Here is a 55,123-nt window from a genome sequence, read left to right as displayed (position 1 = left end):
GACGAAGCGGGGATGCTTGTCGGCAACCCACCCGCCGGCCGGCTGCCCGTGGCCGAACGCCTTGATGACCGGCTCGCCACCCGCGGGTGCGAAGCTCCCGTTTTCATCTTGCAGGAACACTCGGACACCGTCGGCGGCGAGTGTGACGGCGTCGGGCTTGCCGTTGCCCGTTGTGTCCGCGAGAGTCCACAGATCTTTGGAACTCGGAGAGGGCACGGGTGGGTGCAGGACGCGCTCGTCGTCCTTGAAGGTGCCGTCGCCCTGGCTGGCGGCCGTCACAGGCCCCTTCCCGGGTTTGAGCCCGACAATGTCTACTCGGCCTCCTCCGGTGGTGTCGGCGAGGAACCGGTCACCGAGCCCGGCCCACCGGCCCGGTTGCCCGCCGGTTGAGCTGCTGGCTCCGACGCTCTGCCACGCGTCGGCGTCCTGGTCGCTTCCGAACCGCTTGACGACCAGCAGCATGTCGCTGAAGGAGGGTGTGGCGTCGGGTGCCGGCCGCAGTGCGGCCGAGCGGGCCAGTCGCCAGGACTGGCGGCTGTTCCAGTGGCTCAGTGGTGCCCAGTGCAGGACGGGGTCGCTCGTGCGCTCGGGGGCGGCCGGGACGAGCCGCCAGTGCTGGCTTGCCGCGCTGTCGTCGTACTCGCGCAGGACGACCCGGATCTCGTCCGCTGCGGGGTCGGCGAGATCGAGAACGGCGCCGTCGGTGGCGTCTTCGATGAAGTAGAGGCCGGCTTCGCCCTCCACGGGGACGACGCGCCACTGCTGGGCCTTCTTGCCGGCGGCGGCATCCCATTGGCGGATGCCGCGGTCTGCGGCGGCGGGGTTGTCGAGGACCTTGCTGCAGAGCGCGTTGCGGATCACATAGGCCTGTTCGTCTTGTGTTTGTCCGCCTTGCGCTTGCACGGGGGTGAGCTGCCATTGCTCCGGGTCCGGGCCACCGTCAGGGAAGTCGCGCACGACCAGTGCCCCGTCCGTTCCCGGCGTGGACTTGGCGCCGAGGATCTTCCGCGTGGCCGCGTTGACGATCTGAAGTTTCAGTTCTTGCGTGGGCACGGGCATCGTGGTGCCTCTTCCAGGCGGTGCGGGCGTGGGCTGGGGACAGGTGTGGTGGGGAGGCGGCCGCGGGTCACGTGAAGACGTGGTGGTAGGGGACGCTCCACTCGTTGGGCAGCCGCGGGTAGAACGTGTTGATGACCGTCCCGGTGAAGTCCCCGCCCCAGTTGTAGGTCACGCGCACCTCGCTGTCGGCTGCCACCGCGTGGTCCTTGAACCCGAGGATGGTGTCCGGGTGGGTGATCGGCACAAAGGTGATCCCGCCCCACGGCGTCAGCGTGACGACCCAGAGCTGAGTGTCCTCCGGCGCGCCGTTCTTCCCGCGCCACAGGTCACCGACCTTGTCGGGCAGGCCCACCTGGACGGTGTCGGCCGTGGTGCCCGTGGTGCCCGTGGGGGCGTCCTGGTGGACAGTGATCCGCCGGCGCTGCGGCCTGGGCACGCCGTCGTCGCCGCGCCCGGCATCGGCCTGGCCGGCGCCGGCGGGCTTGGGTGTCACCTGGCCCGCAGCGCTCTCGATGAAGTACAGCGGCCGCTGCCCGAAGAAGCCTGCCGGGGTGATGTACCAGAGGTGGCCCTGCGCCTCCTGGGTGAGCGTGTCGAGCTTGATGGACAGCTGGACCCCCTTGTCGTGGACGCTGTCCTTCAGGTCGGCAGGCCGCAGGAAGCCGCCGTTGAAGGCGTGGACGAGCATCACTGGCCGGTTCTCGACGAGCGCGGCCACGATCGCGTTGTCGTAGCTGTTCACCGCCACCGGGCCGCCGACCACCAGGTTCGACATCGTCGTGCGTTCTTGGGTGTACATCGCGGAACCTCACCTGTTTCGACGTGGAGAACAATAGGCCAGCCACAAGGGCAGCGTTTTTCCGCACGGCATTACCGCCGCATTCATCCGACCCGCATCGACGTAGTCCCGACATTCAAGGGACGACCGAAACCGACGCCTCCCCCGCCAAGCGGGCACCAGCACACCATGCGTACACGGAAATTCGCGAAGGAATCGATCGAGCGACTGACAGCGCCTCAACTTACCGTAATCGGCGGCGAGTTGGGAGCGGTCGGCGATTCATTTTCACTCGATTGAGCGCGATGCCCGAAGATACCTTCCCAGAAAATCAGGCCTCTGATAGTTTCGAATTTCGGAAAGCGCGCGGATATCTGCTCCATTCCATCGAGCGCGTTTCGGACAGATCAGTCGAGGACGGGGAATGCCTTCCACTGCATACAACCTGGAACGGTTCAAGCGTCATCCGCTGACGAAAACGAACCTGCAGGAACTCAACATCGACCTGCAGGCCCTCCTGAACCACCCCAACCTGGTCTACACCGACAACAACGGCGTGCAGCACAAGCCTGTCGGCGTCTCCATCAACAAGGCAAGGTCCTCCAACGCTTTCCCGGGCTCTGCGTTCGATCTGGGCTGGCTCGCCTACATGAACCTCGGGGAGCCGCTGATCGAGGAGCGGGGTGACATCACTCCGCCCCGGCCCGACACGTTCTCTTCGCGCGTCTACGTGAACCGCAGCCAGAAAAACTCAATGACCTTCACCGACTCGGTCGAATTCACTGTGTCGAACGGGGTCACGTGGTCGCTTCACGGGGACGCCAAGCTCACCTTCGGCGGCAGCATCGGCGCGCAGCTGCAGTTGCAGTTGCAGAACCAGCTCAAGATGGATCTCCAGGCGCAGTTCGGGACGCAGATGCGGAACGACATGGCGAACAAGAACGCCAACACGGTGACCAACAAGAACAGCAAGGACAGTGTCGGGGTCGACAACGCCAATGGCACGGAAACGGCCACGACGAACTCGACGGGGAACTCGACTTCGAATTCGGTGACGGACTCGGTGGCGTTCACGACCCAGGGCAGTGCCTCCGGCAGCGCGTCGCTCAACGCGCAGCTGGCGCTGGGCCTCGCGGCCACCGTCGGCGGTTCCCTGACGACCAGCTGGACCTCGAAATCGCAGATCGGCGGCACGGTTCCGGCAGACTCCCGCGTGGAGACCATGGCCACGCAGCGGCGCGTCCACAGGCATTACGAGTACGAGATCCCGGTGACCTTCGCCGGGTACCTCGCGGTGCAGTACGCCGTATCGGTTCCGGTCCTCTCTCCCCCGCAGCCCGGGAGTCCCGGGCTCGCCCAGGTGGTCGCCCACGACATCGCCAACATCAACCTGGCCGGCGGCGGATTCCGGATGAAGGGGCGGATGGAGGTCGTCTCCGCCCTGGACGTCCATCACACGATGTTCGAAGAAGAGGGCCTGGTCTACAGCCAGCGAGCCCTGTACAAGGGCCCTTGACCGGGCGGCGACACCACCACCGCCACGACGACGAGAGGCCATGACCATGGTGTTCGACAACATTTTCGGTTTCGCGAAAGGCAGCGCGGCGCTCTTCTCGGTGAAGCCCGGCACCGCGCAGTCGCAGCCGGCTGCGGACGTCGACTTCGAGGACGTCACGCAGGACGCGTACGACGACAGGAGCACGGACCTGTTCGTCAATGGGATCCACGGGGCTTCCTGCCGGGCGAAAGTCGTCCGGGAGCAGTCCCCCGAAGCGCGGGTCATCATGGGCATCCTCGGCTCCTTCATCCAGACCACCCGGGATTCGGCCCACACGCAGAGCCAATCGGCGCATGCCGGCACGGTCTCCGGCACAGCGTCCGCCGGCATGGCCAAGGCGAGCGAAACGATGAAGAAGGAGGAGGGGCTGCAAAAGAACGGGGGCCTCCGCAGCAACCCGGACAGGGCGGCATACGCCAAGGCCCCCGAGGCGCCGAAGACACCCAAGGCCGCAGAGCCCCCCAAGCCGCCTCCAGCGGCCGCCGAGACCCCGCAGAGGCTGGGGGAGACCAAGACGACCGGGACGACCGGGACGACCACCGAGGAAACATCCGGTTCCCAGTAGCGTCCAGGTGGTGAGGGGGCAGGGGCATGACCGCCCCTGCCCCCTCGGGCGTCATACCGGGATCAGCTGCCACTGGCGGTCCCGGGGGTCGCCCTGCGCCTCCTGCTGCGTGAGCACCGTGCGGGCGTTGGTGTCGACCCGCAGCAGCAGACCGCTGTTGCGGTTCGCGATCTCATACACGCGCGGGGAATCGGTCACCGGACCCACCGGGATCAGCCGCCACTGCTGGTGGTGCGCGTCAGCACCCTCGTAGGCGCGCTGTGCCACCACCGCCCCCTTGGTCTCCTGCGCTCCCACGACCTCAAGGACCTTGCCGCTGCGCACATTCTCGATCCGGTACAGGACGTTGCCGTTGTCCTGGCCCGCCGCCACCAGCCGCCAGCGCTGATGCTCCCTGGGGACGGCGAGGGTCTGGTGCACCTCGGCCCCGTCCATGGTCGACTCACGCACCACCGCCATCCGCAACCTGCTGCGGACGTTGGCCCAGGAGACCACCGTGCCCGAATCGGGCAGCCCCGCCAACTTCGCCGAGCTGACTTTTCGGACCCGGTTGTTGCTGTAGTCGGTGATGTAGAGGGTGTCGACGCAGTCCACGGCGAGCCCGTGCGGGGAGCTCAGCTTGGCCGAAGCGGCCGACTCGCCGTCACCACCGAAGGCCCCGGTACCCGTGCCGGCGAGCGTGCTGATCGTTCCGTCAGCCGCGACCTTCCTGATCCGGTGGTTGTTGGTGTCGGCGATGTGGAGGGTGTCGGTGCTGTCCACCGCCACTGCCATGGGCGAGTACAGCGGTGCGGAGGCAGCCTGGACGCCGTCACGGACATAGGTCGCGGCGCCCGTGCCAGCGACCGTGCGGATTTTCCCATCGGCCTTAGCGACCTTCCGGACCCGCTGGTTGTTGACGTCGGCGATATAGAAGTTGCCCGCACTGTCCACCGCCACGGCGCTTGGGTTCTTCAGCTGGGCGGCGGTGGCGAGGGCACCGTCAGGGGCCAAGCCAGGAGCGCCCGTCCCGGCAACCGTGCTGATCTTGCCATCAGCCGTGACCTTCCTGATCCGGTGGTTGCCGTGGTCGGCGATGTAGACATCGCCCGCGCTGTCCACCGCGACATCGTGCGGCGTTGACAGATGGGTAGCGGTGGCCAGGACACCGTCACCGCCATTGGCCCCGGTGCCCGTCCCGGCGAACGTATGGATCTTCCCATCGGCCATCGTGATCTTCCGGATCCGATGGTTGCCGCTATCGGCGATGTAAAGATCGCCCGCGTTGTCCAAAGCAATCCCGCGCGGGTAGCTCAGCGGGGCCGAGACGGCCGAGACACCCTCTGCCCCACGTCCCGCGCTTCCCGTCCCCGCGACCGTACTGATCTTCCCGTCAGTCGTGACCTTCCGGACCCGATGGCCGCCGTACTCAGAGATGTACAGGGTCCCGTCGCGGTCCACCGCGCCCCCGTACGGACCGCTCAACTGAGTCGAAAGGGCCAGCTCCTTGCCCTCCTTGGGCACCCCTGGGGTAGCTGTTCCCGCAACCGTGCTGATCAGGCGAGCAGCATGCTCACCATCTGCAGTTCCCGTGTCAGTGCTCATCTTCGTCCCTTCACCCATTCACGCGACCGCCGACCTGATGGTGACGTCGAGAGCGGACAAACAGAACGAAAAGCAGGACGCCGGATCACACCCTTGTCTTGAAACGGAGCGTTTACCCATCTGCGGCCTGTGAGGCGCCTCCTGCACAAGGCGAACCACGCCACCACACACGACCGAAAAGTCAGCCACCCCCCACAGGGGAACGATCAGGTGCGGCGTTGACGAAGCCCGGATCCGCTGTCGCTGTTGCGTCGCGGTATGCGGCGGCGGAATCGGCTGGAGGGCCGCCACGGCGTGGCGGTCCTCCAGCCGGTCCCCCTGCCCTCCCGACGCTCACGCCCGGCGAACCCAGCGCATCCGATACTGCCGCCGCGTTACCACTTCATCGCGAGGGCGGCCTGGTCCGGGCAGAGGGGACCGCCGAAGTGACCACGGCCGGCAGGCCCGGGCCAGCGGGCGGCCTGCTGCTTGCCGGGGCCCAGGGCCTCGGCAGCCAGTGTGGTGGCGTCGGTCGTCGATAGTTCCGCCAGCGACCGGGTCGGCACGGTCCTCGGGTCCACGCCCAGGCCGCGCAGAGCATCGCGGACCGCGGGCAGTCCGTAGGGGCGGGCCGCCATGAGGATTTTCGCCTCGGGCCGTTGACGTCGCACGTGCGAGATGAAGGAGCGCAGCCCCGCGGCCTACTCCTGGGCATCGTCGATCACCACGAGAAGATCGCCCATGGCAGGCAGCAGCTCGAATGCCTCCGGCGGGGCGTCTCCCGAGGGCCACCCGGACGGTGACCGGCGTGTCCTGCTCCAGACGACGACACACAGCCTTCAGCAGGCGGCTCTTGCCGGCGCCGGCCGCGCCGGTCAGCAGGCCTAGCACCAACGCGCGTTCAGGCGCCGTTCGCGGACTGTGGAAGGTGGGCATGTGTAACGGCGTTCACCTCCACGTGGCGAGCGGCCACTCGGCCTGCTACGGCCCCTCCCACCCACGCGACCTGGTGTGACGCCCCGCCGAACGTGACATCGGCACGCGGGCGCTTACCGACCGGGACACCGTGACCGGCGCCGTCCCGTTCGCGAAGGCAGCCACCACTGCCGGGATCCAGCCCGTCTTCGGCGTCGCCGCCGCACCCCGCCGAGCGCCGCGCTCCACCGTCCGCCCCCCTCGTACGCCGGCGCGCGGTGGCGCGCACGTGGTGGAGCCGCCGCTGCGGGTCACACTGCTCGCGCGGACCGCCGCGGGGTGGGCGCGGCTGTGCCGTCTGGTGTCCCGCGCACGCGGGCGCCGCGGGACGGGCCGCCGGTGGTGTCCTGGGAGACGCTCGGGCAGTACGCCGACGAGGAGCTGCTGGTCATGTTGGGGCCGGTGTTGTGCGATCCGTTCAGCCTAGGTTTTGACCCGACCAAGCACACCGATCAACGTAGGGATTCATCGAGCCGCAGGGCCTGGTCTCCGATCGGCTGAACATCGCTCCCGCAGGACGCGACCGCTCGTACGCGCTACTCCTGGACCGAGCCAGCTCGGAGGCTTTCGCGAGACGACGTGACGTGCGGGATCATGCTGCGCCACGGAATGACCGCCAAGGTGGCCGCCAGGGTCACAGCCCCTGCGGTCAGCGCCGTCTCCGTGAGGCCGTCGACAAATGCGGCCGGGGACGGTGGTAGTACGGCGGTGGGCAGGGACGGCCTGGAGAAGACGGAACTCATCCCCGTTCCCGCCCTGGCCGCGCCTTCCGCCGTCAGCGCTGTGCTGCCTGCCCGATGGACGGCAGGCACGGTCTGCTTCCCAGGTCGCAGGAGCAGTGGGAGCACGCCGAGGGGCTGCTGTCGTGGGTGGAGTCCGCGGCCGTGTACGGGGATGACAAGTACGACGCGGCCTCGCGGAAAGTCGGCACCGGCCAGTTCCTCCGCGTCCATCTCGATGCCGACGCTTCGCAATCTGGGAGCAGATCACCGGCGTCGCCGGGCTCGCCACCGCGGTCTGACCACAGCCCGGAACCGGGCTCCACCACGCCACGACGTGCCATCAGCACCTACCCACCCAACAACGTGACAGCGCCGTCTGCGGGGATGCCGCCTGCCTGCGACTTTCAACGCTTCACGGCGTGTTATACCCGGCGCCCCGGAGAGACCCCGTACGAGGGAGCCGCGGGCACGGCGGAACAACTGGGCGGCAAGACCACGGTGAAGCCGACGTCATGGGCCAGGATCACGGCCCGTACAACCACCCCAGCTGCGTTGCGCCCGCCGCAGACGACTACCTGCTGAACGGCAAGATCCCCATGTTCGGGGCGGCCTGCTCCTGAGTGATGACGGTGGATACACTCCTGCGCCGGAGGGGATCACGGGGTGAGTGAGATAGAAGAGGCGCCCGCGGAGCCTGGTTGGCTGCGCCGGGCGTTGTCGCACAGCAGGCGCGGCCCGTTGCTGCTGATATCCGCGCTGGTGCTCGTGCTTGCGGGTACCGGGCTCGGTACGTGGGCGGCGGACACGTGGCCGTGGCCGAAGGACCGCTACTGCTGGGGCGCCTGGGAAGAGGACAGCGGTCCGGGCTTCCTCGGCGACGAGGCCTTCGGCGAAGATGACGACGGGTCACGCACCGGCAGGGAGACGGCACCTACCCGCGAGCGTCCGACCGGCAGCTGCGAGGTCGCCATCGCCAGCGACTACAAGAGCAGTTACGACGGCGACAAGGTCACCACCGACCAGAAGGTGTCCGTCGAGTACGGCCCGGTCCCCAAGGCCGCGGAGGCCCGGCTCGCGATGGTCCAGGACGGTTTCCTGGGCGGTGACATGGTCCCGCTCCCGGACGGCCTGCCGGGCACGGTGAACGGGCGCGGTGGTCTGCTGGTGCTCCCGAAGTCCTGCGATACGCAGGACGGCCGGCCGACCGTCGTCACCATGCACGCGTCCGGCACGTACGCCAGCGGCCCCTCGTACACCAAGAACGATCCGGCCGACCTGGGCGGCGCCCGGCAGGCGGCGGTGCTGCTCGTCGCGGCGGCCAACCGAGGTATGGCGGCGGCCGGTTGCGCGCCGCACGAGCCACTGCGGGTCAGCTCGCCACTCTACGACCTGCCGGGCAAGCAGGAGCGCGTCTTCAGCACCTCTGACGACGTTTGCGGCATCCGCGGCCTGCGCCTGGACACGGAGGACATCGAGTACCAGATCGGCGCGGTCACCCGCGACCTGCAGACGTGCAGTGTCCGTGGCGATCGCGACGGCGTGCCATACCTGGACCTGGCGATGGTCGCGCAGCCCCGGCTGGCCGCGGTGTTCGACGGCATCGCGGGCGAGCGGCCCGCGGCCCGTGGCTGGCGCGGCTCGGGCACCCTGGGCAAGGAGCACGCGATCGTACAGGCCGACTGCGCCGGCCGGCCCGTCATCTTCTTGATGGGCGTCTCCACCGACCCCGGTCACCTCGCCGTCTTCGCCAACGCGGTCGCGGCCCGCCTGGGCTGCGCCCCCATCGCCCCCAAGGGAGCCGGCCGGTGAGCAGCACTGCGGACGAGCCGAACCGATACGAGCAGCCCCTGGCCGCCGAGCGGGAACTGCTCAGCGAACGGCGCCTGCGCCGGTGGCACTGGCGCAGGCTGCTGCGCGGCCGGGTCCGGCCGCTGCTGGCCGCGGGTCTCGCCGGGATGTTGCTCGGCGCCGGGGGCATGGCCTGGCAGACGCAGGCCGGGCCGTTCGCGCCGGACGAGGTGTGCTGGGGCGCCCTGTCCCGCGACGACCTCGCCGCAACCTTCCGCAAGCCGGAGGACGTGAAGGCGGTCGAGGCTCCCGTGCTGCACGGTGGGCGATCCATGGACGGCCCCACCGGCAGTTGCCAGTTGACGAACAGCGACGGCGACGCATGGGCGCTCACCGCCCGGGTGCACCGGCTGGACGACCGCAATGGCGACGACGGCAAGTGGGCCGACGAGTTCCTCTCCGCCCGTCTCACCCCGCTCGGCGGCGGCCTGCTGGGCATGGCCTCGGACAACCGCGCCTGGCTCGCCATCCCGGACGGCTGCCTGGGGCGCCCCGGCGACTTCGACGGGCCGACCGTCGTGGACATCGCCCAGGGCAGCTGGATCACCGACATGGAGCCGCGTACCAAGGAGCGGGACGGGATGGCCCGCATGGTCGTGAAGCTCGCCAACAAGGTCAGCGCGGACCTGGGCTGCACCGGCACGATCGCCGATCCGGTCGACCGCCTGCCGAAGGCCGCCCGCTACACCCGCACAGAGAAGCCGAACGCGCTCTGCGGCATCAAAGGGCTGACCCTAGGCAAGAAGCGCCAGCTGCACCAGTACCCCATGATCACCGACGGGCACGGCCCGGTGCGCACCTGCGACCGGGACATCACCGGCTCACAGCCGAAGCAGCGCCTGATGACCGTCGAGGACCCGAGGCTGGCCGGGATCTTCACAAGAGTGGCGCTCTACGAGGGCGATCGGGTGCGCTCCGCCGCCGGCTACGGCGGCCTCAGCCCAAACATCGGCATCTTCCAGGCCCGTTGCCAGGCGGGCAAGACGGTATTCGTCGTACAGGCCAATGGGGACGGGGCGAGCGCGGACCTGCGCACCCTCTTCCCCCGCTATGTCGAGGCCGAGGCCGCCCGCCTCGGCTGCGGCCCGCTGAAGCTGAAACTGCCACGGCCGGGCGAGGGTCGCTGACTCCCGCCCGGCCGCCGTGCCGTAAGTCGCCGCAGATCCCGCCGATTAACACACCGTTAAGCGTTGGAAGTTCCACGCCTGCCCGATTCGCGACCTTGTTTCGGCCGAAACAAGGTAGCCCAACTTCGGCCCCCGAACGGACCTTGGGGGTCGGCACCTACGTCACGAACATGCCGTACGTGCCTGAACAACCCGCTGATATGTGTCAGGCACTGGCCCCTTGGGCCACATGACAAACATGCCTGACGATCAATCTGCACCCGCGATAACGGCGGCCCGCACGGCACGTACGGGGCCGCGGAGGTCGAGAACGCTCACCCCGTCGATCGGCGCTGTCACGGGTCCAGGTACGCGCCGGTCTCGCGGCGCAGGTACGCCTCGATCGGGTGGACGTCGTAGCCGAGCTCCTGGGCGTAGGCGACGGTGTGCGTCTGGTACCAGGCAGGTCCCGTCGGCCGGGAGCCGTCCGGCGTGAACGGCGAGGGCAGGCGCGGGTCCAGCTCGATGTGGGACAGGTCGACCAGCCAGGAGCCGGGGATCTTCGGGTTGAACTTCGGGGCGTGCAAGTGGTCGGGAGCGCTGAGGCCGACGACCAGGCGGGCTGCGGCGGCGAGGAACGCGGTGTTGAGGTCCAGGCCGACCGCGAAGGGCATCATGCACTTCTCATCGCTGAGCGAGTCCACCGACTGCACCCCCTGGTGCGCCTCCTCGTTGAGGAACCCGCCGGTCCAGCCGGAGTTCACCACGACGGGGTGCTCCGGGGTGGCCTCCGGCGGCGCCGGGTCCATCGGCTCCGTTCCCAGCGAGCCCGGGTTGTGGCCCGAGATCCAGTTGCCGGTCTCCTCATCGCGCTCCGGCTTCGTGGCGGGCGCAGCGCCGTCATCAGCTCCAGGCCGAGACGGCGGTGGATCCGCGCGGGGTGATGACCCGCTGGGCGTACACCCCGAGGACGCGGGCGATGTCGGCCGGCTCCATCTCGGCAACACCGGGCCAGGACCGCTCATCGAGGGCGTCCCACGACAGGATCGCCAGCTGCACACACTGCCGCTCGCGGCCCTGCGCCTTGCGGTAGATCCGCACCCACGGGCCGAAACGGCGCTGCGTGAGCTGCCACTTGGCCTTAGACGCCGTTTCTTATGGCGTGACCGTTCGTTGAACCTTGCATGGCGGATCTGGCTGAGCGGTTGGTGCCGGATGAGTTGTGGGTGCTGTTCCGGCGGGTGGTGCCTCCGATAGAGGTGAACCGTCCGCAGGGCGGGGGTCGACGGCGGGCGGGTGACCGTGAATGCCTGGCAGCGATCATCTTCGTGGCGACCTCGGGCTGCACCTGGCGGCAGTTGCCGCCGGTGTTCGGGCCGGCCTGGCCCACCGTCTACCGGCGCTTTGCGCGGTGGAGCCAGGAGCGGGTCTGGGCCAGGCTCCACCGCGTCATCCTCGATGAACTCGGTGGCAGAGGTGAGCTGGACTGGTCGCGGTGCGCGATCGACTCGGTCAGTGTCCGGGCGGCAAAGGGGGGCCACTGACGGGACCGAATCCGACCGACCGCGGCAAGCCGGGATCGAAAATCCACCTGGTCACGGATCGGAACGGACTGCCTCTGTCACTGGGCATCTCCGGCGCCAACATGCACGACAGCCTCGGCTTGAAGCCCCTTGTGCGCGGGATCCCGCCATCCGCTCCCGCCGTGGGCCCCGCCGCAGGCGCCCTGCCAAGCTCCACGCCGACAAGGGCTACGACTACGACCACCTGCGGCAATGGCTCCGTCAGAGGGGCATCCGCCAGCGCATCGCCCGCAAGGGCATCGAGTCGTCCCACCGGCTGGGCCGTCACCGCTGGGTGGTGGAGCGGACCGTGTCCTGGCTGGCCGGCTGTCGCCGCCTGCACCGCCGCTACGAGCGGAAATCCGAACACTTCCTTGCCTTCGTCGGCACAGCCGCGGCCCTCATTTGCCACCGTCGACTCACCAACTGAAACAACGCCTAAGGCTCATCGAGTTTGCAGTGCGCGCCTAGGGACTGCCCACCACAGCGCCGTTGGTGCTCGCCGTGGAGCTGGCGTTCTTCCGGGCCTGCCGGGCAGCGGCCTGAGCAGCCGTCTTCGCCGGCGCGATGAAGACCCCTTCGAGCACCATGTCCATCAGCTCAACGATCGACTCCGCTTCTCCGGCACTGATCGGATCGTCGACCAGGTCACCATGGGCGGCGTCGTTGCCGGCGAACCGGACTTCATGTGCGGCATCCCGGACGTGCTCATAGATCAGGCGCTGAGCGTAAAGAGCGTCGATCTTCGCCACGAGGTTGCCCGTCGTGATGCCCTTCGCCTTGGCCGTCGCCTCCACGGTCGTCCGCGCCATCAGGACGGCAGCCTGCACGTTGCCCACCCGCAGCGAGCTGTGAGCCTCTGCCGCTGCCGCAGCAATGGCCTTGGGCACGCTGTCGGGATACTCCTTCACCGGAGGCCTGTCGGGAACCCACCGCAGAAAGACGCCGTCGTCCTCGTCGCCTTCGTGGGCAACCAGTGCGATGCTCGCCGCCTTACAGGACGGGCAGGTGTACATCTCCCAGAACGTCGGCGCAGCGCGCGGACGTCCGTCGGGGGTCTTGGACACAACTGCGTTCCGGCCTGTCACCGTCACACTGAACGGAACGAATTGCATCGCTGCGAATGCACCACACCATCCGCAGTTCGCTGTCGGCACTCTCATGGGGGAAGCCTAGAGAGGCAACCGTACCGACGGTCCTGATTTTCCGACTGCCTGCGTTTGTATGCGCGTTCGCCCAACCCGGCCCGGGAACGAGCGCGGAGGCCCCGCCGACAGGCAGCACCGGTATGCGCGCCCCGATCCCCGGCTGGGTCCGCGCCGCCCATCCCGCCGGCCCTCCCTCTCCCGCGACTCCAGCCAAGGGACATAGGCGAAAGCGGGCCGCAATGGGGATGTCAGCACCTCGACCACGCCCGTACGCCGCGGTCCCGCAACCTGCCCCGGCTTTCCAGGCGACGGTGGGTCAGAGGTCGAACTCCAGGTGCTCGATGTCGGTGAAGCGGACTTCCTCCAGCTGTCCGGCGCGGCGGCCGTTGTCCTGGAAGTACACCTCTTTGAGTGCTTCGGCGGCGATCTGCTGGAGCTGCTGGTCGGTGGCGCCGGCCTGCTGGGCGTCGAAGAGGCGGGCGGCGTGCTGCGGCGGCAGGGCGACCGTCAGGTGCCGCAGGCGGTCTTCGTCCGTCGTCCCGATAGGTGCGGTGTAACCGATCCGGGCGCGGGTGTCGATGACGATGCCGCCGGTGGTCGCCGCCTTCTGCCGCGCCTTGGCACGGATCTGCGGCTGCCACCGCTTCTTCACCTCGGCCTCCAGGCGGGCGGCGAGGTCCGGGCGGGGCTTTTTGATCTGGTCCTTCACGTACCGCTCTACAGTGCGCTGGGAGATCCGCAGCATCCGGGCAACCGCCTTGGTGCCCTTGAGCTGCTTGACCAGGTATCGCATCTGCGCGCCCGCGTTCTTGGGCACCGGGCGGGTGAATGCCTCATCGCGGTCTACTCCCCGGTGTCCTGGTCGGTGACGGTGCCGTCTTTGACGTACCGAGCGAGGTTGAGGTCCGGGGCGTTGAACTGCTCGCGGACGCCCTCGCCCCACAGCACGCTCTGGGTGCCCTCCCACTTCCCCAGCCCGGGGTTCACGCCGAGCTTGAAGCCTCCGGGCAGCGGCTTGCCGTCCCGGTAGGGCAGGAAGTCCAGCGGCGACGGCCGGAGTCGCGTGGAGCGGGTGTCCGGTCGGCGGTACCGAAAGGCGTCAGGTCACCGCCGGTGGCAGCGATGGACTCAGCACCGAGCCGCGGCCCCGTGCCGGGCAGGCTGCGAGCTGTCACGGAGTTCAGCGCGGACGCGGCCGGTACCGTCACCCGGTCCGTGTTCTGCGGGTGCGGGACGACGTCACCGCGGCAGACGTGCCACCGGGCGCCTATGCTGCACCGAGCATTTCAAGATCATCTGAACGAAACTCATGGGGACATGAACAAGTACACAGTGACGGCCGTCGGCCTCGTCCTTGCGCTCGGGCTGGTCTCAGGCTGCGGCTCCTCCGGCGGCTCCGACTCCGCGCCCAGGTCGAAGGACGGCAACTCGGCCGGCCCTGACGGCACGACGCCCAAGGGCCCCGCGTACAGCGGACCCGCGATACCCGGCCTCGCCGCCCGCCCCGCGTGGAGTCTGCCGCCCGCTGACGCCATCGACCTCGGTGGCACCCTTCTGTTCGTCAAGGATGCCCAGGGCACGTACGCCAGCGGTCACGGGTACACGTGGGAGCCGGTCGACGGCTCGGTCGGAACCCTCCACTTCACCGACGACCCGGAACCGGCCACCTTGGAGTTCCGGGATGTGAAGACCGGGCAGGTGCGCAAGACCCTGAAGGTGAAGACCGATCGCGTGGCCGCCACGACCTGGCACGACGGCGTCCCGGCGGTCGCAGTGTTCGCCGGTGCCACGACGGAGTCGGACGGTCTGAGCGAGGAGAAGACCACCACCGAGGTCACCGTCTACGGCGGTGACGGCACCCAACTGGGGAAGGCCACGATCGAGGGCGACGAGTTCGACCTCCACGAGGGGTACATCATCGAGCAGGAGGGTGACGAGAGCCTGATGCTCACGCCCGTCGACGGCGGCGCCGCCCGCAAGGTCACCTGCACCGGACAGCTGGCGAAGTGCACCTTCGACCCGCGCAACAACGAGATCGACGGTGGCCAGGCCCACGCGCCCTTGATCACCGGCAAGTACGCCTTCCACGTGGAGAACGCCTCCACCTACGAGGACGAGCCCGAACAACTCGTCATGACGGACCTCGCCACCGGCAAGAAGGCTTGGAGCACCGCAGACGTCACCCCGCCGGCGGGCGTGGAGCTGGACGAGGACGGGAAGCGCACCAGCGGTGCCCTCCGGGTCCTCGACGTGCGCGACGGCCGTGTCCTCACCGCTTGGGGTGCGGGCGCCCTCGCTCCCGACACCTGGGTGACGGCGACGTACGACATCACGAGCGGCAAACAGGTCGGCGGCTCCTCGAAGTACTCGTACGAGGACAGCCCCACCGACACCGTCAACACCGAGGGCTCCTCCGTCTTCGCCCCTGACCACACGCTGGCCGCTGCTCACACGGAACAGGGCACCGCCGTGTGGCAGCCCGCCGACGGCAAGGAGGTCTGGACGCAGAAGGAGGGCGAGAAGGCGATGAACCCGCTGCGCTTCTCCCCGAACGGCATCCTCTACGGCACCACGAAGGACGGCTTCAGCCCGAGCGTGTTCCTCGCAGTCGACGGCCGTACCAAGAAGGTGCTGGCCAAGAGCCTGCCCGAGGAGAACATCCCGCTCTTCTCACAGCAGTCGGGGTACGGCTACATCAGCACGCAGAAGGGCTTCTTCGTCTTCCCGGCCCAGGGCTAGTGGCGCGTCGACCGGCTCGGGTTCTGCCGGCCGGCACAGCGCGGGTGGGCGTGGTGTGCCAGCCAGGTCGATGAGGCAGTGAGCTTGTGCAGCGCTCCACCGATCGCACCAGAGCCTCGGCGTCCGCGACCCACGAGGCTCCCGTGCCGTTGGAGGAGGTGTTCTAGCCGCAACCACTGGTCGCGGGGGCCTCGTTGACTTCCCTGTCCCAGCAAAGTCCCTTCCGCAGCAGCGTGGTCATGCACAGCGACCACGTCCTGGTCCTTGACCGGCCGGGCGCCTACTGGACGCCAGGGGAGATCATGAGCCATGCCCTTCGACGACTGGTACCTGACGGACGACCTCACGGAATACCTGGCCCGCGCCGGCGGTTTCCTGCGTTCCCGGCCGGACCGGCACACCGTGCAGCTCACCGTGACGGAGAATTTGCGCGTCCGCGGCGGACGGCACTACGGCGACGCCCCGCCCGAGTTCGGGAGGCTGGAGGCGGACGGCGCCGTGCGGGCAGCCTTCTTTCGCACCCCGCCAAACCCCCTCGTGGTCACCTCGCTGACCGAGGAGGAGGCCGACGGCCTCGCCCGCCGGCTGGCTGCGGCCGGGCGCATGCTGGGCGGCGTCAACGCCGACCGCGACACCGCCGCCGCCCTCGCCGCGGCATGGGAACGGCACACCGGCGCTCCGTCCGTTCTGTACAAGCGCCTGCGCCTGTACAGGCTGGGGGAGCCGACGGTGCCGCAGCCGGTGCCGCCGGGCCGGGCCAGGGCGGCCGGAGCCGCGGACCGCGCGCTGATGGCGCGCTGGTACGCGGAGTTCTGCGCCGAGGTCGGCGAGCCGGCCGGCCGCGACCCCGGACACTGGGCCGACGACCGGGTGGAGCGCGGCGACCTGCTGTTCTGGGAGACTCCTGACGGCACTCGTGTCTCCATGGCCGGTACGTCCCCCCGGGTCGCCGGGCAGATCCGGGTGGTCGCCGTGTACACCCCGCCGGAGTTGCGCGGCCGCGGCTACGCGGGTGCCGTCACCACCGAGGCCAGCCGTGCCGCGCGCTCCTCCGGGGCGGACGAGGTGCTCCTGTTCACCGACCTCGCCAATCCGACCAGCAACTCCCTGTACCAGCGCATCGGATACCGGCCGGTGTCCGACTTCGCGATCTACCTCTTCGGCGACCGGAACCGCCCCGCTCCGGGGTGAGCCGGACGTGCAGCGGATGCTGCACCGCCCCGACCCCGCCATCATGGCCACGGCAGTGCGGCCGGCCCTGGCCGATAACAGCGGCTAACAGAATGACTTGAGTTGTCGGTGTGTGATCAGGCAGCAGGCGAGTTTGAGGAACGCTTCGTGGATGTCTGCTCGTCGTTCCCAGCGCACGCGCAGTCGGCGGAAGCCGTGGAGCCAGGCAAAGGTCCGCTCGACCACCCACCGGTAGACGCCGAGACCGGAGCCGTGCCCGGTGCCGCGTCGTGCGATGTCCAGTCCCTCAGCCGCCGCCAGCACGTCATGCCCGAACCGAACCCCGGTTCCTTCGGCAGGTGCTCCCACTGGATGTCCGTGTGCAGCACATACAAGATCCCGCACAACACCTGCCGGTCCGGCAACGGCTTCCGGCCCGGATACCGGAACCGGCGCTCCCGCCTCGGCAGCAGCGGCTCGATCCGCTCCCACAACTCATCCGACACGATCCACGGCGATGCCCCATACACCCGCAACGGCCCAACCCACCGCACGGATGCGGCCCACCGCACCACCTCACCTCATTGTGTTAGCCGCTGTAAAAGGCGACGACGTCCACCACGCCATGCTCGCGAATCGCCCACCTGCACAACCTCATCCCTGCCGGGTGATGTAGAAATCAGCAGGCCACCAGAAATGTCAGAGATCATTTACGGAGCATTCCCAAACGTCCCGAGTCGCTCGGTGGGGCCTCCGCACCCCTCCCCCTTCCGAGAAAGGGAACTGCGGCACCAAGACGGGCTGCCTGCGAGTCTGCGCTCCAGCCATGCTCCGCACCCCACTCGTCATACTTCTGCGTAAGGCACTGGTGCTCGACCACGCACGCCGGGGTGAAGAGCGCACTAGCTATATCGAGGAACTGAGCGAGGGGACGACCTACACCGAAGAAGAAATTCCCCACCCAACTGTCGCTGTCGCCGGGACCCTTGACCGGTGCCGCACAGTCTCGTGGAAGACCGGTTCGGGCGCAGCGATTGCCCGCGTTGGAGTCGCTAGTGCCGTGACCGTGAAGGTTCACCGGGGTGGTGCCTTCGGTTTGCTGAAGGCGGGGGCGTGAGTGAAGCGAGCGTGGTGGGTTGCACGGCGTCGGCTGCGGCCGAGCCGCGTAGCAGTTCGGTCAGGTCGTAGGGCTGAGCCTGTTCGGTGGTTGGAGCCGCTGCTGTGATGCGGTCCAGCCGGAAGCCCCGGCCGGCCTGTCGCGTGCGGCACCAGGCGATGAGGTACCACTGGCCGTCGGCGTTGAGCAGTCCGGCCGGTTCTACCGCGCGGTCGCTTTCGCGACCTGCCGCGTCGTTGTAGGACAGCCGTAGCACCGTGTTGGTGGTGAGGGCTTGTTCCACTGCGGCGCGGACTGTGGAGTCGGTCGGCGAGGACAGCGTGACGATCCGTGCGGCGAGTTCCTGTGCCGCCGCCGCGGCGGGGCCGGTCATCGAGGCCGCGATCTTCTGGGCTGCTGTGCGGGCCGCGCCGGCGTACGGGGTGGAGGCGTCGGCCGCGGCGAGGGCGACGGCCAGCGCCGAGGCTTCATCGGCGGTGAAGTGGATCGGGGGCAGGGTCATCTCCGGGTCGATCGACCAGCCCCCGCCCCGCCCGGGTGTGGTGCGTACCGGGACACCGGTCTCCATCAGCACCTGGAGGTCGCGCTGCACCGTACGCGTGCTGACCTCGAATCGCGCGGCCAGCGCCGCGACCGTCAGCGGCCGCGGCGCCGCCGCGCGCAACTCCTCCACCAGCGCGTACAGCCGGGCAGTGCGGTTCATGCCGGCGACGCTACCGTCCCGCGGTGGACAGGAAGTCCCGCTCGCGCCGCAGTTCGCGCTCGGTGACGGTCAGCGGGAACAGCGTGAAGCCATGCATGGCCCCGGCGACGACACCGAGCTGCACAGGCGCGCCTGCCGCCTGCCACCGCCCGGCCAGGAACAGCGAGTCGTCCCGCAGCGGATCCTCGGTACCGACGACGATCCGGGCCGGCGGCAAACCGGCAAGGTCGGCGAACAGCGGTGAGACCTCGGGATCACGGCGCTGCTCCGCCCCCATGCCCGGTGTGAACAGCTCATAGGTCCGCCGCAGCGAGTCGGTATTGCTCAGCAGCCGCTTGGAGCCGAACGATCGCTGGCTTGGCGTCATCGACAGGTCGTAGGGGCCAAAGAGCAGGTGCGCCGCCCGGAACGCGCCGGTGATGCCGTGCCGGTCGCGCAGGCGCAGCAGCGTCACGACACTGAGGTGGGCACCGGCCGATTCACCGCCGATCAGCAGCCGTTCGGTGCCGAACTCGGCTGCGGCGTGCTGTACCAGCCACCGGGCGGCCGCTTCGCAGTCGTCGGGCCCGGCGGGGAACGGGTGTTCCGGTGCGAGACGGTAGTCCACGCTCACCACGGCCAGCCGTGCCCGCTCGGCGAGCAGCCATAGCCTCTCGTCCTGCCCGTCCGCGGAACCGAACGCCCAGCCGCCTCCATGGATGTGTAGGTACACGCCGTCAACGTGGTCCGGCACGAACACCCGTACCTTCACCCCGCCCTCAACGACGCGGTCTTGGCCATGCGGCAGTCTTACCGGTGGTGTGTCGCCACCGAGCCGGTTACGCCGCAGGCTGGCCAGCAGGGCTGCGTCCGGCGCCGCTTCGCGCACCGGTCGGTTCGCGGCAGCGGCCTCGAATTGGTCGTTGAATGCCAGGGTCTCGGTGAGGCAGTCCTCGTCTGTGATCGTCATGCTGGCGACGGTCGCAGCCGTCCGCGACAACGTCCTGTCACTATTTCCCGGTGAGCCGCGTCACCCTCCTGTCGTATCACCTACCAGGCCACCACCCAGCCCCGCGGACCGCATGACCAGCGTCGTCCCCGTCCAGCGGCGCCGCCCTGCTGTGACCAGAATCCATTCACCAGGCCGGCATCGACCAATCTCGTGCCTATCCCTACTGAGCGTCGGTTGGACGTGACGACACGTCCGATCGACGCGGGGAGACCGGATGGCACAGCCGGTGAGGCTACGGAGACTGACCGAGCAGGAGGTGCAGAAGCTGCAGCGGACCGCGCGCCGGGGCACTACCAGCACGGTGCGGTTCCGACGGGCGATGATGCTGCTGGCCTCGGCGGGCGGGAACAGCGTTCCGGTGATCGCGCGGCTCGTGCAGGCCGACGGGGACACCGTCCGCGATGTCATCCACCGCTTCAACGAGATCGGGCTGGCTTGCCTGGACCCTCGGTGGGCGGGAGGCCGTCACCGCCTGCCGACACCTGACGAGGAGGACTTCGTCATCCAGACGGCCGCCACTCGCCCCACCAAGCTCGGCAAGCCCTTCACCCGCTGGTCGATCCGGAACCTCGCCGACCACCTGCGCTGCAACATCGCCCGCACGATACGCATCGGACGCGAGGCCCTGCGACTGCTGCTGGCCCGCCGCGGGATCACGTTCCAGCGCACCAAGACGTGGAAGGAGTCCACCGACCCGGACTTCGATGCCAAGCTGGAGCGCATCGAGTACGCCTTGAACGAGCGGCCTGATCGGACCTTCGCCTTCGACGAGTTCGGTCCGCTGGGCATCCGCCCGACCGCTGGCTCGTGCTGGGCCAGGCAGGGCAAGCCCGACCGGCTGCCGGCCACCTACCACCGCACCCACGGCACCCGCTACTTCCACGGCTGCTACTCCGTCGGCGACGACACCCTGTGGGGAATCAACCGGCTCCGCAAGGGCACCAAGCCCACCCGGGGCGCCCTGGAATCGATCCGTGCGGCCCGTCCGGACGGCGCCCCGATCGAGGGCCGCGACGCTGTCACCGGACCGCATCGAGGGCCGCGACGCTGTCACCACCGCGATCGGCATGCGATGGGCCTGACCGGACCTGCTGCACCGCGTGTGCCGACCGTATCGTGGAGCGTTCATTTTGCGTACCAAGTACGTACGGATGCCATCGGGGTGCTGCGGTTCTGCGGGACTCCGTCCACCGCCACTCCCCCTCCCGCTGATCCACTTCATCCAGGGTCAGACCGGGCGCGGATGCGACCAGCGCATCGATCCGATCGAAACAGCTCACGGCGATGTGCAGATCCTGCCGATCCGTGCCGGCCGGCGGCGCGCCTGGTCCTGTCCACACCCGATGGGCGGCTGTGCTCCGCGCTTCCTCAGCTGTGATAGAGCGCTGGTTGGAGCACACCTACGAGGTAGTTCCCAAGGGCCGGGAATCGCACCTGCTTGATCTGGACGAGGAACTGTGCGCGTTGCTGGAAGAGGCCACCTGAGGCCCCGCAGGCATTCGGTCGCGCGGCGTGCCCACGGACCCGCAGCCCGGAGTGGCGAAAAAAGGGCCCGAAGTCCTGAGTGGCGGCGAAGCCCCAGGCGCCACTTCTGCCGCCAAGACGCCCAGCTCCTGCTGCTGGTCGGCGGTCAGCGATGCGCCCGGCTGCCTGCGGTAGACGCACAGCGTGCCCGTGCAGTGTCCCTGGGACGTGATCAGAAGAAGTCCGTACACGGCGCGCATACCCGCCGCCAGGAGGGCCTGGCCGGCGGATCAGCCGCCAGAACGGTGTCGGCCGCCACGTCGGGCCTTCGGCCATGGTGACGGCAAGGAGCGTCGAGCCTGGCTGAAGCGCACCACCGCCAGCAACTCGCGTGAAGCGGGCCGGATCCGAGATCAACGGCTGCGATACGGCGGCCGGACGGCTGCCACCACCTCCCCCACCCTGCAAGCGCGCCCCGAAGGCAGGAATCCCGCACCCGGCTGCGCCGAAGAAGTAGCCCGGTGCGGGATCTCTCTTCACGCTGGTTTGCCTTCGCCCGCTGGGTACTCGATGCCAGAAATGCCCACTCCCAGACCAAGGTGACCGTAATGACCACTTCTCACGGGCCGTCCATGGAGACCCACCCCGATCTCATCGACATGCGGCAACGGCACGAAATCGCCGAACGCGCCACGAGCACCCCGCAAGGCCAGGCCGTCGGCATGCTGGCCTTCCTCACCGGTATCTATCTGGCAGCGTCACCGTGGATCACCGGGTTCAACGGCCTGTCCACCCTCGCCGTCAACAACCTCCTCGTGGGCCTCGCCTACGCCCTGCTGATGAGCGGGGGCTTCGGCCGAGCCTACGAACGCACTCACAGCATGGCCTGGGGAGCCTGCCTCCTGGGCGCATGGACGATCATCGCGCCCTGGGTGGTGGCAGGCAACGTCAGCACCACCAAGACCATCACCAACAACGTCATCACCGGCGCCATCGCACTCCTGCTCGCACTGGCTGCCAGCGCCGCCGCCCGAGCTGCCGAATCACCCAAGATGCGACGCGGAACGGCGACGCCGTACCCATCGGGCCGCTGACCTCTGTGCCGTCGGCCTCGTATGAAGGCGTCACAGGGTTGGCGCCTTCTGAACGCGCATGTCTGGGCGATAGGCACGAGCCCGGCACAGCAGGCCGCGCCATAGGGCTTCGGCCGCGGTACGACCCTTCCAACAGGGCAGGAGGCAGAGAGGTCCCCACCGGCCGGGTTGCTCAGCGATGACACGGAAAGCCCGTCCGTCACCAAGGGTTCGCCGCTCCGGGACTGAGAGCCTGGCCGGGGGCGATCATGGCGGCCTGCGCTCGCATGGCGTAGCCGCCGGTGCGGCGCTCATGGGCGGGGATGGACGCGATGCCAGCGTGGGCGTGCGTCGCTGCCGCGGCGTCCGGCCACGGAGGCGCAGCGTGGGCACACCCGCTGCACCCGGTCGGCGGCGCCGCCGGATTCAGGGTAGGTGTCGGGCCAGCTGACGTGCGGGAAGCGCGTGAGTTGCGAGCGACTGAGGGACAGCCCGCAAACGGTCTCGTTGCGGCCCGGCTCCCAGGCATGGACCTCGCCGGCGGGTAGCCTGCGCCGGCCGTCCTCCTCGTCGGTCCACTGCCCGGAGGCGGCGACTGCGTACTGCTTGCCGCGTTTCATCGACTGGACCGCCTCGTGAGAGGCCTGTTCTCGTTCACTTCGGCACCGTCCTCCACTGGGGTGGTACGCCCCCTCTGCTCGGGCCGGCGCGCGCCCTGTCCCCCACCTATCGGCGCCGGCGCCGCTGGCCAGGGGCTGAGCGCTGCGTGCCTGAGGGTTGGGCCCAGGGCCGTGCCTCCTTCGAGTCGCAGCGAACCCTCCTATCGAGCCGTCACTCGCAGGGTTTCGGCGGTGGGGTCGGCGGCATCGGGGATGAGCATGCCGGCGGCCACGCCACTGGTGAGGTAGTCGACGACTTCGCGGGTAATGACCTCGCCGGGGGCGACGACGGGGACACCGGGCGGGTAGGGGCTGATCGTCTCGGCCGCGACGCGCCCGACGGCCTGGGAAGCGGGGACGTGTTCGGCGGTGGCGAAGAGTCACGCGGGAGCATGGCCTGTTCCAGCTGCAGCGCGCGGGGCTCGGGCAGGCGGACCGGCGGCCGATTCTCGATCGTGCCGGCGTCTTCGACAAGGCGGTGCAGGGAGTCGATGAGGAGGTTCTCCGTCCGGCCGTTGTCGGCGTGGGTGATCTGTGCGCTGATCCGGCAGGTGTCGGAGGACCCGATGTCTACATGGCAGTGGGCACGCAGCCATTCGGTGGCCTGCATACCGTGCGCGGCGTACGTCGTCGGGCTCCGGCGGGTGGGCCAGGTGCCGTTCGGCGTCGAACTTCGGATGCACCCACACCGGGTGGACACCGTTGACGATGACGCCGGCGATCACCGACTTGTGGGCGTTGCGCGAGACGAGGAGCTTCTCGCCCGGTCCGGCCACCGCCAGCATGGCCGTCTTGACCGACAGGGAGCTGCCGCAGGTGGAGAAGAAGGCTTGTTCCGCGCCGACCGCGTCGGCCATCAGTTCCTCCGCCTGGGTGAGCACCCCTTGTGACTCACGGCGGTCGTCGAGTCCGTTCAGGGACAGCACGTCCGAGGCGAAGACGCCCTCCCCCACCACGTCGAGGACGCGGGGATCGGCTCCCAGCCCCTGCTTGTGTCCGGGAGGCCCGTACACCACGTCGCCGCGACTCCGGAACTCCTGCAGTGCCTTCCAGGACAGGGGCACGGGAGTGATCCATCGCTGCTCTCCTCGTCGGGGGGCTTTTCGGTGACCGCACGCCCGGCGTGCGTCAGGATGCCGGCCTGTGCAACCCCCGTCCGGGTTGCACGGGTGCCGGGGACCGAAACGGAACGGCGTCGGAGCACCATGCGGCGGATGCGTCGCTGCCGCTCAGGCGCGCAGCCGACGGGGGAGGTCTTCGAGCAGGTAGGCGAGGGACTCGGCGCCTTGGAGCAGTGCCTGCGCCTCGGCCTTCTCGTCGGAGTCGAGCGGGCGGGCGGGCGACGTTGAGACGTGTACGAGGCGATGGGGCATTCGCCGTGAGGCATCCTCTGTGCGCGTGCGAGTTCGGTGGGCGCGATGGTGAGCTCAGCCAGGCTCGGGTACCCGTGGCGGCATGATGAAGCGCGCGCTGTGGCAGGGCCTCATCGCCGGTGCGGCCGGGGTGGGGGTGATGACGCTGGGTGAGAAGGCCGAGCAGCGCCTGACCGGTCGGCCCAGCTCGCACATTCCGGCACGCACCCTGGAGCGAGTGACCGGGCTGCCGGAGCGGCGCGGGCGGCAGCCGCTACCGGTGAACTGGGCGATGCACTACGGCCAGGGCGCCCTGCTCGGTGTCCTGCGATCGGTGATGGCCCATGCCGGGCTGCGTGGCCCCTGGTCGTCGGCGAAGTTCACGGTGGTCCGGCTGACCAACGACCAGATTTTGGAAAATGCCACGGGAGTCGGAGCCCCACCGCAGACCTGGCCGCGCCAGGAACTCATCGTGGATCTCTTGCACAAGGCCGTCTACGCCTTCGTCACCGGAATCGTCGCCGACGCCCTGGCCGCCCGCTCCGGGCCCGGGCCCGGACAGCGGCACGCTGCGCAATCAGGTCGTCACGCGGACGCCGGGCCGCTGCCCCGCCGGGAGGCGTACGGACGGTGAAAGCCAGCGGGCGGTGGAGGCGGCACCCGGCCCCCAACCAAGACCCCCCAGCCCTCAGCAACGGCGTCGTGATCCATGCGGAACCGGACAAGCGGGGCGCCCGCCGGTACAGACGTAGAAGGTGAGCTGGCCGCAGATTACGGCGCGGTCATGGGGTCACGGCGCGAGGAACGTTCGACCGGGTGGACGTTGCAGCCGAGTTCCTGGCGCAGGTGACGGTGTGCGTCTGATACCCGGGGCGGACCGTCGGGGCGCTCGCCGGCCGTCGTGAACGGCGAGGGCAGGCGCGGATCCACCTCGACATGGAACAGCTCGACCAGCCAGGAACCGGGGTGCTTGCGACGGCCCTTGACCACTGCCATCCACTCCTCATCCCGTACGGACTTGGGGTTGCCGCCGGAGTCGGCTGGGTCGGCCTTGGAGGATTTGCGTGCGGCTGCGAGCTCGTGATGTTCATCGAGCGGAGACCCCACTACGCTTGCACTATGACAACGAACTCCACTCGGCTACGAGCGGCGATCGGGCGGCGGCTTCGGCGAGTACGTCGCGCTGTGGTCGTGGGGCGGAATCCTCCGCGCACGCGCCGTCCGGCCTGGTCCGGGCGCAGTTGAGGACGGTGACCGACATCCACAAGCAAAAGCGGCCGGGCCGGTTCTCCGTCCACTCCGAGGTGGTCGACGGCATCCTGGTGGTGACGGTGGACGGCGAGATCGACCACGATGTCATGGGCGACTTCGGTCGGGCCCTGCTGTCCGAGGACGCCACAGCACCGCCCCGGATCGTGGTGGATCTCAGCGGTGTGACGTTCATGGACTCCAGCGGGATCAACGTCTTCATTGCCGCCTACCGCCGCGTGAGCGAGGCTCAGGGGTGGCTGCGCATCGCCGGCGCCCAGGACCCGATCCTGGATCTGATGGAGATGGTCGGCATCGACGCCCTCATCGACTGCCATCCCGGCGTCGAGCAGGCCCTGAAGGCCTGACACTCCTACCGCGGACGATCAGGGCCTCACCGTCGGGCGTTTCTTCGACGGAGTGCCCCTGCTGGACCAGCACACCTGCCACTGCCGCCTCGACCATCGCTCGCATACGGTCGCCGCTCGGAGCCCGGCCGGCTTGTTCACGGGCCAGAGAAGTGAACCCGTCCGAGGCGGTCCAGCTGACCAGGACCCCGGCATCCACCTCCGTCACCCGCAGTCCCGGGACGCCGCTCTCCGCGTTCCCCAGTTCATGGAAGCCGGCCTGGAACAGGGCAGAGCGCACCTGCGACATAAGGTCAGCAGACGCGCCAGGCACTCCAGCCGCCTGCCCGCAAAAGCACAGACCATGGCACCCGATTTCTCTGACGTCGATCATGCAGACGGCTGGCACGCGAGGCTCAGACGCGCGTGCGAGACAAAAGCGACCACGGGCGAAAGACCGACCCGTGTCGCCGGGCGGGTGCCCGGCATGGTCGAATGTTCGCTCGTTTAGGGGTAACGGGACATGAGGCGGATGTATGGACCTGGTTGGGCAGGACGAGAGCCAAGAGCCCCTCGTTGAGCGTCCGATCATGGTGTTCGTCGCGTTCGAGGGCAGTGAAGAGATCGCCGCCGCCCGCGACACCGCACGCGACTTCCTCACCTCCGTACAAGCCGTGCACGGACTGCCCGTGTCGAAACGGGCCTTGGGCATGGTGCAACTGGTGGTCAGCGAGCTGGTCACCAACGCCCGCAAATACGCACCCGGACCCTGCCTGCTCGACCTGGAAATATGCGGCGGCACCGTTGAGATCAGCGTGTGGGACAGCAGCCCCACCCTGCCCTCGGTACTGGCGCCCGACCCCGGCCGGATCGGCCAGCACGGTCTGGAGATCGTGATGGCGGTGTCCCAGAGCTTCGCTGTCCACCGCGAACCCGTCGGCAAACGGATCACCGCAGCCGTGGTCCTCGCCGACGACCCCGACGGAGACGTCGCCGGCCACCGGGCCCTGTAGCGCCCACCGCCCCGCCCACTCTTAAGAAGCGGCGTGACGGGCGAGAGCCGCGCGCACGGTGTCGAGCGCTTGGGCGCGGCTGTCGATGGCCAGGGTGAGTATCTGGGCGGGGCACGTCACGACGTGACGCCTTTCCCCGACTGGCCCCGTCAGGCAAAGGTGATGCGGTCTACGCGGCGTACGTCGAACGCGCCTCGGCCGCGGGCCGCTTTTGCATGCGTGCGCGGCAGCCGGCGTCCTCGGCATGAGGGAGAGCGCCTTTGACCACCTTGTACGGGTCGGACTGCTCACCCACTCCGAAATGGTCTAGGGACGCCTCACTCTCAGGTCCGCCTCTCTCGGCAGGCCGGCCTGGACCGGCTCGCCCGAAGCCGCCGCATCGACTGGCCGGCCATCCACGCGGTCCACCGGGTCCCCGCTCGCCTCCCTCCCCGCCCAGAAGACGGCCGAACAGTGAACGGCAGGGTGGGGTAGAGCGACTCCTCCTACTCACTTGGTTTCCTCGCGGGCGAGGGGGCCCCACGGTCCGGGCTGCTCGGTGATGATCCGGCACGCCTGCGTGATGACGTGATCAGCGATCCAGCCGAGAGGCTCAACGTCTCTCACCAACGGTTCGTTGTCCGGGCCGCGGGCGGCTTCGACACCCTGCAGCACCCACGGCCGAGCACGGGCGTCCTTGACGTGGGGAAGGTGGCAGTAGTCGTACAGCCGGCGGGCGACCCAAATGTGTGCGGGACGCTCGCCCCACCACTCTTCGATGTCGAGCGGATTGGCCGACAGGCCCGGGAGCTGGACACCGGTCAGGTCGTCCCTGCTGCTCGCTCGGGGCAGATCGCGTTCCGGGCCGCGGGACCAGCGCACGTAAAGGCCATGGCAGCCGGTGACGAGCCGGGTGAGCTCGTCGAGGCTGGCCAGAACCGGCAGGTTCGCTGTCGTGCTCATCGTGCTGGTAACTCGGGGCGACGGCCTGCTACGGGTCAGGTGGTGAGGAGGGAGTCGTCCTGGGGGCGGGCGCCGGGCAGCTGGTGCCGGGCGGCGATGAGGGCTGCGTCGATGTCCTGGGTGCCGGTCGACACACACAGCGTGTACGCGATGTCGTCCATGCGCTGACGAACCTCGGCACTGCCGTCTTCGGCGTGCAGGATGCGCAGCGTGTCGTACTGCTCGATCAGGTTCCGCAGGACCGCGGGATGCGCCATGAGCATAAGTGTCGCCCCCTTGTTCACTTTCCCATGGGTAGTACATCGACCCGCTTACCCCGCGCCCCGGCCGCCACACCTGTTTCGGGACTGGACGGCCGGGGCTGCGTGTCGACGACAGATCCAGAGCGGATTCAGTCGGTGGACAGGGCCTGGAGCAGGTCACCGACCCCGCGGGTGCCGGCAGCACTGGTCCATGGCGTACCGGCGAGCCCAGATCGCGCACCGACGAGTTTCCCGGGCCGCGCTGGTCTATACGCCGGACACCCACGGACGGAAGGCTGCGCCATGCGGAAACTGATCTACGGCATGAACGTGACGCTGGACGGCTACATCGCCGCGGTCGGCGACGACATCGGCTGGAGCGGACCGCCGAGCGACGAGCTGTTCCAGTGGTGGCTCGACCACGAGCAGGCGAGTGGCCTGTCGCTGTATGGGCGCAAGCTGTGGGAGACGATGAGCTCCTACTGGCCAACCGGCGACCAGCAGCCCCACGCCACCCCGGCTGAGATCGAGTTCGCGCGGAACTGGCGGGACACGCCGAAGGTGGTGTTCTCCTCGTCGATCGACAAGGTCGGCTGGAACACCCGCCTGGTCACCGGCGACGCGATCGCCGAGATCACCCGGCTCAAGGCCGAGGACGGCGGCCCGATGAACATCGGCGGCGCAACGCTCGCCGGGGCGGCCATGCGCGCCGGGCTGATCGACGAGTACGCGATCGCCGCCTATCCGGTCCTGGTGGGCAGCGGCACGCCGTTCTTCACCGCGCTGGACAGCTGGGTGAACCTGAACCTGGTGGAGACGCGGACGTTTCCCGGCGGCGTGGTCCTGACCAGGTACGAGACGAGGCGCTGAGCAGCAGCACCCACGCGCTAGTCTCACGGTGATGTCGTAGACGACATCGGTACGACACGGCCCGTGAGATTACGGCATCAGCCGCGAGACCCTACTCGTCGCCGCCCTTGATGCGGCGGGCGGGGTTGTAGCCCTGTTCCATCAGGTCGACCGCCCACCGCATCGGCTGGACGCCCTCCAGCCTGGCCAGGCCGGGGGTGGGCCCGAGACGGAAGGCGCCGGGCTGGGGCTTGCCGGAGGCGCTGTAGGGCAGGAAGTCCAGCGGTGAGGGGCCGGGGCTGGGGTAGACGACGCAGTCCGACAGCACGGCAAGGGGGTACAGGCCCGTCATATTCGCCATGTTGGTGAGCTTGCGGTGCAGGTTGACCCGTGCCTTGGAGATGACCGCGGCCCGGATGTCGGGACGCCAGGTCGGCCGCTCCAGAGCCGGCCACCGTTCGCCCTCCTTGTAGCGCTTGCGCGGTGGGTGTTCGCGTAGCTTGCCGATGCCGCCCTTCACCGTGGCCTCGATGGCGGACAGAACGGCGGCCAGGGCAGGGTCGGCTTGCTTGTGGCGCTCCATCGCCGCCAGGAACTCGGCGTCGGAGAGGTCTCGGGTGACGCCGAGGTCGGCGAGTGTGTCGACGTACGCCGTCTTGAGCCGGTCGTGCCACGGGGCGAGGTACGCGCCGGTCTCACGGCGCAGGTATGCCTCGACCGGGTGGACGTTGTAGCCGAGTTCCTGGGCGTAGGCGACGGTGTGCGTCTGATACCAGGCCGGGCCGTCGGGGCGCTCGCCGGCCGGCGTGAACGGCGAGGGCAGGCGCGGATCCACCTCCACGTGGGACAGGTCGACCAGCCAGGAACCGGGGGTCTTCGGGGTGAACTCGGGGCTCACGAAGTGCACCGGCTCCGACAGGCCCACCACCAGGCGGGCCGCGGCCGCCAGGACGGCGGTGTTCAGGTCCAGGCCGACCGCGTAGGGAAGCTGGCACTCCTCATCGGTGAGCAGGCCGACGTCCCGGACCCACTGGTACGCCTCCTCGTTGAGGAAGCCGCCCGTCCAGCCGGAGTTCACCACGACGGGGTGCTCGGGGGTGGCCTCCGGCGGCGCCGGGTCCATCGGCTCCGTGCCCAGCGAGCCGGGGTTGTGGCCCGGCACCCAGTTCCCGGTCGCCGGGTCCTGTACTGCCTTCGTGGGCGGGCGCAGCGCGGTCATCAGCTCCAGGCCCGACGTTGCCGTGGAGCCGCGCGGGGTGATGACGCGCTGTGCGTAGACGCCGAGGGCGCGGGCGATGTCGGCCGGCTCCATCTCGGTCACTCCCGGCCAGGAGCGTTCATCGAGGGCACCCCAGGACAAGATCGCCAGCCGCACGCACTGCCGCCGGCCTTCGTGAGCTTTGCGGCAGACCCTGGCCCAGGGGCCGAACCCGCGACGGGTCAGGTGCCACTTCGCCTTCACCAATTGTTTGACCACTGCGTGGTCTTCTGGCAGGCGCTGCTCGTGGCCCTCCAAGCGCTCCGGCAGCCCGAGCTTCACAGCCGCCGATGCGGTCAGCACGATCAGCGGATCGGCGTCCTTGCCGTAGCGGTGCAGGCGCGGCGCCCCGAGACCGGATTCGGTAAGCGTCCACTCCCCCAGCTCCACGATGGTGGTGGCCGGGCAGTCCAGCACGATGCCGCCCGTGCCGTACGCACAGCCGTCACCATCCAGTACCGCGAGCGGACCATGCCGGAACCGTGGATCCGTCGTGGTGGGCTTCGCGGCCCCGGCCTTCTTCACGGCCGGACGCCGCGCCGGCGACAGCTGCTCGGGGCCGGCCAAGGCGGCAAAAGTGGCAGGAACCTCCGCCGATGTGGCCGGCTCCCCGGCAGACGATGCGGAGACGGTCACAGGTGTTTCAGGAGCGGCCGGAACGGCGGCTGTGCGGGAGGCGGCGGACGCGGTGACGGCAGCGGCGGAAGCAGGCGAGGGGGCGGGGGCCGGGTGCTTCGCCGCCCAGCCCTGCAGCAGCCGCTGGTACGCCGACAGCCGCGGCTCCTTCGGCTCCGAACGGCCGTTCTCCCAGTTCTTCACCGTCTGCGTCGTCGAGCTCAACACCTTCGCCAGACGCGCCTGCGTGATACCGGCAGCCTCACGAAGGCGCGCACGCTCCGCCGGAGGCGGCAGCGGCGGCTCCTCCTCCAGCAGCGCGTCCACCGCCGCGAACAACTCCTCCTGAGACGCCACACACACCACCTCACCAGCGACTTTAACCCGATATTTACCCTCATGCTTGTTTTGAGGAGCTGTGTGGGACCCAAGAGCCGGTCACCACTGCCGCCCCGAGAAGGGCGGAGCCGGCCCGTCGGGCAGCCCTCGGGGCAGCCCTCGCATGAACTGACCAAGTCGATCCCAAGCCACGTTGCTCCAAACGGCGGCCATGGTGGTGTGCGCCTGGGAAGTTCCCCGCCGATGAGTTCTCGGCAGTTGTGCCGTCTACCCGTCGACGAAGGGAGCGCACCATGCGCGAGATCATCGTTTGCACGTTCCTGTCGCTGGACGGCGTCATGCAGGCGCCGGGTGGTCCGGATGAGGACGCCGAGAGTGGATTCGAGCACGGCGGCTGGCAGAAACCGGTGGCCGACGACGAGGTCGGCACGGCCATCGCCGGTTGGTACGAGCACTCCGACGCGATGCTGCTCGGCCGCAAGACGTACGAGATCTTCGCGTCGTACTGGCCGACCGCCGATCCCGGCAACCCGTTCACCCATCGGATGAACGGCATGCACAAGTATGTGGCGTCCCGGACCCTGACGTCCGTCGAGTGGCAGAACTCCACGCTGCTGGAGGGCGACATCGTCGATGCCGTACGCAAGCTGAAGGCGTCCGACGGCGGCAAGATCAATGTCGTCGGCAGCGGCGACCTCGCCCAGACCCTCATGCGGCACGATCTCGTCGACGAGTACCGGCTGACCATCCATCCGGTGATCATCGGCACCGGCAAGCGGCTGTTCGCCGACGGAGCGATCCCCACTGCGCTGGAGCCGGTCAGCGTCTCGACGACGAAGGGCGGCACCGTCGTCGGCGTCTACCGGTCGAACGGTAAGCCCAGCTACGACAGCTACTAGGTGTATCCGGGGATGACCTTGGTGACAGTCGGCTGGTCGGGGGCCGGCCTGCGGGCGCGGTATGTCGGCGTCGAGTGTTGTAGAAGGTCAGTCAGCCACGGCGCCGGCGCGCGGTCGCGTTCGGTGTTGCTGGTGAAGACCTAGGCGCCTTGCGAGTCTTCGTCAGCGGGGTGAGCTTCGGGGAGCTTGCTGAGTCGTGTGGGCCCTGATCAGGCCAGCGGTGGTATCAGGTGAGGGCGGCGACGAGCAGGGTGAAGGCGGCGATGATGACGGCGACGCGGACGTAGTGGTAGCGGTCCCAGCGGCGCAGCTGCTGCTTCCAGTCGGCGGGCCGGTTGTCGGGGGTCCAGGTCTTGTTTCGGTTGTTGATCGGGACGAGCAGCAGCATCGACATGACCACGCTGACGATCAGCAGTCCGGCGGCGGTGATGACGAGTCCGGCGCCGTGGTGGTGCCATCCGGCGATGGCCCAGATCGCGCTGAGGACGAGCGAGCCTACGTACCAGAACGGCATCAGGGCGCCGAGCATCCGGCCGCCGTGGGCGTGGCCGAGCTGGCCGCTGTCCTCGGGAAGCGCGTCCAGGATCCGGTTCATGATGAAGGCGACGGAGAACTCCACCCCCACCATGAGCCCGACGACGACGGTGGTGATGACCTCGAGTGCGTTGAGCATGACGACCCCTCCGTGAACTAGCGTTGCTAGCTGATGAGGCAACGCTAGTACTGCTAATGCTCGATTGTCTAGCGATGCTAGGATCGATGCATGTCGGTACAGGAACGCAAGCAGCGCGAACGGGCGGAGCGCGAGCGCCTCATCGTGGCGACAGCCCGCGAACTCGCCGAGCAGCAAGGCTGGGACGCAGTCACCACCCGCCGGCTCGCCGAGCGCATCGAATACAGTCAGCCCGTCCTCTACAGCCACTTCCGCGGCAAGCGCGAGATCATCGGCGCCGTCGCCCTTCAGGGGGCCGCCGAACTGGCCACGGCGGTGCGGGCCGCGACCTCCGCCGCCGACGGCCCGCGCGCCCGGGTCGCCGCCCTGGCCCGCGCCTACCTCGACTTCGCCGCACGCAACCCGGCGGTCTACGACGCCTTGTTCCAGCTCGACGGCGGCCTGGCGTACGCGCAGGAGGACACCCCCGAGCCTCTGAAGGACGCCTTCGCCGCCCTGCTGGAGACTCTCGGCGAGGTCGCCGGCGACGGCGTCCCCCCGGGGTTGTTCACCGAGGTGTTCTGGGCGGCCCTGCACGGCCTTGCGACCCTGACCCGCGCGGGCCGCCTGCTGCCAGAGGACGCCGAGCCGAGGGTGGAGCTGCTGGTGGACCGGCTCGCCATGGTCTGACACACCGTCCCGGCAGGCCCGCAGTCACAACACGTCGGGTGCACTCTCCCGGGCGGGATCCTTGGATGCCGGGTGATCTGGACCGCCGGCCGGGGCGGCGGCACGCAGCGCCGCTTCGACCCGGCGGTTGCTGGTCATGGATGCCGTGACGGCCGTCATCGCCAGGAGGAGGACGGCGGCGGCGTAGAGCGGGGTGCGGATGTCGTAGGTGGTGGCCAGCCAGCCGCCGAGGAAGGCCCCGACGGGGGCGGCGCACATGGCCAGCATGCGGGAGGTGGAGGCGACCCGGCCCATGAGGTGGGCCGGGACGATCGCCTGCCGGAGGGAGGGAGCGAGCACCATCGTGGCGCCCATGCCGGCCCCGCAGACGGCGAGCGCCAGCCCGGCCACGTACGGGTTCGGGGCAGCGGCCAGGCCCAGGATGGCAAGCCCTTCGACGGCGGCCGTGCAGGTCAGTGCGGTGCCGGTGCCGAGTCGTCGGCCAAGGTGGGAGGCGATGCCTGCACCGAGCAGGCCGCCGGTGGCCTCCGCCGTGAGGAGCAGGCCGAAGCCGTAGGTGTCGATGCCCAGGCGGTCGTGCGCGAAGAGTGCGAGGACGGTCTCCACAGCGAGGAAGGCGACGTTCCCGACCGCCGGGCGGAGCGCGAGCCCGAGCAGCACCCGGTCCCGGAAGACGTACGAGGCCCCGGCCCGCGCCTGCCGAAGCAGCGACTCGCGGACCTCCGGCACGGGGCGGGGCGTGGCGGGCAGCGTACGGACGAGCAGTGCGGAGAGCAGGAACGACACCGCGTCGGCGAGCAGCGGAACCGCCCGCCCGAGCGCGAGCAGCGCACTGCCCGCAGGCGGCCCCGCGAAGCCGGACATGGCGGTCTGGGCGCCGCGCAGGCGGGAGTTGGCGCGCTCCAGGAGTGCGGGGTCGCGGCGGAGCAGATCCGGCAGGTAGGCCGTGGCGGCCGTATCGAAGAAGAGTCCGCCGAGGCCGAGCAGGAAGGCGACGGCCGCGAGCAGCGGAATGCTCAGCACGTCGAGCACGGCCGCCGCCGCGGGTATCGCCAGCAGCACCGCACGCGCCGCGTCCGCGACCCACATCGTGCGCCGGCGGTCCCAGCGGTCCACCAGCGCACCACCGAGCACCCCGAAGAGCAGCCACGGCAGCGTCCCGGCGGCCGTGACGACGGCGAGCGCCATCGGATCCCGCGTCAACGTCAACGCGATCAGCGGCAGCGCGGCATGCGACACCCCGTCACCGAGCGAGGACACCGTCTGTGCGGTCCACAGCCGTCCGAACCCGGTCGGCAGCGTCCGGACGTCTGAGGTCACTTGGCGCCCCCTTCGGCCTGCTCGCGCGATGCCGGGTGGAACAGCGCGAAGACGAGTGACGCGTCCGGCAGCGACGGATCGGACAGCTTCCGGTACTCGTCCGCCAGAGCCTGCAACCGCTCCCCCAGCTCCGCGAACTGCTCCTCGGTGAGCCGCAGATGCGCCATCCGCACATGCCGCTCGGCATCCACCGGCGACGCCTCCAGGTCCGCCACCGCATGGCGCATCAGCACATCCGGCCCTCCCTCGCCCGGATCCGGCAGCACGATCGCCCGCGCGGCCATCGCGTAGTACCGCTCGGTGACACCCCGCACCTTCCGCGTCCGTACCACCTTCACCAGGCCGGCCCGCTCCAGCAGCCGTACGTGATAGCTGGAACTCCCCTTCGCAAGGCCCACCCGCTCGGCGATCTGTGTGATCGTCGCGGGCTCGAAGCGGAGCACGGCCATGATCCGGTGGCGCGTGAGATTGGAGACGGCGCGCAGCTGCTCGTCCGTGGTGACGTGAATCGTCTCGGGTAGATCATCGGCAGGCATGCGAGCAATGGTCAACGATTCTTGACCATTGGGCAAGGGGATTTCGCGCGGACTTCCGGAATCTGCTGTAGACATGAGCCGGGGCCATGACGACCGTTCGGTAGCCAGCGCACGACGCGGACGCGCGCGTTCCTCGGGCCGGGGCGTGGGAGTGGTCGGGCTCCGGCAGCACCGGCGAGAAGGCCCTGCCCGGGTGCGTGCTTCATCATGCCGCCACGGGTTACCCGACTGGCGCGCTCACCACTACTTGACAAACGCACACCCACGGCGGAGGCCCCGGATGAATGCCCCATCTCCCTCGGACACGTCTCGACGCCGTCCGCCCGCTCATGGCGCGGACATGAAGTTGCTCGGCATCTATCTCAACGACCATTTGGCCGGCGCCACCGCGGGCACGCTGCGGTCCGGGTACCTGGCGCGGGCCACCCGCGGTTCCGCCCTGGGGCGGGCGGTCGCTCCTGTCGCCGCCGAGATCGCACAGGACCGGGCGGCGCTGCTGAGCATCATGCGGGACCTGGGCGTCCCGGTTCGCCACTACAAGGTCTGTGCGGGCTGGGCGGGCGAGAGGCTGGGACGGCTGAAGGGCAACGGGCGCCTGATACGGCGCTCACCGCTCACTAACGTGCTGGAGCTGGAGGGGCTGCGGCTCGGGGTGGAGGGCAAGGCAGCCGGATGGCAGACCCTGCGCCGGCTCAGCACTATCGACCAGCGCCTTGATCCGGGGCAGCTGGACGTGCTGCTGGAGCGGGCCCGGCAACAGCAGAAGACGTTGGAGGAGTGGCGCGTCCGCGAGGTCGAGACGGTCCTCCACCCCACGAATGATCAGGCAAGCGGAGAGTAGGGCGGGGTGGGAGGCCGCCGGCGCGTTGTTTCTTCTGCATGGCGTTTCTTCTGCATGGCGCGGATGATCCATGCGCCGGAGCCGGAGGCCGCCAGCCAGCCGGAGGCCGCCAGCGCCCCGCCCCCACTGCGCCATGAAGTGCGCCCAGTGGCCGCCTGCTATCCCTCGTCGTCGCTGTCCGTGTCGTCGCCCTCCGCCTGAGAAGGCGTCGTCCGTGGCGACTGCTCCACCTCGTCCTCGTCACTCCCGGTCCCAGGTTGGGGCTCGCCCTCGGCCTGGGACGGCGTCTGTTCACTCATGCCGGACCTCCGTGTGGCGTCGTGCGGTTCGTGTCAGGGCGTACTCGAGCATCGGGGCCGGTGGGCATCGCTTGCGCTCGGCTGTCTCCTCCCCGGCGCCTTCTCCCGTACGGCCCCCTGGGTACCCGGGTGCAGGGTCGTCTACGCCGCGCCTGAGGCGGGACCCAAGGTTCCTGTTCGGCAGCCTTCGCTTGGCATACGAGGGGGTTCGTTTGCTGGCTCCGCCGCGGGCTACGCGGGCAGCAGGCCCCGTGGTCCTGCCGGAGGAGCCCCTCATGCACGATGACCAACACGGACGTGCGCCGATACCTTCTCTCCCCTCCGAGGGGAGAGGCCGTCGTTCGCTGCGCACCGGCACGGAACCTGCGACCGCACGCAGTGCCCTGGGGTTGCGGCTGGCGTTGTCCGCTGTCTTTTTGCCGCTTTTCGCCGCTGCCGCCGCGGGTTTCGCGGTGTGGGCCGCGCATCAGGGGCCGGGTGACAGCCCGGGCAGCGGCCCGCTGACCGTGCTCGCGGTAATCTGCGGGATTCTCGCCCTGGCCGCGGCCGTGGACCTCGTGGTGGTGACGGCACGGCGGCGACGCGAGCGTGCCGATGGCACCGCACATCCGTAGGACGGGACAGCAGCGACCGGTCACGAACCGGGCCGGGTCCCCGCGACCTGTTCCGGCTGGTTTGCCCGTGGCGCACGCTCTCCAGGGCCGGCTCGGCTCGTCGGTGTCAGCGACACATGGTGCCGCAGTTCATCGCCCGCGGCCCTTCACGGCGTGAGGACGACCTTCTCGCAGTGGTCCTTCTTGTTCTTGAACAGGTCGTAGCCGGTCGGTGCCTCGGTCAGGGGCAGGCGGTGGGTGATGATCCGGGTGGGGTCGATCTTGCCCTGTTCGATCATGCCCAGCAGCGGTTTCATGTACTTGTGCACGTGGCACTGCCCGGTGCGCAGGGTCAGGGACCTGTTCATCCAGGCGCCCGCCGGGAACTTGTCGATCAGCCCGCCGTAGACGCCGATGACCGACACCACGCCGCCGCTGCGGCAGGACAGGATGGCCTGGCGCAGGGCGTGTGGCCGGTCGGTCTCGGAGCGGACCGCCTGCTTGGCGCGGTCGTAGAGGTGGACGTGGGAGGCACCGTGTGTGGCTTCCATCCCGACCGCGTCGATGCACTTGTCGGGGCCCCGGCCGCCGGTGAGTTCCAGCAGCGCCGACCGTACGTCGGTGTCTTCGAAGTCGATGGTCGTGTAGCCCTCGGCGGCGGCCATGTCGAGCCGGTAGGTCTCCTTGTCGATCGCGATGACCTTCTCCGCGCCCAGGACCCGGGCGCTGTCCATGGCGAACTGGCCGACCGGCCCGGCGCCCCAGACGGCGACGACGTCACCTTCCTGGATGTCGCACATGTCGGCGCCCATGTACCCGGTCGGCAGGATGTCGGACAGGAACAGCACCTGCTCGTCGCTGAGGTCCGAGTCGATCTTGAGGGCGTTGGCGTCGGCGAGCACCACGCGGGCGTACTCGGCCTGGCCGCCGGCGAAGCCACCGGTGAGGTGGGAGTAGCCGTAGATGCCGGCGGTGGGGTGACCGAAGAACTTCTCCGAGATGCCGGCGTTGGGGTTGGTGTTCTCGCAGCACGAGTACAGCTCCGCGCGGCAGGACGCGCAGGCGCCGCAGGCGATGGGGAAGGGCACGACGACCCGGTCGCCGACGCGCAGTGTGCCGTCGCTGATGCCGGGGCCGACCTCGACGACCTCTCCCATGAACTCATGGCCCATGATGTCGCCCTTTTCCATGGTGGGGACGTAGCCGTCGAGCAGATGGAGGTCGGAGCCGCAGATCGCCGTCGAGGTGATCTTCACGATGGCGTCGCGGCTGTTCAGGATCGACGGTTCGGGGACGTCCTGCACCTCGACCGAGTTGCGTCCCGTCCAGCAGTTCGCCTTCATCCCAGGGCCTCCTTCAGTTCGTCCTCGGTCAGCGGTCGGGCCGGGTGCTGCGGGAACTCGCCGCGGGCCCGCTTGCCGCCGGGTGCGCCCTCGGAGCGGACGACCTCACCGGTCTCCGCGATCTGCTTGAAGCGGCGCAGGTCGTCGTCCAGCTGCTGGTGCGGTTCCTCGCCGAAGTAGCGCGCCGCGGCCTTGCCCAGCGCCCCGCCGGGCAGGTCGTAGCGCAGGGTCACCCGGATCTCCGTGCCCCGGCCGCCGGGGGCGGGCACGAAGCGGACCTCGCCGGAGTTGTCGATGTCGGCACCGTCCACCGACCGCCAGGCGATCAGCTGGCCGGGGACGTCCTGAGTGGTCTCGGCGTCCCATTCGACCGTCTCGCCGAACGGCGCGGCGGCCCGCCAGTGACTGGTGCGCGGGCCGGTGACGCGCACCTCGTCCAGGTGTGCCATGAAGTCCGGCAGTCGCTTCAGGTCGCTCCACAGGCCGTAGACCTCGTCCGGGGGCTGGGTGACGGTGGTGGTCGCGGTCAGTTCCACGGGGGCGCTCCTACGGGTGCGGGTCACGGCCGTGTAGACGTCCGTGGCCGTGATGGCGGTGACCGCGGCGGTCGCGGCAACGGTGCGGCCCAGGCCGCGGCCGTTGTGGTTCTTCAGGGCCCGGGTCAGCATCGCCACATCCATGAGGTCGCCGCCGACGCGGCCCCAGAGCCAGGCGGGATGCGGCCGCCCCAGCAGACCGGTCGCCGCCGCCAGCTCGCGTACCCCGACGGCGGTCGTGGCCGAGCGGTGCCGGAAGGTGTCGTCCACGCCCAGGGCCCGGGCGAAGCCCGCCGGGGCGACGACCTGGGGCACGCCCAGGAGCGCACTGGCCCAGCCGAGGCCACGCACGAGCGGATCGTGCCGTAGGCGGGAGGTGGAGCGGGTGTCTGTCTTCATGAGTGCTCCCCACGTGCGGTGAGGTGAACGGAAGGCGGGCCACTCGAGTGAGAAGGGGAAGGGCGCATACCGGACAACATCGGGGTTTCCGCGTGGCCCGCGTCCAATCCTCAACTCCCGTCACCGAACCGGCGGCGCAGTCGTCCGGTCGCGGCGAGCTGTGCTGATCCAGTAAGCGTCGGTGAACTTCTCAACGCCTCGAGGATCTGGTCTTCGTCTCGGGCAGCCAGGAGGGGTATCACACGCACGTGGTAGCCGGTGTCGGTGCCCTGAGTGTGCTGACGAAGACCCGCAGGCGTGGTGTCAGAGCGGTCAATGTGCGGTCGGTAGGGAAGAGCACGGCGAGGCCAGCCAGGGCGAGCGCGGTCGGTAGGGAAGGCCACGGCGAGGCCAGCCAGGGCGAGCCGGACCGCAGGGCATTCGGGTTCCCGCCGGGTCCGGCAGATCCGCAGTGCAGAACTGGACCGCGCTGCGGGCCCGGCCTCGCTGTCCGGATCGGCATGCACCAACAACTCCACGACAACCGCTGAAGCAACGCGGCGCGACCGCGCCGGAGGCTGTGTCCGAGCTGGGCCTGGGGCTGCGGGATGACCGATCACATCATTCCTCACCTTGCAGCGCCGGCTCCCCCTGCCAAGAGTTCGATCTGGTTGAGGTCACGCGCGTTCACCGACCCACGGACACGGCCTCCACGTCGCTGCGCAAGACCCGCTCCTCCGCGTCGGCCAGCCAGAAGAAGACCGGCGGCAGGCTGAGCTCGATCACCGCCAGCGCGATCTGGAACCACTGAGGCCAGCCATGCACGGCCAGGGAGAGCAGCCGGCCCACGCCGCCCAGCAGGAAAACGCCGGCCAGCCACCGCACCGCCTGAGTCGGGATCGGACGCTGCCGCGCGGCCCAGAGCCAGGCCAGCCCGTAGCCGACGAACCCGGCTCCCATGAACCGGCCCCAGCTGTCGACCGTCGTACCGGCGGAACCGGCCCCGGGGATCGCCGCGTTGCCGAGTGCCACGTGGAACAGGCCGATCACCACACACGTCCCGCCCATCAGGTGCGTGAGTATGCGCAGAGCCCTGGCCATGGTCCCTCCAAGCCGTCCCGGCGGAGCTTAGTTGACATGCGTCTACTACAATGGGTGCGCTAGTAGACTCATGTCAACTAAACTTCTCTCGTGCCTCCCCGTCAGCGACTCACCCCAGCCGACCGCCGCGCTCAACTCCTCGCCGTCGGCGCTCGGCTCTTCGCCGCACATCCGTACGCCGACGTGCTGATGGAGGATGTCGCTGAAGAGGCCGGCGTCTCACGGGCCTTGCTCTATCGCCACTTCCCCAGCAAGCACGCCCTCTTCGCAGCCGTCTACCAGCAGGCGGCGGACCAACTGCTCGCGCAGACGCGGCTTGACCCCGCCGACTCCTTGGTGGAACAGCTCATCCAGGGGATGGACGTCCATCTCGACTACTTCGTGGCGCATCGCAACGCCGTCCTCACCGCGAACCGGGTCCTTGCGGGCGACCCGGTGATCCAGACGATCATGACGAATGAGCTGGACGCGCTGCGTGCACGGCTGCTGGCCGTACTCCCCCTCGCGGACGAGAGCGCCCGCGAGGCCGTGTCCGGCGTCCTGAAGAGCTGGCTGGTCTTCGTCCAGGTCCTCTGCATCGACTGGCTCACCCACGAGACCTGTACTCGCGCCCAGTTGCGCGACGTCTGCATCGGCGCGGTTCTCGGTGCCCTCCGACCGCTGCTCGCCGAAGATCCCGCCCCCGACTGGCCGCGACAAGGGCCCGGCACGGGTGCCTAGGGTGCCTAGGTGTGTCCGGGGAGGCTGGTGACGCGGCCGGCTGATGGTGCCCACCAGACGCCCGCGTACCGTCCTGCCGTGAGGGTCCAGTCATAGCCCGATCGACAGCAGGCCGGCGTTGCCACGGGCGCAGGGCGGCGCGGTCCCGGGCATCCACTCCGCCATACACCGCCACCGGCCCCGCGGGCATCGGAGGTTAAAAATCAAGCTAAGGGAACGCCCCCGGCCCTGCCCGCCCCGCCGCCCGTCAGCGTTCGATGGCAGCGCGATGGACGCCTACGGCAATAAGTGTGGAGCTAAGTTTGACCATAAATGTGGAGCTAAGCCAGAGCTAAGTTACGGGCTAAATCACCCCGTATCGGATCGCCGGGACGGGGCAGTAAGGACCGCTGGCTCCCCTTACAGGCCGAGGGGAACGGCCGCAGCCGTCCCACTCGGGCGTCTGTCAGATCCCCCGACCGTGTCCGGCCGCTGGCGGCTGCTCTGGACTCAGCCGCCGCTCTTGCGTCGGAAGGACCGCTGGTTCGACGCCGGGCCGTGCGCGCCGCGGACCTTTGACGCGTCGGTGTTCGCGGCGAGTTCGGCGGAGTCCGCCTGCATACCGCGCTTGCGCGCCAGGGCCTCACGGAACTTGCGCTTCAGGTCGTCCTGGCCGTCATCGTCGGGCGAGAGGGAAGGGGCCTCGACGTCAGCCGACTCCGAACCTTCGTGTGATGCAGACTCTGCGGCCATGGTGACCTCCTGGGTTCGGACAGTGGAGATCACAGCTTGTCATGCCGGACACCCCATGAGGCGTCCGCGGCCGGCATCGTCAGCCGCCGTAGCGGCCCGAGGGGCCTCGGCGTCCCACCGGCCTGCTTGCTCGTCCGCACGCGCCCCTATGCCCACGGCCTCCGTCGGGGCGACGCCCTCTCGTTGGGTCAGGCGCGGGGCAGCAGGAGGCGGGACAGGGCGGTGGTGGCGATGAGCAGAGCGGCGACGGTGAGGAGACCGATGCGCATGCCCGGCAGGGAGAAGTCTGCGTGGGGGCCGGAGAGCAGGCTGCCGAAGAGGGCGACGGCGAGCGCACCGCCGGTCTGGCGGAACGAGTTGAGCAGCCCCGAGGCGGTGCCCGCGCGCTCTCCTGGGACGGCGTCCATCAGCAGTGCGGTCAGCGCGGGTACGACGAGTGCCCCGCCGATGCTCAGCGGCAGCAGCAGGACCAGCACCAGCCACACGGGGGTGTGCGCGGCCAGCGGCAGCATGGCCAGCATCGCTCCGGTGAAGATCAGCTGGCCGGCGACGATCACCGGTCGCCGCCCGATCCGCTCCGCCAGTCGGGGTGAGACCAGGTTGGTCGCCGTCACCACCGCTGACATGGGGATGAACATCAGCCCGGCTGTGATCCCCGACATCCCGCGCAGCTGCTGGTAGTACAGGCCGAGGAGGAAGATGCCGCCGTAGAAGGCCGCGTTGACGGCGAATCCGACCGCCAGCGGGACGCTCACCCGGCGGTCTGCCAGCATGCCCAGCGGGACCATGGGCTGGCGGTGCCGGGCCTCCACCGCGCGGAAGGCGCATCCGGAGGCGATGGCGAGGGCGGCGGCGGCCAGGACGGGGCCGCTGGTCCAGCCCAGGTGGCCGCCCTCGATCACGGCGAAGGCCAGTCCGGCCAGGGCCAGTACGGCGGTGAGCTGGCCGGCGCCGTCCACCGCGGCGGGCCTGCGCGCGGAGCGCGGCACCCGGACCAGCAGGCCGAGGATCACCGCGCCCACCGGGAGGTTGAGCAGGAAGACCGCCCGCCAGCCGGCCGTCTCGGTGAGCAGCCCGCCCAGCACGGGGCCTGCGGCCATCGCCAGTGAACCGCCGACCGTCCACAGTGCGATGGCGCGGGCCCGTGCCCGGGCGTCGTCGTAGGCTTGCCGGATCAGAGCCAGCGAGGCCGGCATCACGATCGCGGCGGCGCCGCCCTGCGCCACCCGCGCGCCGACCAGTGTGCCGATGCCGGGTGCCAGTGCGCAGCCGAGGGAGGCGAGGGTGAACAGGGCCACGCCCCAGGCGTAGGCGCGGCGGGCGCCCGCACGGTCGGCGAGGGCGCCGGCGGAGAGCATCAGGGCGGCGAACATCAGGGTGTAGGCGTCCACCACCCATTGCAGTCCGGTCATGCCGGCGGTGAGGGAGTTGCCTATCGCGGGCAGGGCGATGTTCACGGCCGAGACGTCGATGGTGATCACGGTGAAGCCGAGCAGCGAAGCGACCAGTGCGGCGGCGCCGCGTTGCGGCTCGGTGGGGGCGTCGGCGGGCGGTGCGGCTGGTCGCAACCGGTGTGGGTGTCGTCGCAGGCGTGTGGACGGTGACGGCTGCTGACGGTGTTCGTGGGCGGGTGCGGTGGAGGGGGGCGTGGAGGAGACGGGGGTGGATCGCAAGGTGGGCTCCAGGGCGGGGGGGGTGAGTGGATGGCTGGTGATCGATGGGCGGGCGGCTCCGGCCTGTCGGGGTCGGTGCTCGATGGGCGGGCGGCTCCGGCCTGTCGGGGTCGGTGCTCGATGGGCGGGCGGCTCCGGCCGTCGGGGTCGCGGTCCTGTGTCTCGCACTCCCTGGGCCCCGGTGGCCGGGCCGCCCGCTGCGGGACCAACTCTGCGGCCTTGGGTGGCTGCTTGGCAGACCGGGCTGTTCCCGGGGTGCGGTGTTCCAGGTCCTGACAGGGCCCCCCACGTGCCGGGTCCACCTGCCACAATGGGTCGAATGGCAGCAGCAGACGCACGGGGCTCCGAGCTCGGCAGATATCTGAAGGCCCGTAGGGCGCAGGTCCGTCCGGAGGATGTCGGCCTTCCGGCCGGTGCGGGACTGCGCCGTACTCCTGGACTGCGCAGGGAAGAGCTGGCCGCGCTGGCCGGAGTGAGCGTCGACTACTACATCCGCCTGGAGCGTGGCCGGGAGACGAACCCCTCCCCCGCCGTCGTGGACGCCCTCGGTCGCGCCCTGCGGCTGCGCGGTGATGCTTATGAACGCCTGTACGAGCTGGTGGAGTTGGCCTCCGGCCGGGTCGGTGAGCTGCCCGCCTCCTCCGAGCACACCGTTCGCGACTCGGTGCTGCGGATGCTGGAGTCGGTGCGTCCGCTGCCCGCCTATGTGGTGAGCCGCTACAACCGCGTGCTGGCCGCGAACCCGCCGGGCCGGCGGCTGCTGCCGGGACTGTGGGACTGGCCGCAGGACCAGCGCAATCTGACCCGCTATCTCTTCCTCCACCCGGTCGGCCGGACGCTTTATCAGCCGTGGGAGGAGACGGTCGCGCTTTCGGTGGCGCATCTGCGGGCGGTCGCCGGAGCCGATCCTGACGACCCCGAGCTGACCGCGCTCGTCGGTGAACTGGTGCTGAAGTCCGCGGAGTTCGCGCGGCTTTGGGAGCGTTACGACGTCTGCGAACGCGGCGGCGGGCAGAAGTCCTTCCAGCATCCGCAGGTCGGACCGATGACCCTGACCTACGAGGTCATGCAGCTGGCCCGGACGGGCGGCCAGCGCATGGTGGTCTACCAGGCGGCTCCCGGCACCCCGGACGAGGCGGCCATGCTCCGCCTGGACTCCGTGGGCGCCCGGCCGGAGTCGGCGCCCTTGGATCGTCCGGAGCCGGCCGCCGAGCCTTGTCCCGCCGGCGTGGTTGCAGCGGCGCACGCCTCCGCCGGCTGACCCTGGGCCCTCACGCTCGCCTCCGCCGGCTGACCCTGGGCCCTCACCCTCGCCTCTTCGGTCACCCCGGCGCCGGCGAGAGCGGGCTCAGCGGTGATCCTCGCGTCTCGCGCCTCGCGCCTCGCGTCTTCAGGGATCATTGCGAGGTGGGGGCTGCGAGGGCATGGCGCGGTCATGGAGTTGCTCGAAGGCGCAGCACATCGCAGGCGGTGTCGCCGGGTCGGTGGTGGAGAGCGCACTCGCGCGGCACACCGCGGGCGTTATGGGGGTACTCGGGGCTTTGATGGGTACGCGGGTGCGGCGCCCTCCTGATGAGCGTCTGTATGGGTACCCGTTGAAGCAGTGGGAGAAGACATGAGGCTCCGCCAGTCGGCTTTGGCACTGTCGCGGTGTTCGACGGAAGTGCTGGCCGGGCGGTATCGCCTGGACTCGGTCATCGGTTCAGGTGGCGCCGGCGATGTCCACCGCGGCTTCGACCTGCGTCTGAAGCGAGCGGTGGCGGTCAAGGTTTTCCGTGCCGGCGCCGAGATCGACACGGAGGAACGCTTCGACCACGAGGCGGTGATCCTGGCCCGGTTGCAGCACCCCGGCCTGGTCACCGTCTACGACGCCGGACGGCACAACGGCCGCGCGTATCTGGTCATGGAGCTGATCGAAGGCCCTACGCTCAAGGAGCGCATCGCCACGCGTCCCCTGGCACCCGGCGAGACCGCCGACATCGGTGCGGACCTCGCCCGGGCTCTGGCCCACGCGCACGAGGCAGGGATCGTTCACCGCGACGTCAAGCCCTCGAACATCATCCTGGACATGTCCGGCCGCCCCCACCTGACCGATTTCGGCATCTCCCGGCTGCTGGACTCCACCACCCGCACCGCTACCGGCGCACTCGTCGGTACGGCCGCCTACCTCTCCCCCGAGCAGGTGCTCGGCCAGCCTGTCGGCCCGCCCGCCGACGTTTACGCCCTTGGGCTGGTGCTCCTCGAATGCATCACCAGCAGGCTCGAATACGACGGTGGTCCCCTGGAGGCCGCGATCGCGCGGCTCCACCGCCGGCCCGAACTGCCTGGCTTCCTGCCCGAGCGGCTGGCAGCCCTTCTGCGGGACATGACCGCCCTGGAGGGGTCGGCCCGCCCATCGGCGCACGACTGCGCCCGGACACTGACCGCCCTGGCCGGCACGAGCGGTCGTCAGGCCGTCTCCTCCGCAGCCGGCGTCACGAGCCTGACGCGCAGGGAGGCCCCCGGGAGGGCCGACTTCACGCACCCCCGTGCGTTGCACACCGCGGGTGCGGCCCCGTCGCGGACCGCGCCCGGCCGTGGACGCCTCCTGGTCGTCGGTGGAGCAGCCGCGCTGGCCGCTGCCATGGCCGGCACTCTCGCCCTCTCCGACGGCTCCGCGCACCAGGCAAACGGCGACAAGACGGCACGGGCCGCCAGTAGTCCCCACCCGGAAGCAGATTCCCCGGGCACGCCCGCTCCGGAGAGGAAGGCGACGACTGTGGCTGCGGCATCCACCACCCGCGATGCCTCGGCCGGACAGCTTCCGGCCCGCGCTTCCGGTCACAGCTCCGGCTCGTCCTTCGTCGCCCCGAGCCGGGAGCAGGTCGCCGGCACAGCCGCCCATGACCCTGCTTCTCCCCCGCCACCTTCCACCGCGGGTGGCGCATCGGAGGATCGGGGCGGGAAGCCGCACCTGCCGCAATCGCACGCCGAGCCGCAGACGCAGGCGTCCGGCGAACGGTCCCACAAGGCCGGGAAGACAAAGCCTCAGGCAAAGGCCAAGGCCAAGGCCAAGGCCAAGAAGAAGAAATAACGATCCGCGGGAGTAGCACTGCCCGCCGTTCAGAGGGCAGTTCGCGCCCTGGCCGGGCGGTGACGGCCCCGGACTTGGGGTATCTCGGCGCAGGTGCTGCAGCCGCTCTCGTCGGCGTCCACCAGTGCTTGAAGGGCAGTGCGCCGGTGCCACCGGGGCGGATGAGGTCGCTCCGGTCGGTGCGACCGTACTGCCCGGAGCAGGTCTTGCCGTTGACCGTGAAGCGGCCACATGCGCCGGTGGTCAATCCAGCTCTCGCCGGTTGGGGGTGCAGTCACCGGTGGAGGGGAGGGAGACCGGCGTCGGCGGCCTTCTCGGCGCGGGCCGTTGCGGGCTGCGCGTCGGGTTCAGCGGGGGCGCCGTTGCACGACGTCGGCGAGCACCGTGGTCACCAGTCTGTTGACGGTGGCCGTGGTCGGTGGGTCGGGGTCGCGGTCCGCGAACAGCAGGTGCCCGCCTCCGACCAGGGAGAGGGTGAGTGAGTCGATGTCGGCGTCGGCCGAGATACGGCCCCTTGCGCGCTCGTCGGCCAGATATGCGCAGACCGCGGTCGTGACCTGGGCGAGGATCGCGATGCCGCCTCCCGGCATGGCTTGCCGCAGCCGCGCCGGGAGCAGTCCTACACGCGCGAGCAATGGCTGGACCTGCTCCCCACCACCGGCGGCCTCACCCGGCTTCGCCCTGATCAGCTGGCCGGGATACTGGGCGCGGTCGGCCATGCCATCGACGCTCTGGGCGGCCGCTTCACGATGCAGTACACCACTCTGGCGACCACCGCCGTACGCGCCGGCACCTCTTGATCCGCTGCCGCGCGCTCGCGCGGGCCCGCGCACGCTCCTCGCCCTCGGGGCACGCCCGGATCACGCAGCGTGCGCAGGCCCCCGGGCAGCTCGGGCAGTGGGCGCAGGGCCCCCGGGCACCGGCCGTCTGCTGGCGACGGCTATAACGGGTTCGTCCGGCAGTTGCGGTGCTCTGCGCGGGCGGTTGCCCCGGGCGTGCCGTTACTTCTCCACGGTGTAGCGCAGCTGGGCGAAGCCGCCGACGTCGGCGGCCGAGTCCAGGCGCAGCGGGACGTCCTCCAGCAGCTCCCCGAAGAGCCGGTGTCCGGCGCCGATCAGGACCGGGGCGACGCTGATGTCGTCGAGTCGCGGGTGTGCGCGGCGCCATGGACACGGAAGGAGGGGATCGCGGAGGTCGAGCCGGCCTGAGATGGTGTCAGGCTCCGTCGCGCTCCTCGTCGTTGAGCGGCAGCGCCGGGAAGGCTCAGTAGCCGACGGTGAAGCGTGCGCGGTGGTGTGTGGGGTGTTCTGCCTCGTCCAGTACGGCCACGGCGAGGTCTTCCATGGAGATGGTGGAGTTGCCGTCGGCGTCCACCAGGAGTTCGTCGGTGCCGACCCGGTAGGTGCCGGTGCGTCTGCCCGGTTCCAGGACGGCGGCCGGGCTGAGGTACGCCCAGTCGACGTGCTCATCGGCCTGGCAGACCGCCAGTTGTTCGTTGCAGGCCAGGGCGATCGGCCGCCAGTCGGCTGGGAAGCCCGGGTCTTGCACTACCGTGCGTTCCCCCTCGCCCGGCAGGCGCAGGCTCCCGGCGCCCCCGAGCAGGATCAGCCGGACGCCGGTGCGGGAGAGGCCGGCCAGCAAGGCGCGGGCGGTGTCCGGGAGGTCCTGTTCCTGTCCGGGCGCCGGCCGGGTGGCGCTGATCACCAGGTCCTGCCCGCTGCTCAGCGCGGCGACGGTGTCGGGGTTCAGGGCGTCCCCGACGACGTGTCGGGCGCCGGGATGGAGGGCCGTGAAGCGGGCCGCGTCGCGGGCGACGGCGGTGACCTGGTGGTTGCGGTCGATGGCTTCGGCGACGATCCGGCTGCCGGCGGCTCCGCCGGCTCCGAAGACGGTGATGCGCATGATGCGGTTTCTCCTCAGTGGATGCGGGTCTGGCCGGCCGGGACCGGGGACGCGGGACGTCCGGCCGGTGCACGGGACGGGGCGGGTCGGGAGGGGTGAAGCTGGGCGAGTGTCACCGCGGCCAGGGTGAGTGCGCCGCCCAGCAGCTGCGGCACGGTGAGCTGTTGTCCCAGGGCGATCCACCCCAGACTGGCGGCGACCAGGGGGCTGAGCAGGCCGAGGAAGGTGACCTTGGTCGGGGAGAGTGTTCTGATGCCGCGGAACCACAGGGTGTAGGCGAGCGCGGCGCCGATCACGCTCAGGTAAACATAGCCGACCAGGTTGTCGATGCTCAGGGTGGCCGGCGGGGGCCCTTCGACGAACAGGGCCACCGGCAGCAGGAGCAGACCGCCGGCGACCAGTTGCCATCCGGTGGTCGCCAGCAGCGGAGCCGGGGAGGTCCAGCGCTTGCTGAGGACGACTCCGCTCGCCATGACGACCGCACCGCCCAGGGCGGCGGCGATCCCGAGCGCGTCCAGCCGGGCGTCGGCGCGGAGCACCAGCATGGCGACGCCCGCCATGCCTGTCACGCAGGCCAGCAGGGTCCGTAGGGTCGGACGCTGGCCGAGCAGGGCGGCGGACAGGCCCGCCACCAGCAGCGGCTGGACGGACCCGACGGTGGCGGCGACTCCGCCCGGCAGCCGGTAGGCGGCGATGAAGAGCAGGGCGAAGAAGACGCCGATGTTCAACGCGCCGAGGACCACGGACTTCCACCACCAGTCGCCCCGCGGCAGTCGCCGGGTGATGAGCAGCAGGAGCAGCCCGGCGGGCAGAGCCCGCAGCACCGCGGCCAGCAAGGGCCGGTCCGGTGGCAGGAGTTGGGTGGTGACGAGGTAGGTGGAGCCCCAGATGGCCGGGGCCAGGGCGGTGAGCCAGGTGGCTGTCCGCATGCCCGGTGCTGACGACAGGGCAGGGGTGTTCATGGTCTTCTCCTGGTCGCGGGAGACAAAAAAGGGGGGCGCCGGGGACGGGATGCCTGAGGCGGCGCAGGCGGAGTACCGGAGGGGGCGCAGGCGGGTGCCTGAGGGAGCGCGGGGTGCCTGAGGTGGCCGGGGGGGCTGGGCGCCTGAGGGGGCGGGGTGCCGGGTGCCTGAGGCGGGGGGCGTGCGTGGGCCCGGGAGGCGGCTGCGGAGGTGAGCTGGTTTCCGGCCGGCGTGCGGGTGGCGGCGTCTCGGCGGCGGTGCGGGCACTTCAGGTGAACAGGGCGGGCGCGGGTTGCTCGTTGTCAGCCTGCGGCGCGGCTGGCTTCCTCCCAGGAGGCCCAGATCGCTTTGCGGCTGTCGGCGGCCTGCTGGGCGACGTCGTACATGGCGCTGCCGAGGATCAGCCGCAACGGCGGATCGTCGCTGTCGGCGAGGGTGAGCAGGGCCTTTGCTGCTCCGGCCGGGTCGGCGTCCTCGGCGTCGCCCCACATCTGGGCGAGCGCGGTGTGCAGGGGTTCGTAGGCCGGGTGGGCGGGTTCGGTGCGCATGGACGTGTACAGGCCGGTGGTGTATCCGCCGGGTTCGACGATGCTGACCTTGACGCCGAAGGGTGCGACCTCCTGGGCGAGTGCCTCGGACATTCCCTCCAGCGCCCACTTGCTGGCGCTGTACAGCCCGGTGGTCGCGAAACCGATGACGCCGCCGATGCTGCTGATCTGTATGAGCCGGCCTCCGCCCTGGCGGCGCAGGTGGGGCAGGACGGCCTGGGTGACCCAGAGCGCGCCGAAGAAGTTGGTTTCCAGCTGGGCGCGGGCGCCGGTCTCGGTGAATTCCTCGACGGTGCCGCTGCCCATGATGCCGGCGTTGTTGACGACCACGTCGAGCCGGCCGTGCGCCTGGGTGGCCCGGTCCACGGCGGCGAACACCGCCCTGCGGTCGGTGACGTCGAGGGGCAGGGCGTCAAGTCGTCCGGGGTGCTCGGCGACGAGCGCGGTGAGCGGCTCGATCCGGCGGGCCGCCCCGATGACCCGGTCACCGGCGGCCAGGGCGGCGCGGGTGAGGGCGAGGCCGATGCCGCTGGAGGCGCCGGTGACGAACCAGAGGCGGTCCGAGGTGGTGGTGCGGGTCATGGAATCTCCCAAATCGGCCGAGACGACTCGTCTCAAGCCGTGTGCGTGTGCGGGTGCGTGCGCCAGGGCCTCGGCTGCGCCGGGGCCCGTGCGGCTGCAGGTTGTGCTTCGCGTGATGTCCGGTGTGCTCAGCGCGGGTACCGGGCGCGGACGACGGCGTGGCCACGGCCACGGGTGGGCGTCACCGTGCTGACCGGGGCGGTCATGGCGAACGCCGGCGTAGGGGTGCGTGGCAGGGGGGACATGTCGTTGTCCTGGGGGGCGAAGGCGGTCAACTTGCGTGCGGACCAACCCTGCAACGCGGTGGGGACGTCAACAAGGTGACATAGTGGAACGCTTGTTTAGCCAGGCTCAATGATCGGGGGAACAGTGCTGGAGCGGCTGGAGCTGGAGGCGTTCTTGACGCTGGCCGAGGAATTGCACTTCGGCCGCACCGCCGAACGCCTGCACCTGACGACCGGCCGGATCAGCCAGACCATCAAGAAGCTGGAACGCCGCGTGGGGACAGCGCTGTTCGAACGCACCAGCCGCCAGGTCCGCCTCACCGAGGCCGGGCAGCAGCTTCACGACGATCTTCTTCCGGCCTGCCGGCAGATCGAGGCCGCGCTGGAGAGAGCGATCAACACCGCGCGGGGTGTCGACAGCGTCCTGCGGGTCGGCTTCGTCGGCGCCGCCTCGGGCCAGCTGGTCTTCGAGACCGCCCAGTTGTACGCCCGGCGCAATCCCGGCTCCCGCATCCTGCCCAGGGAACTGCAGATCATCGACGCGTTCCCCCGGCTGCACGACGGGGACGTGGAGGTGCTGATCGTCTCCCTGCCCCACCAGGAACCGGGGATGCTCAACGGCCCGGTCCTGTTCAGCGAACCCCGGATGCTGGCGGTGTCCTCCCGTCACCCCCTGGCCGGCCGCAAGGCCGTGTCCCTGGAGGATCTCGCCGCGGTCAGGCTTTTGCAGGCGGCCCGGACAGTTCCCGACTACTGGCGCACAGCACGCACACCCCTGCTGACCCCCGCCGGCAAGCCCATCGAACGCGGTCCCGAGTTCGGGACCTTCCACGAGGCACTGCTCCTGATCGCTGCCGGCCAGGGCGCCTTCGTGGTGGGCGCCCAGGCCGTCCGCTACTACTCCCGCTCCGACGTCACCTACATCCCCATCAGCGACGCACCGCCCCTGGAGTGGATCTCCACCTGGCTCGCCTCCCCCACCCCGGCCACCACAGCCCGCATCCTCTCCTTCAACAGGGCAGCCCAGGACGTCGTCACCCGCATCCGCCTGACCGCCGACACCTCCCCGCTTGACGGGGCGGTCCCCTGACGCCGCGCATCCGCCCGTCACCGAGGTCAGCAGGTGCTCGGCGCGGTCCGGCCGGCGAAGCGGCCCGCGAGCCAGGGCAGACCCTCGCCGCTGGTGGCCTCGGTCCGGCACCCTTGACTTTCAGTTCGGGCGCGCAGGAGGGGGCCGGTTCGGCGGCGGACGCCGCCGCGCCGCCGCCCTGCGAGGCATGTACGTGTGGGCTCCGGGTGTGCCGATGCCCTGATAGTCGGTCACCACCACGGCATAGCCCTGATCGAGGAGTTTCTTGAGAGGCAGTGCCTCGTACTCGGTGCCTTCGGCCAGCCGGCGGGAGGGGGCGCACCTGTCCGCCAGACCCTGGGTGCCGGGGGCGAAGGCGATGATCGGGCGTGGGCCGTGCTGCGAGGTTCTGGGGGCGAGCATGGTGCCGGTGACGGCGATGGCCTTACCCGCGCGGTCGGTGGTGCGGTACATGGTCCGGTGCACGCTCGCGTTGGCCTTGAACGCTTTGAGCGGATCCAGGTAGAAGACGCCCGGCCGCGAGCTGAGCACGTCACCGTTGTGGGCGGGCAGGCTCAGCCGTTGCTGTGTGCGCAGGTGGTCCGGCGGCGGCCGCCTCGCCCGAGGGCACGCCGAAAGTGAGCACGGCGCAGGCTACGGCGGTGCATGCTGCCACAGCACGGACGGGCACCCCGGGCGCGACGACAAGGCACGAGGGCTCCTGGGTCAGGGAGATCCACTACCTACCCGAGGCACGACATCAAACCATGGAAATATAAGCCAAAGCGGGACATTCATGCCATGGATCGGCCCCATGCGGTCATCCTTCGATTGCTCAGACCGCGGCAGGCGCGCCGTCCGGCACAAGCCGGCGGTGCCGGTCGCAGTCCGCGCAGAGGGGCTGCGACCGGCGTTCTCCCGGCAGACCCTAGTACCAGCCGGTGCAGGTGATCGCTGTGCCGTAGCCGGAGTCACCACAGGCCCGCATCAGCTGGCCGTTTCGGTCACGCCACGCTTCGGTGTGGACACTGGTGCCGGCGTCGATCTGCCGCCAGCCCAGCTGCGGCTCCCAGGTGCGGCCCCCGTCGCTGCTGCGGTCCACCCAGACGTGCATGCCGGGAGAGCCGTTGGTGACCCGGCCCCAGGCACAGGTGTTGGTCCCCGAGCCGTTGTACCTCAGCTCGAAAAGCTGGCCCCTGCCCCCGGTCGCCGAGCGGGCGGTCCCCGTCACCACGCTGGTGCTGCAGCCGTCCGCGGCGCTGGCGGTGGTGGCCGCGGACATGGTCAGCAGTCCTGTGCTCATCATCAATGCCGAGACCGTGGCCGCGGCCTTCTTGTTCATGCGCATCTTTCGTTCCCCCTAGTCAAGCCCTGAGGCTCTGGTGATCGGTTGAGGCCCGGTAGGAGCTCACCCGGCGTGGTCCGCTGGTCGAGCCCGGGCGGTCCGTCGTGAAGCGCTGACCGCGCTGTCCTGCACCATCGTGCTGGCGCGTGGTGCGGGCGAACAGCTCACGAACCGTTCACTTATGACCGGTCCGCTGGTCGCGGCATACCCCGGCCGAAGGCCGCGGACCGCCTGGCGCGGGAGGTCACCGGGCCTGGCCGGCCACCGCGCCGGTGGGGTCACCGGGCCTGGCCGGCCACGGCGCCGGTGAGGAATTCGTCGTGCATGCGCTCGAGGCGTTCGGCCGGTCCGGCCGGTTCGGCCGGTTCGGCCTGCGGGCGCGCCGTGATCTGCGTGCGGCCGGCCGGGTTGCCTGGGGTGGGTGCGGGGGCATCGTTCGCGCGTCGCAGTCGAGTGTTTGCGGCGCGTGCCCCTGAGTGACGTCAGGGGGCGCTGTCCGGGGCGTCTTCTTCGCCGAGGCCGTCGAGGTGTCGCTGCACCTGCTCGGCCTCCTGGTCACGTCCTTGGTGCCGGTACAGCCGCCGTGCTTCGAGCCAGACCGCACGGGCCTGCTCGTGGCATCCCAGGGCGGCGTGGGTGTGACCGAGCCGGCCGAGGGTGTCGGCGGCTTCGTAGGTGTTGTCCAGGTCGCGGTAGAGGCTGATGGCGCGGCGATAGTGCTGGACGGCGTCGTGGTGGTGGCCGCTGTGGTGCTCGATGTAGCCGAGGCTGTCGCGGGTCTGCGCCTGGCCGTTCACGTCCTGGTGGTGCTCGTAGAGGGCCAGAGCGGCCTGGCAGTGCTCGCGGGCGGTGTCGTCATGGTCGCCCAGGAGCGCGGCGTACCAGCCCACGGCGTTGAGCGCGTTGGCTTGCGCGATCGGCTGGTCGAGGCCGCGGTAGAGGTCCAGGGCGCGTCGGGCATGCTCCAGAGCGCGCCGGCCGTCCGGCCAGATCGAAGCGAGCGTGTAGTGCGCCTGGGCCTGCAGGGCACGGTCGTTCAGTTGCTCGCTCAGGGCGAGAGCCTGGTTCAGAGCTTTGATCGCCTCCTGATGGTGGCCGAGCACGACGTGGGCGCGGCCAAGGAGGCGATAGGTGAGGATCTGGGCGCCCGGATCGGGCAGTCGGCCCGCGGAATCGACCGCGATCCGCCATACGGCGAGCTGGTCGTGTCGGTGTCCTCGCCGGTAGTGGAAGTTGTACAGCGTCCAGGCCAGCTGCCAGGCCGTGCGGTGCGATGCGTGGGCGGCAGCGGTGCGCTGGGCGGCGAGCAGATTGCGGTGCTCGGTGTCGAACCAGTCCATCGCCGCTGGGATGTCGGGCAGCGCCTGGGGGTGGCAGGCGGGTGCCGGCGGGGTGAGCTCGATGGGTTCGCGGTGGGAATCCAGGAGGCGGTCGGCGCCGTACGCGGTGTGCGTGTAGAAGTCGAGCACGCGCCGCAGCGCTGCCTTTCGGGTGTCGTCGGCCAGGTGGTGGGCGGTGGTTGCGTAACGGCGTATCAGGTCGTGCATGCGGTAGCGGCCGGGGGCGTCCTGGGCGATGAGCGACGCCTGTTCCAGCCTGCGCAGCATGGTCCTGGTCCGGCTTGGGCTGCGGCCGGTGAGGCTGCTGGCGGCGGCCAGGCCGATGTCGGGTCCGGGCGCGAGCGCGAGCAGCCCGAACACCTCGGCTTCCTCGTCGCTCAACGCGCGGTGGGACAACGAGAGCACGGCGGGCAGGCTTGCGGCGGGGTCGGCGTCGTCGAGTACGTCGAGTGCGTCATCGTGCAGTTCGTCGGCGAGGTCGGCCAGGGACAGGTGCGGGTGGGTGTGGGCGCGGCCGGCGATGATGCTCAGGGCCAGCGCGAATCCGCCGCACCGGCTGACGAGTTCGTCCACCGCGGCGGCTTCGGCCTCGATGCGTGCGGTGCCGAGGCGGGCGGCGAGCAGGTTGCGGGCTTCCGGGTCGGTGAGGGTGTCCACGAACAGGTGGTGCGCGCCGTGTCCGGTGATCAGGCCCGACAGCCGGTTGCGGCTGGTGACCGCCACGGTGCAGGTGCCGCCGCCCGGCAGCAGCGGGACGATC

The 55,123-nt window shown here is 69.8% G+C and carries 52 protein-coding genes and 9 pseudogenes (2 of these 61 only partly in view); 26 read left to right on the top strand and 35 right to left on the bottom strand.

Going from position 1 to position 55,123, the window contains the following annotated elements:
• Both ACIGYR_RS17490 and ACIGYR_RS17485 read right to left on the bottom strand, forming a co-directional pair.
• Positions 1-1,059, bottom strand: part of the annotated coding region (locus tag ACIGYR_RS17490) for an RICIN domain-containing protein (protein ID WP_400014246.1) (this coding region is incomplete at its 3' end). 292 nt of the annotated region lie to the left of the window's left edge; 1,059 of its 1,351 annotated nt are in view.
• A gap of 67 nt (positions 1,060-1,126) precedes the next feature.
• Positions 1,127-1,858 carry a hypothetical protein gene (locus ACIGYR_RS17485; protein ID WP_399609020.1) on the bottom strand — a complete coding sequence of 244 codons (732 nt, stop codon included), beginning with the start codon at positions 1,856-1,858 and terminating at the stop codon, positions 1,127-1,129.
• 403 nt (positions 1,859-2,261) lie between these two features.
• Between ACIGYR_RS17485 and ACIGYR_RS17480 the strand changes: the two genes are divergently transcribed.
• On the top strand, positions 2,262-3,353 hold the full coding sequence (locus ACIGYR_RS17480; RefSeq protein WP_399609019.1) for a hypothetical protein: 1,092 nt from the start codon (positions 2,262-2,264) through the stop codon (positions 3,351-3,353).
• 40 nt (positions 3,354-3,393) lie between these two features.
• Positions 3,394-3,960, top strand: a complete 567-nt coding sequence (locus ACIGYR_RS17475) for a hypothetical protein (RefSeq protein WP_399609018.1) — start codon at positions 3,394-3,396, stop codon at positions 3,958-3,960.
• Between the two features lie 51 nt (positions 3,961-4,011).
• On the opposite strand, the gene ACIGYR_RS17470 is transcribed toward ACIGYR_RS17475, so the two are convergent.
• Together ACIGYR_RS17470 and ACIGYR_RS17465 are read right to left on the bottom strand one after the other, a co-directional pair.
• Entirely contained in the window at positions 4,012-5,544 is a 1,533-nt protein-coding gene (locus ACIGYR_RS17470) for an RICIN domain-containing protein (RefSeq protein WP_399609016.1), read from the bottom strand.
• A gap of 374 nt (positions 5,545-5,918) precedes the next feature.
• Complete coding sequence (locus ACIGYR_RS17465; RefSeq protein WP_399609014.1) at positions 5,919-6,194, bottom strand: hypothetical protein; 276 nt, start codon at positions 6,192-6,194, stop codon at positions 5,919-5,921.
• Between the two features lie 70 nt (positions 6,195-6,264).
• Between ACIGYR_RS17465 and ACIGYR_RS17460 the strand changes: the two genes are divergently transcribed.
• The 5 genes from ACIGYR_RS17460 (at position 6,265) to ACIGYR_RS17440 (ending at position 10,195) form a co-directional block, all read left to right on the top strand.
• Complete coding sequence (locus ACIGYR_RS17460) at positions 6,265-6,411, top strand: hypothetical protein (RefSeq protein ID WP_399609013.1); 147 nt, start codon at positions 6,265-6,267, stop codon at positions 6,409-6,411.
• A 178-nt stretch (positions 6,412-6,589) separates the two neighbouring features.
• Entirely contained in the window at positions 6,590-6,925 is a 336-nt protein-coding gene (locus ACIGYR_RS17455) for a hypothetical protein (RefSeq protein ID WP_399609011.1), read from the top strand.
• 714 nt (positions 6,926-7,639) lie between these two features.
• Positions 7,640-7,840 carry an alpha/beta hydrolase gene (locus ACIGYR_RS17450; RefSeq protein ID WP_399609009.1) on the top strand — a complete coding sequence of 67 codons (201 nt, stop codon included), beginning with the start codon at positions 7,640-7,642 and terminating at the stop codon, positions 7,838-7,840.
• A gap of 43 nt (positions 7,841-7,883) precedes the next feature.
• The gene (locus ACIGYR_RS17445; RefSeq protein ID WP_399609008.1) at positions 7,884-9,029 is read left to right on the top strand and encodes a hypothetical protein; all 1,146 of its coding nucleotides are present in this window, start codon (positions 7,884-7,886) and stop codon (positions 9,027-9,029) included.
• The gene (locus tag ACIGYR_RS17440) at positions 9,026-10,195 is read left to right on the top strand and encodes a hypothetical protein (protein ID WP_399609006.1); all 1,170 of its coding nucleotides are present in this window, start codon (positions 9,026-9,028) and stop codon (positions 10,193-10,195) included. The genes ACIGYR_RS17445 and ACIGYR_RS17440 overlap by 4 nt, the downstream gene beginning before the upstream one ends.
• Positions 10,196-10,533: 338 nt before the next feature.
• Here the strand turns inward: ACIGYR_RS17440 and ACIGYR_RS17435 are convergent.
• Positions 10,534-11,320 (bottom strand): annotated as a pseudogene (locus tag ACIGYR_RS17435) (transcriptional regulator); the annotation flags it as partial.
• Positions 11,321-11,367: 47 nt separating this feature from the next.
• On the opposite strand from ACIGYR_RS17435, the pseudogene ACIGYR_RS17430 reads away from it, so the two are divergent.
• Positions 11,368-12,166 (top strand): annotated as a pseudogene (locus ACIGYR_RS17430) (IS5 family transposase).
• A gap of 37 nt (positions 12,167-12,203) precedes the next feature.
• On the opposite strand, the gene ACIGYR_RS17425 reads toward ACIGYR_RS17430, so the two are convergent.
• From ACIGYR_RS17425 to ACIGYR_RS17415, 3 genes and pseudogenes are all read right to left on the bottom strand, one after another.
• Complete coding sequence (locus ACIGYR_RS17425) at positions 12,204-12,803, bottom strand: DUF4145 domain-containing protein (RefSeq protein WP_399600188.1); 600 nt, start codon at positions 12,801-12,803, stop codon at positions 12,204-12,206.
• A gap of 397 nt (positions 12,804-13,200) precedes the next feature.
• Positions 13,201-13,719 (bottom strand): annotated as a pseudogene (gene tpg, locus ACIGYR_RS17420) (telomere-protecting terminal protein Tpg); the annotation flags it as partial.
• An 8-nt stretch (positions 13,720-13,727) separates the two neighbouring features.
• A pseudogene (locus tag ACIGYR_RS17415) lies at positions 13,728-13,937 on the bottom strand (hypothetical protein); the annotation flags it as partial.
• A gap of 264 nt (positions 13,938-14,201) precedes the next feature.
• On the opposite strand from ACIGYR_RS17415, the gene ACIGYR_RS17410 reads away from it, so the two are divergent.
• The gene (locus ACIGYR_RS17410) at positions 14,202-15,623 is read left to right on the top strand and encodes a hypothetical protein (RefSeq protein WP_399600185.1); all 1,422 of its coding nucleotides are present in this window, start codon (positions 14,202-14,204) and stop codon (positions 15,621-15,623) included.
• A gap of 309 nt (positions 15,624-15,932) precedes the next feature.
• Positions 15,933-16,814, top strand: a complete 882-nt coding sequence (locus ACIGYR_RS17405) for a GNAT family N-acetyltransferase (protein WP_399600182.1) — start codon at positions 15,933-15,935, stop codon at positions 16,812-16,814.
• 84 nt (positions 16,815-16,898) lie between these two features.
• Here the strand turns inward: ACIGYR_RS17405 and ACIGYR_RS17400 are convergent.
• From ACIGYR_RS17400 to ACIGYR_RS17385, 4 genes and pseudogenes are all read right to left on the bottom strand, one after another.
• Positions 16,899-17,090, bottom strand: a pseudogene (locus ACIGYR_RS17400) (transposase); the annotation flags it as partial.
• Positions 17,091-17,092: 2 nt separating this feature from the next.
• Positions 17,093-17,302, bottom strand: a pseudogene (locus ACIGYR_RS17395) (transposase); the annotation flags it as partial.
• Positions 17,303-17,845: 543 nt separating this feature from the next.
• Entirely contained in the window at positions 17,846-18,613 is a 768-nt protein-coding gene (locus tag ACIGYR_RS17390; RefSeq protein WP_399600179.1) for a helix-turn-helix transcriptional regulator, read from the bottom strand.
• 10 nt (positions 18,614-18,623) lie between these two features.
• Positions 18,624-19,562 (bottom strand): alpha/beta hydrolase, encoded by a 939-nt coding sequence (locus ACIGYR_RS17385; RefSeq protein WP_399600177.1) that lies wholly within the window; start codon positions 19,560-19,562, stop codon positions 18,624-18,626.
• Positions 19,563-19,818: 256 nt separating this feature from the next.
• On the opposite strand from ACIGYR_RS17385, the gene ACIGYR_RS17380 reads away from it, so the two are divergent.
• Complete coding sequence (locus ACIGYR_RS17380) at positions 19,819-20,982, top strand: helix-turn-helix domain-containing protein (RefSeq protein ID WP_399600174.1); 1,164 nt, start codon at positions 19,819-19,821, stop codon at positions 20,980-20,982.
• Positions 20,983-21,700: 718 nt separating this feature from the next.
• Positions 21,701-22,162, top strand: a complete 462-nt coding sequence (locus tag ACIGYR_RS17375) for an SPW repeat protein (protein WP_391838206.1) — start codon at positions 21,701-21,703, stop codon at positions 22,160-22,162.
• A 290-nt stretch (positions 22,163-22,452) separates the two neighbouring features.
• On the opposite strand, the gene ACIGYR_RS17370 is transcribed toward ACIGYR_RS17375, so the two are convergent.
• The 3 genes and pseudogenes from ACIGYR_RS17370 to ACIGYR_RS17360 form a co-directional block, all read right to left on the bottom strand.
• Positions 22,453-22,761: a hypothetical protein gene (locus tag ACIGYR_RS17370; protein WP_399600172.1), complete on the bottom strand. Its 309-nt coding sequence runs from the start codon at positions 22,759-22,761 to the stop codon at positions 22,453-22,455.
• A 200-nt stretch (positions 22,762-22,961) separates the two neighbouring features.
• Positions 22,962-23,877: pseudogene (locus tag ACIGYR_RS17365) on the bottom strand (hypothetical protein).
• A 152-nt stretch (positions 23,878-24,029) separates the two neighbouring features.
• Positions 24,030-24,173 (bottom strand): hypothetical protein, encoded by a 144-nt coding sequence (locus tag ACIGYR_RS17360; RefSeq protein ID WP_399600170.1) that lies wholly within the window; start codon positions 24,171-24,173, stop codon positions 24,030-24,032.
• Positions 24,174-24,255: 82 nt separating this feature from the next.
• On the opposite strand from ACIGYR_RS17360, the gene ACIGYR_RS17355 reads away from it, so the two are divergent.
• On the top strand, positions 24,256-24,786 hold the full coding sequence (locus ACIGYR_RS17355; RefSeq protein WP_399600168.1) for a hypothetical protein: 531 nt from the start codon (positions 24,256-24,258) through the stop codon (positions 24,784-24,786).
• 137 nt (positions 24,787-24,923) lie between these two features.
• On the opposite strand, the gene ACIGYR_RS17350 is transcribed toward ACIGYR_RS17355, so the two are convergent.
• Positions 24,924-25,148 carry a hypothetical protein gene (locus tag ACIGYR_RS17350; protein ID WP_399600166.1) on the bottom strand — a complete coding sequence of 75 codons (225 nt, stop codon included), beginning with the start codon at positions 25,146-25,148 and terminating at the stop codon, positions 24,924-24,926.
• A gap of 254 nt (positions 25,149-25,402) precedes the next feature.
• Between ACIGYR_RS17350 and ACIGYR_RS17345 the strand changes: the two genes are divergently transcribed.
• Together ACIGYR_RS17345 and ACIGYR_RS17340 are read left to right on the top strand one after the other, a co-directional pair.
• A complete protein-coding gene (locus ACIGYR_RS17345) occupies positions 25,403-25,768 on the top strand; it encodes an STAS domain-containing protein (protein ID WP_399600163.1) in 366 nt (121 codons plus the stop codon).
• 569 nt (positions 25,769-26,337) lie between these two features.
• Positions 26,338-26,760, top strand: a complete 423-nt coding sequence (locus ACIGYR_RS17340) for an ATP-binding protein (RefSeq protein ID WP_399600161.1) — start codon at positions 26,338-26,340, stop codon at positions 26,758-26,760.
• Positions 26,761-27,249: 489 nt separating this feature from the next.
• Here the strand turns inward: ACIGYR_RS17340 and ACIGYR_RS17335 are convergent, their stop codons facing one another.
• Together ACIGYR_RS17335 and ACIGYR_RS17330 are read right to left on the bottom strand one after the other, a co-directional pair.
• Positions 27,250-27,702, bottom strand: a complete 453-nt coding sequence (locus ACIGYR_RS17335) for a DUF6098 family protein (RefSeq protein WP_399600158.1) — start codon at positions 27,700-27,702, stop codon at positions 27,250-27,252.
• Positions 27,703-27,737: 35 nt separating this feature from the next.
• Positions 27,738-27,965, bottom strand: a complete 228-nt coding sequence (locus tag ACIGYR_RS17330; protein WP_399600156.1) for a DUF5133 domain-containing protein — start codon at positions 27,963-27,965, stop codon at positions 27,738-27,740.
• 282 nt (positions 27,966-28,247) lie between these two features.
• Between ACIGYR_RS17330 and ACIGYR_RS17325 the strand changes: the two genes are divergently transcribed.
• Positions 28,248-28,814: a dihydrofolate reductase family protein gene (locus ACIGYR_RS17325; RefSeq protein WP_399600154.1), complete on the top strand. Its 567-nt coding sequence runs from the start codon at positions 28,248-28,250 to the stop codon at positions 28,812-28,814.
• 91 nt (positions 28,815-28,905) lie between these two features.
• Here the strand turns inward: ACIGYR_RS17325 and tap are convergent, their stop codons facing one another.
• Positions 28,906-31,023, bottom strand: coding sequence for a telomere-associated protein Tap (tap, locus tag ACIGYR_RS17320; RefSeq protein WP_399600151.1), 2,118 nt, complete (start codon positions 31,021-31,023; stop codon positions 28,906-28,908).
• Between the two features lie 275 nt (positions 31,024-31,298).
• Here tap and ACIGYR_RS17315 point away from each other — a divergent pair, with 275 nt between their 5' ends.
• Positions 31,299-31,904, top strand: coding sequence for a dihydrofolate reductase family protein (locus tag ACIGYR_RS17315; protein ID WP_399600149.1), 606 nt, complete (start codon positions 31,299-31,301; stop codon positions 31,902-31,904).
• Between the two features lie 226 nt (positions 31,905-32,130).
• Here ACIGYR_RS17315 and ACIGYR_RS17310 read toward each other — a convergent pair whose 3' ends face one another.
• The gene (locus ACIGYR_RS17310; RefSeq protein ID WP_399600146.1) at positions 32,131-32,577 is read right to left on the bottom strand and encodes an anthrone oxygenase family protein; all 447 of its coding nucleotides are present in this window, start codon (positions 32,575-32,577) and stop codon (positions 32,131-32,133) included.
• 90 nt (positions 32,578-32,667) lie between these two features.
• Between ACIGYR_RS17310 and ACIGYR_RS17305 the strand changes: the two genes are divergently transcribed.
• Positions 32,668-33,246, top strand: coding sequence for a TetR/AcrR family transcriptional regulator (locus ACIGYR_RS17305; protein ID WP_399600144.1), 579 nt, complete (start codon positions 32,668-32,670; stop codon positions 33,244-33,246).
• 24 nt (positions 33,247-33,270) lie between these two features.
• Here ACIGYR_RS17305 and ACIGYR_RS17300 read toward each other — a convergent pair whose 3' ends face one another.
• Positions 33,271-34,566: an MFS transporter gene (locus ACIGYR_RS17300; RefSeq protein WP_399600142.1), complete on the bottom strand. Its 1,296-nt coding sequence runs from the start codon at positions 34,564-34,566 to the stop codon at positions 33,271-33,273.
• On the bottom strand, positions 34,563-35,102 hold the full coding sequence (locus ACIGYR_RS17295) for an ArsR/SmtB family transcription factor (protein WP_391836764.1): 540 nt from the start codon (positions 35,100-35,102) through the stop codon (positions 34,563-34,565). The genes ACIGYR_RS17300 and ACIGYR_RS17295 overlap by 4 nt, the downstream gene beginning before the upstream one ends.
• A gap of 280 nt (positions 35,103-35,382) precedes the next feature.
• Between ACIGYR_RS17295 and ACIGYR_RS17290 the strand changes: the two genes are divergently transcribed.
• A complete protein-coding gene (locus ACIGYR_RS17290) occupies positions 35,383-35,943 on the top strand; it encodes a hypothetical protein (RefSeq protein ID WP_399600139.1) in 561 nt (186 codons plus the stop codon).
• Between the two features lie 158 nt (positions 35,944-36,101).
• Here ACIGYR_RS17290 and ACIGYR_RS17285 read toward each other — a convergent pair whose 3' ends face one another.
• Positions 36,102-36,242, bottom strand: coding sequence for a hypothetical protein (locus ACIGYR_RS17285; RefSeq protein ID WP_399600137.1), 141 nt, complete (start codon positions 36,240-36,242; stop codon positions 36,102-36,104).
• 275 nt (positions 36,243-36,517) lie between these two features.
• Here ACIGYR_RS17285 and ACIGYR_RS17280 point away from each other — a divergent pair, with 275 nt between their 5' ends.
• Positions 36,518-36,856, top strand: coding sequence for a DUF6343 family protein (locus ACIGYR_RS17280; protein WP_399600134.1), 339 nt, complete (start codon positions 36,518-36,520; stop codon positions 36,854-36,856).
• A gap of 146 nt (positions 36,857-37,002) precedes the next feature.
• Here the strand turns inward: ACIGYR_RS17280 and ACIGYR_RS17275 are convergent, their stop codons facing one another.
• The 3 genes from ACIGYR_RS17275 to ACIGYR_RS17265 form a co-directional block, all read right to left on the bottom strand.
• Positions 37,003-38,178: a zinc-dependent alcohol dehydrogenase gene (locus tag ACIGYR_RS17275; protein ID WP_399600131.1), complete on the bottom strand. Its 1,176-nt coding sequence runs from the start codon at positions 38,176-38,178 to the stop codon at positions 37,003-37,005.
• Positions 38,175-39,113: an SRPBCC family protein gene (locus ACIGYR_RS17270; RefSeq protein WP_399600128.1), complete on the bottom strand. Its 939-nt coding sequence runs from the start codon at positions 39,111-39,113 to the stop codon at positions 38,175-38,177. Before ACIGYR_RS17270 ends, ACIGYR_RS17275 begins: the two co-directional genes overlap by 4 nt.
• Positions 39,114-39,779: 666 nt before the next feature.
• Positions 39,780-40,193, bottom strand: coding sequence for a DUF4345 domain-containing protein (locus ACIGYR_RS17265; protein ID WP_391836770.1), 414 nt, complete (start codon positions 40,191-40,193; stop codon positions 39,780-39,782).
• A gap of 90 nt (positions 40,194-40,283) precedes the next feature.
• Here ACIGYR_RS17265 and ACIGYR_RS17260 point away from each other — a divergent pair, with 90 nt between their 5' ends.
• On the top strand, positions 40,284-40,913 hold the full coding sequence (locus ACIGYR_RS17260; protein ID WP_399600125.1) for a TetR/AcrR family transcriptional regulator: 630 nt from the start codon (positions 40,284-40,286) through the stop codon (positions 40,911-40,913).
• Between the two features lie 489 nt (positions 40,914-41,402).
• Here ACIGYR_RS17260 and ACIGYR_RS17255 read toward each other — a convergent pair whose 3' ends face one another.
• Complete coding sequence (locus ACIGYR_RS17255; protein ID WP_399600123.1) at positions 41,403-41,645, bottom strand: DUF5302 domain-containing protein; 243 nt, start codon at positions 41,643-41,645, stop codon at positions 41,403-41,405.
• A 188-nt stretch (positions 41,646-41,833) separates the two neighbouring features.
• A complete protein-coding gene (locus ACIGYR_RS17250) occupies positions 41,834-43,213 on the bottom strand; it encodes an MFS transporter (RefSeq protein WP_391836773.1) in 1,380 nt (459 codons plus the stop codon).
• 424 nt (positions 43,214-43,637) lie between these two features.
• On the opposite strand from ACIGYR_RS17250, the gene ACIGYR_RS17245 reads away from it, so the two are divergent.
• Positions 43,638-44,579, top strand: a complete 942-nt coding sequence (locus ACIGYR_RS17245) for a helix-turn-helix domain-containing protein (protein ID WP_399600120.1) — start codon at positions 43,638-43,640, stop codon at positions 44,577-44,579.
• Positions 44,580-44,933: 354 nt separating this feature from the next.
• The gene (locus tag ACIGYR_RS17240; protein ID WP_399600117.1) at positions 44,934-46,391 is read left to right on the top strand and encodes a serine/threonine-protein kinase; all 1,458 of its coding nucleotides are present in this window, start codon (positions 44,934-44,936) and stop codon (positions 46,389-46,391) included.
• Positions 46,392-46,738: 347 nt separating this feature from the next.
• Here ACIGYR_RS17240 and ACIGYR_RS17235 read toward each other — a convergent pair.
• A pseudogene (locus ACIGYR_RS17235) lies at positions 46,739-47,005 on the bottom strand (TetR/AcrR family transcriptional regulator); the annotation flags it as partial.
• Here ACIGYR_RS17235 and ACIGYR_RS17230 point away from each other — a divergent pair.
• Both ACIGYR_RS17230 and ACIGYR_RS17225 read left to right on the top strand, forming a co-directional pair.
• Positions 47,003-47,191: pseudogene (locus ACIGYR_RS17230) on the top strand (SAM-dependent methyltransferase); the annotation flags it as partial. The pseudogenes ACIGYR_RS17235 and ACIGYR_RS17230 sit on opposite strands and share 3 nt — an antisense overlap.
• Positions 47,192-47,386: 195 nt before the next feature.
• Entirely contained in the window at positions 47,387-47,599 is a 213-nt protein-coding gene (locus ACIGYR_RS17225; protein ID WP_399600114.1) for a hypothetical protein, read from the top strand.
• A gap of 55 nt (positions 47,600-47,654) precedes the next feature.
• Here the strand turns inward: ACIGYR_RS17225 and ACIGYR_RS17220 are convergent, their stop codons facing one another.
• From ACIGYR_RS17220 to ACIGYR_RS17210, 3 genes are all read right to left on the bottom strand, one after another.
• Positions 47,655-48,293 carry an NAD(P)-dependent oxidoreductase gene (locus ACIGYR_RS17220; RefSeq protein WP_391836778.1) on the bottom strand — a complete coding sequence of 213 codons (639 nt, stop codon included), beginning with the start codon at positions 48,291-48,293 and terminating at the stop codon, positions 47,655-47,657.
• 14 nt (positions 48,294-48,307) lie between these two features.
• Positions 48,308-49,255: an EamA family transporter gene (locus ACIGYR_RS17215; RefSeq protein ID WP_399600111.1), complete on the bottom strand. Its 948-nt coding sequence runs from the start codon at positions 49,253-49,255 to the stop codon at positions 48,308-48,310.
• 302 nt (positions 49,256-49,557) lie between these two features.
• Entirely contained in the window at positions 49,558-50,385 is an 828-nt protein-coding gene (locus ACIGYR_RS17210) for an SDR family NAD(P)-dependent oxidoreductase (protein WP_391836780.1), read from the bottom strand.
• Between the two features lie 354 nt (positions 50,386-50,739).
• Between ACIGYR_RS17210 and ACIGYR_RS17205 the strand changes: the two genes are divergently transcribed.
• Complete coding sequence (locus tag ACIGYR_RS17205) at positions 50,740-51,699, top strand: LysR family transcriptional regulator (RefSeq protein ID WP_399600108.1); 960 nt, start codon at positions 50,740-50,742, stop codon at positions 51,697-51,699.
• Positions 51,700-51,819: 120 nt separating this feature from the next.
• Here the strand turns inward: ACIGYR_RS17205 and ACIGYR_RS17200 are convergent, their stop codons facing one another.
• The 3 genes from ACIGYR_RS17200 to ACIGYR_RS17190 form a co-directional block, all read right to left on the bottom strand.
• Positions 51,820-52,230 (bottom strand): hypothetical protein, encoded by a 411-nt coding sequence (locus ACIGYR_RS17200; RefSeq protein WP_399600107.1) that lies wholly within the window; start codon positions 52,228-52,230, stop codon positions 51,820-51,822.
• Positions 52,231-52,606: 376 nt separating this feature from the next.
• Positions 52,607-53,026 (bottom strand): glycosyl hydrolase, encoded by a 420-nt coding sequence (locus tag ACIGYR_RS17195; RefSeq protein WP_399600104.1) that lies wholly within the window; start codon positions 53,024-53,026, stop codon positions 52,607-52,609.
• A gap of 479 nt (positions 53,027-53,505) precedes the next feature.
• On the bottom strand, positions 53,506-55,123 hold the 3' portion of the coding sequence (locus tag ACIGYR_RS17190; RefSeq protein ID WP_399600102.1) for an ATP-binding protein. It continues 644 nt past the right edge of the window; the window shows 1,618 of its 2,262 coding nt (coding positions 645-2,262); its start codon lies off the right edge, out of view; its stop codon occupies positions 53,506-53,508.

The sequence above is a fragment of the Streptomyces sp. NPDC053076 genome (assembly GCF_044546845.1).
In the GTDB taxonomy this organism is placed as follows: Bacteria; Actinomycetota; Actinomycetes; order Streptomycetales; family Streptomycetaceae; genus Streptomyces.
The sequence above is the reverse complement of the archived record's forward strand: the minus strand, read 5'-3'. Positions and strand labels throughout refer to the sequence as shown.

Coding starts and splice junctions, on each gene's coding strand:
- ACIGYR_RS17325 (WP_399600154.1), top strand. CDS start 28,248: ATGCGGAAACTGATCTACGGCATGAACGTGACGCTGGACGGCTACATC.
- ACIGYR_RS17460 (WP_399609013.1), top strand. CDS start 6,265: ATGGCAGGCAGCAGCTCGAATGCCTCCGGCGGGGCGTCTCCCGAGGGC.
- ACIGYR_RS17485 (WP_399609020.1), bottom strand. CDS start 1,858: ATGTACACCCAAGAACGCACGACGATGTCGAACCTGGTGGTCGGCGGC.
- ACIGYR_RS17195 (WP_399600104.1), bottom strand. CDS start 53,026: ATGCGCATGAACAAGAAGGCCGCGGCCACGGTCTCGGCATTGATGATG.
- ACIGYR_RS17275 (WP_399600131.1), bottom strand. CDS start 38,178: ATGAAGGCGAACTGCTGGACGGGACGCAACTCGGTCGAGGTGCAGGAC.
- ACIGYR_RS17330 (WP_399600156.1), bottom strand. CDS start 27,965: ATGCTCATGGCGCATCCCGCGGTCCTGCGGAACCTGATCGAGCAGTAC.
- ACIGYR_RS17340 (WP_399600161.1), top strand. CDS start 26,338: ATGGTGTTCGTCGCGTTCGAGGGCAGTGAAGAGATCGCCGCCGCCCGC.
- ACIGYR_RS17380 (WP_399600174.1), top strand. CDS start 19,819: ATGGCACAGCCGGTGAGGCTACGGAGACTGACCGAGCAGGAGGTGCAG.
- ACIGYR_RS17240 (WP_399600117.1), top strand. CDS start 44,934: ATGAGGCTCCGCCAGTCGGCTTTGGCACTGTCGCGGTGTTCGACGGAA.
- ACIGYR_RS17215 (WP_399600111.1), bottom strand. CDS start 49,255: ATGAACACCCCTGCCCTGTCGTCAGCACCGGGCATGCGGACAGCCACC.
- ACIGYR_RS17280 (WP_399600134.1), top strand. CDS start 36,518: ATGCACGATGACCAACACGGACGTGCGCCGATACCTTCTCTCCCCTCC.
- ACIGYR_RS17255 (WP_399600123.1), bottom strand. CDS start 41,645: ATGGCCGCAGAGTCTGCATCACACGAAGGTTCGGAGTCGGCTGACGTC.
- ACIGYR_RS17405 (WP_399600182.1), top strand. CDS start 15,933: ATGCCCTTCGACGACTGGTACCTGACGGACGACCTCACGGAATACCTG.
- ACIGYR_RS17290 (WP_399600139.1), top strand. CDS start 35,383: ATGAATGCCCCATCTCCCTCGGACACGTCTCGACGCCGTCCGCCCGCT.
- ACIGYR_RS17305 (WP_399600144.1), top strand. CDS start 32,668: ATGTCGGTACAGGAACGCAAGCAGCGCGAACGGGCGGAGCGCGAGCGC.
- ACIGYR_RS17370 (WP_399600172.1), bottom strand. CDS start 22,761: ATGAAACGCGGCAAGCAGTACGCAGTCGCCGCCTCCGGGCAGTGGACC.
- ACIGYR_RS17350 (WP_399600166.1), bottom strand. CDS start 25,148: ATGGCAGTGGTCAAGGGCCGTCGCAAGCACCCCGGTTCCTGGCTGGTC.
- ACIGYR_RS17475 (WP_399609018.1), top strand. CDS start 3,394: ATGACCATGGTGTTCGACAACATTTTCGGTTTCGCGAAAGGCAGCGCG.
- ACIGYR_RS17210 (WP_391836780.1), bottom strand. CDS start 50,385: ATGACCCGCACCACCACCTCGGACCGCCTCTGGTTCGTCACCGGCGCC.
- ACIGYR_RS17265 (WP_391836770.1), bottom strand. CDS start 40,193: ATGGCCAGGGCTCTGCGCATACTCACGCACCTGATGGGCGGGACGTGT.
- ACIGYR_RS17480 (WP_399609019.1), top strand. CDS start 2,262: ATGCCTTCCACTGCATACAACCTGGAACGGTTCAAGCGTCATCCGCTG.
- ACIGYR_RS17335 (WP_399600158.1), bottom strand. CDS start 27,702: ATGAGCACGACAGCGAACCTGCCGGTTCTGGCCAGCCTCGACGAGCTC.
- ACIGYR_RS17245 (WP_399600120.1), top strand. CDS start 43,638: ATGGCAGCAGCAGACGCACGGGGCTCCGAGCTCGGCAGATATCTGAAG.
- ACIGYR_RS17355 (WP_399600168.1), top strand. CDS start 24,256: ATGATGAAGCGCGCGCTGTGGCAGGGCCTCATCGCCGGTGCGGCCGGG.
- ACIGYR_RS17285 (WP_399600137.1), bottom strand. CDS start 36,242: ATGAGTGAACAGACGCCGTCCCAGGCCGAGGGCGAGCCCCAACCTGGG.
- ACIGYR_RS17270 (WP_399600128.1), bottom strand. CDS start 39,113: ATGAAGACAGACACCCGCTCCACCTCCCGCCTACGGCACGATCCGCTC.
- ACIGYR_RS17390 (WP_399600179.1), bottom strand. CDS start 18,613: ATGAACCGCACTGCCCGGCTGTACGCGCTGGTGGAGGAGTTGCGCGCG.
- ACIGYR_RS17220 (WP_391836778.1), bottom strand. CDS start 48,293: ATGCGCATCACCGTCTTCGGAGCCGGCGGAGCCGCCGGCAGCCGGATC.
- ACIGYR_RS17205 (WP_399600108.1), top strand. CDS start 50,740: ATGATCGGGGGAACAGTGCTGGAGCGGCTGGAGCTGGAGGCGTTCTTG.
- ACIGYR_RS17470 (WP_399609016.1), bottom strand. CDS start 5,544: ATGAGCACTGACACGGGAACTGCAGATGGTGAGCATGCTGCTCGCCTG.
- ACIGYR_RS17375 (WP_391838206.1), top strand. CDS start 21,701: ATGGAGACCCACCCCGATCTCATCGACATGCGGCAACGGCACGAAATC.
- ACIGYR_RS17360 (WP_399600170.1), bottom strand. CDS start 24,173: ATGCCCCATCGCCTCGTACACGTCTCAACGTCGCCCGCCCGCCCGCTC.
- ACIGYR_RS17310 (WP_399600146.1), bottom strand. CDS start 32,577: ATGCTCAACGCACTCGAGGTCATCACCACCGTCGTCGTCGGGCTCATG.
- ACIGYR_RS17385 (WP_399600177.1), bottom strand. CDS start 19,562: ATGACGATCACAGACGAGGACTGCCTCACCGAGACCCTGGCATTCAAC.
- ACIGYR_RS17410 (WP_399600185.1), top strand. CDS start 14,202: ATGAACAAGTACACAGTGACGGCCGTCGGCCTCGTCCTTGCGCTCGGG.
- ACIGYR_RS17315 (WP_399600149.1), top strand. CDS start 31,299: ATGCGCGAGATCATCGTTTGCACGTTCCTGTCGCTGGACGGCGTCATG.
- ACIGYR_RS17295 (WP_391836764.1), bottom strand. CDS start 35,102: ATGCCTGCCGATGATCTACCCGAGACGATTCACGTCACCACGGACGAG.